This is a genomic window from Kribbella alba (genome assembly GCF_039529635.1).
Classification (GTDB): Bacteria; Actinomycetota; Actinomycetes; order Propionibacteriales; family Kribbellaceae; genus Kribbella; species Kribbella alba.
This window is the reverse complement of record NZ_BAAANE010000004.1, coordinates 302143-358426: the sequence shown is the minus strand read 5'-3', so window position 1 is coordinate 358426 and position 56284 is coordinate 302143. Positions and strand designations below refer to the sequence as shown.

The following is a 56284-nucleotide window of genomic DNA, read 5'->3' as shown; positions in this document are numbered from 1 at the left end:
CGGATGCGTCGGACCAGTCGCCGAGCAGACCGGACAGGGTGCTGGCAGGAAGGTGTTGGCCAGTCATGCAGTCCACTATTGCCCAATTGGCTATCGATTGCCAGGCCAATCGCGCTCAAACTGGTTCATGTGACCGCCACCGCCGAAGCTCCTCGCACGCTCGCTGCCCTGAACCCGATTCAGCAACTGAAGGCGGGACAACTCCCGCGCCGACTGATCCAGCTCTTCGTCGGACTGGCCCTCTACGGCGCCTCGATGGGGCTGATGATCGAGAGCAACCTGGGCCTGGATCCGTGGGACGTGCTGCACTCCGGGATCACCAGGCACCTGTCCCTGAGCTTCGGCACGATCGTGATCGCGATGAGCTTCATCGTGTTGCTGGCCTGGATCCCGCTGCGGCAGTGGCCGGGGTTAGGCACGATCAGCAACGCCATCGTGATCGGCCTGGTCACCGACCTGACGCTGTCCCTCGTGCACACCCCGGATGCCCTCTGGCTGCGGATCGTGTTCATCGCAGCGGGCATCGTGGTGAACGGCCTCGCGGGCGCCCTGTACATCGGCGCCCAGTTCGGCCCCGGCCCGCGCGACGGCCTGATGACGGGATTGGTACGCCGTACCGGGCTGAGCGTGCGGCTGGTCCGGACCACGCTCGAGGTGACCGTGCTCGCCGTCGGCTGGCTCCTCGGCGGCGTGGTCGGCTTCGGCACGGTCGCGTACGCGCTTGCCATCGGCCCGCTTGTGCACGTCCTCCTGCCGCTGTTCACCGTCCGCCTGCAGACCCTGGATCGGTGATACCAGTTGCCCAGGTCGTACGCTGACCCGGTGACCCATGAACACCAGTACGGCTTCGAGACGCTCGCCATCCACGCCGGGAACGAGCCTGACCCGACCACCGGAGCGGTGGTCCCGCCGATCTACGCGACCAGCACCTACAAGCAGGACGGCGTCGGCGGGCTACGCAACGGTTACGAGTACTCCCGGTCGGCGAACCCGACCCGGACCGCGCTGGAGGAGTGTCTGGCCGCGATCGAGGCCGGCACCCGCGGGTTCGCGTTCGCCAGCGGTCTCGCCGCCGAGGACACCCTGATCCGCTCGCTCTGCGTGCCGGGCGACCACGTGGTGTTCCCCGATGACGCCTATGGCGGCACGTTCCGGCTGTTCTCGAAGGTGCTCGGCGCCTGGGGCGTCGAGATGACCCCGGCCGCGGTGACCCACCCGGAGGCGATCCGGGCCGCGATCCGCCCCGGCAAGACCAAGGTGGTCTGGCTGGAGACGCCGACCAACCCGCTGCTGAACGTGGCCGACATCGCCATCGTCGCGCAGATCGCGCACGACGCCGGCGCGCTGCTGGTCGTCGACAACACCTTCGCCTCGGCCTACCTGCAGCAGCCGTTGGAGCTGGGCGCCGACGTGGTCGTGCACTCGACCACGAAGTACATGGGCGGTCACTCGGACGTGGTCGGCGGTGCGCTGATCGTGCGGGACGCGGAGCTGGCCGACAAGATCGCCTTCCACCAGAACGCGATCGGTGCCGTCGCCGGGCCGTTCGACTCGTGGCTCGTCCTGCGCGGCATCAAGACCCTCGGTGTCCGGATGGACCGGCACAGCGACAACGCCGAGAAGGTCGTGGAGTTCCTGCAGCGGCACAAGGGCGTCACCTCGGTGCTCTACCCGGGCATCGACGGCCACCCCGGCCACGAGACCGCGGCCAAGCAGATGAAGCGGTACGGCGGGATCGTATCGTTCCGGGTGACCGGCGGCGAGGAGCACGCGATCGACATCTGCAACAAGGCGGAGGTCTTCACCCTGGGCGAGTCGCTCGGCGGTGTCGAGTCGCTGATCGAGCACCCTGGCAAGATGACGCACGCCTCGGTCGCCGGCACCCCGCTCGAGGTGCCGTCCGACCTGATCCGGCTCAGCGTAGGGATCGAGACGATCGACGACCTGCTGGCGGATCTCGACCGCGCGATGGCCTAGTGGCGTTGTTTGTGGCGGTCGACTTCGGGTCGACCTTCACCAAGGCGATCGCGGTGGACGCCGGCTCGGGCGAGCTGATCGCCCGGGCCGAACACCGCACCACCCTCGATACCGATGTGATGGACGGCTGGCATGCCTGCCGTACTGCGTTGCTGGCGGTGGATCGCGGCGTCGCCAAGGCCGAGGTGCTGGCGTGTTCAAGTGCCGGCGGCGGTCTGCGGATCGGTGTCGTCGGCAACGAAGAGCTGGTCACCGCTGAAGCCGGCAGGCGAGTTGCCCTGTCCAGCGGCGGCCGGGTCGTTGCGGTGGTCAACGGCGGGCTGACGGCAACCTCTTTGAAGGCCTTGCGCGCCGAGCGACCGGATGTCGTGCTGCTGCTGGGTGGAACGGACGGCGGCAACTCGGCGGTGATCGAGAACGCGGCTGCGGTGCTCGCGAAGTACGAGTGGCGACGTCCGGTGGTTGCTGCTGGCAACGTCGAGGCGCAGGCAGCCGTCGGCGAGTTGCTGGCGGGCGCGGACGTGCCGCATGTGTTCGCGGACAACGTGGTCCCGGAGATCGGGGGGTTCGCACCGGACAGCGCGCGGGCCGCGATCCGGGAGATGTTCCTCGCGCACGTGATCGGCGGCAAGAATCTGTCCCGCGACCCCGGCTTCGCCCGGATGGTCCGGGCCGCGACACCCGACGTCGTCCTGCGCGGCGTCGAGGTGCTGGCGTCGCTCCACGGGGATGTGGCCGTGGTGGATATCGGCGGCGCGACCACCGACGTCCACTCGGTGATCGAGCTCGATCCGGAGGATGCGAATCTCGGCCGCGAGGTGGTCGCGACCCACCCGGTGACCCGAACCGTGGAGGGCGACCTCGGCATGCGCTGGAGCGCGGTACCGGTGGTCGCTGCCGGGGTCGAGGCTGGACTCCTGGCCGAGGACGCCGCCTTGCGAGCCGCGGCGACACGCCGCCACGACGACCCGTCGTACCTGCCGGGAGATGCGGTCGAGTCGTCGTACGACGAGACGCTGGCCCGGGTGGCTGCCACGGTTGCGTTGCGGCGGCATGCCGGTCGGCAGCGGGTCGTCTTCGGGCCGGGTGGTCGGGTGATCGAGCGATCCGGCAAGGATCTGCGCGAGGTGGATCTACTGGTCGGGTCCGGGGGAGTGCTGCGGCACAACGGGCCTGAGGTGGCGGCCCGGATCCTGGCCGGCGTCGCGGTCGCTGCTCAGGAGGAGGGCTGGCTAGTTCCTTCCAACGCACGGACCTGCGTCGATTCCGACTACGTCCTGGCCGGCGTCGGCCTGCTGGCCGACCTCGATCCAGCGGCGGCCAAGGGACTGGCCGGACATATTCATGGAACCGCAGCCGACGGGCACTAGTCTCTGGAGCAGTTGAGATCCGGAGGGTGTCATGAGCGAAGTGGTGGAGCGGGACGACGCGGCCGATGTGGGCCGCGAGGAGGAGAGTCCGGTCGCGGACAACGCCGCCGCCGAACGCAGCAGCGACACCGTGGTGCCTGAGGCCGAACCCAGTCTGGGGGCGGGATCGAGTCGTGGTCCAGTGGATCTCGGGGTGACACGGGCGATGCAGATCGCCAGCGCCTGGGCGTGGCGGTTCCTCGTGATCGTGGCCGCCATCGGGGTGATCGGGTTCGCCCTGAGCTACGTCTCCGAGGTCGTCGTTCCGGTGGTGGTCGGCATCCTGCTCTGCGCGTTGCTCGTGCCGGTGATGGACGGCTTGACCAAGCTGGGGCTGCCGCGGGGTCCGGCGACCGGCATCACCGTAGTCGGCACGATCGTGCTCGTCGCCGGGCTGCTGACGTTGGTGGGCGCGCAGATCGCTAGCCAGTTCGCGAGTCTGTCGACGCGGGTCGGCGAAGGCTTCGAGAAGTTGAAGGACCTCGCCCGGATCAATCTGAACATCAGCGACAAGGACATCACCGACACCTTCAACAGTCTGAAGGACACCGTGCTGTCCGGCGGCGCGCTCGGTCAGCGCGCCGCCGCGGTCGGTACCACCGCCACGCATGTCGTGGCAGGGCTGTTCATCGCGCTGTTCTGCCTGTTCTTCTTCCTCTATCAGGGCGAGCAGATCTGGGCCTGGCTGGTCCGCCTGTTCCCGAAGCCGGCTCGTCCGAAGGCGGATTCCTCCGGAAGGAAGGCCTGGGTCACGCTGACGGCCTTCGTCCGGGCCACCATCATCGTGGCCGCGGTGGATGCCGTCGGGATCGCGTTGGGGGCGGCTGTCCTCGGCCTGCCACTGGTGAGCGCGATCGGGATCCTGGTGTTCGTCGGCGCGTTCATACCGGTGGTAGGCGCCCTGGTGAGCGGCATCGTCGCAGTACTGGTCGCGCTTGTCGCCAAGGGGCCGGTGGTGGCAGTGATCATGCTTGCTGTGGTGATCCTGGTGCAGCAGGTGGAGGCGCACGTGCTGCAGCCGTTCCTGCTCGGCCGGGCGGTGAGCGTTCACCCGCTGGCGGTCATCCTGGCGATCTCGACGGGGGTGGTGATCGCGGGAATCGTGGGCGCGCTGGTCGCAGTACCGACGATCGCCGTGCTCAACACCATCGTCAATCACCTGGCAGGCAACGACGTCGACCCGGAGCCGCCGCGCCGTCCGCTGCCACGCCGAAGACCACCCGCCGTCACCGAAGAGGCCTAGCCCCCAAGACAAACAGCCCGCCCCGTAGATCCCGGGGCGGGCTGCTTGTGTTGCTGCGGTCAGTGCATAGCGGCTGCGGAAGCTGCCAGGTCGGCGTTGTCGCCTTCGGGCTTGGGGCCGTCGTCGCGACCTGCCAGGCGCTGTTCCGGGGTGATGACCGCCAGGATGAACGCGATCGCCAGGAACGGAAGCGAGACCAGGAAGACATCGTCCATCGCCTGCACCAGGCCCGACAGAGCCCAGCCCTTCATCGGCTGCGGCAGTGCGTGCAAAGCCTGCACGCTGTTGGCGGCCTTGGCCAGCTGGTCGACCATGCCGTGCATCGACTGCGGAACGATGTCACCCAGGTGTGTCGTCAGCCGGCTGGTCAGGACGGCGCCGTACACAGCGGTACCGATCGCGCCACCCATAGAGCGGAAGAAGGTCATCGTCGAGGTCGCGGTGCCCATGTGCTGCCGGGGCACGCTGTTCTGCGCGGCGGTGACGGTGATCTGCATCGACAGTCCGAGACCGGCACCCATGATGAACATGTAGATCGCCAGCTGCCAGTACGGCGTGGTCAGCCCGATCGTGGACAGCAGCACCATCGCGCCGCCGACCAGGACCGACGAGATGATCGGGTAAATCTTGTACCGGCCGGTCTTGCTCATCAGCTGGCCGCTCGGGATCGAGGCGAAGAAGATGCCGACGATCATCGGCAGCAGTGCCAGACCCGACTTGGTCGGGGACAGGTCCTTGACCGCCTGCAGGTAGAGCGGCAGGAAGATCAGCGCGCCGAACATCGCGAACCCGAGCAAGAAGGCGTACGCCGCGTACCCGGAGAAGATGCGGCCCTTGAACAGGTCCATCGGGATGATCGGCTCGGAGACCCGCAGTTCGACCAGCACGAAGACCACCGCGAGCACGACAGCTGCGACCAGCAGGGCGATCGTCGTCCCGGCACCCCAGCCGTTGGTCGGCCCGCTCCAGGAGACGGCCAGCAGCAGCGTGGTGACCGCGCCAGTGACGATCGCGGCGCCCAGGTAGTCGATCTTGTGGCTGCGCTTCACATGCGGCAGCTTGAGCACGGCGGCGACGACGCCCAGCGCGACCAGGCCGATCGGCACGTTGATCCAGAAGATCCAGCGCCAGCCGGGACCGTCGGTGAGCAGCCCGCCGAGCAGTGGGCCGGCCACGGACGACAGCCCGAAGACGGCACCGAAGTACCCCATGTACTTGCCGCGCTCACGCGGCGGGATCACGTCGCCGATGGTGGCGAACGCGAGGGACATCAGACCACCGGCGCCCAGGCCCTGGATGGCGCGGAAGCCGATCAGTTCCTCGATGTTCTGCGACATGGCGGACAGCACCGAGCCGGCGAGGAAGGTCACGATCGCCGCGATGAACAGCGGACGGCGGCCGTAGAGGTCGGAGATCTTGCCCCACAGCGGGGTGGAGGCGGTCGAGGTCAGCAGGTATGCGGTGACCACCCAGGACAGCTTGTCCAGGCTGTTGAACTCGCTGACGATCCGCGGCAGCGCGGTTCCAACGATGCTCTGGTCGAGAGCGGCCAGGAACATGCCGGCCATCAGGCCGCCGAGGATCACGAGGATCTGCTTATGGGACAGGTAGTTCGGAGCATTCGGCTCAGGCGCGGGGGAGGCGCCGCCGGCGGTGGCGGGCTCGGTGGTGCTCATCGTTTCTCCACGTTCTTCTCGGTGTTCTGGTGCACGTTCACCGCGGCGGCCCAGCCCTTGTCGGCCCAGGCCCGGTCGGCGCGCTCGTCCACGAGGCTGGTGACCCCGTCGGCGAACCGGGTCATCAACTTCTCGAAGGTCTCGATGTCGGACTCGGACCAGCCGTTCATCGCCTGGCCCAGCAGGTCCATCCGGCGCTTGGCGGCGGCTTCCCACTCCGCGGCGCCCTGTTCGGTCATCTCGACCCGGAAGGCGCGACCGTCGTCGGGATCGGCGGAACGGCGGACCATGCCCGCCTGCTCCAGCGCCCGCACGTGTCGACTCGCGGTAGAGGCGTCGATCTCCATCTTGTTCGCCAGATCGGACAGCCTCAGTGCCCCGTTGCACCGCAGCACAAACAGCACCAGGTGGACGCTGTGGTCGATCGTGTCGCCCGGCTGCTTGGTCTTCAGCCGCCGGCCGATGCGGGTGAACGCGTGCAACACCCCCTCGATCGGGGTCTGCGGCACATACGGGTCAGGTACTTGCATGGTGCAAGCATATACATGCTTGCGTGATACACGCAAATGAGTTTCCGCAATGTCATCAGGACGGCAACTCGTTAACCAAGCGTCATCGTCCGGTCACAAAGCGGCAACAGAGGAGAATGGGGGCTCGTGGTGATGGGGATCCCTTTAGCTCAGGAGAACGGCATGCAGCAGGTCGCGGTGGTCACTGGTGGCGGTTCGGGACTTGGGCGGGAGATGGCGCACGCGCTGGCTGCTGCCGGGTTCGGGGTCACCGTTACCGGCCGGACGGAGGACAGGCTCCGCGAGACGGCGGAATCAGCTCCGGCCGAGGTGCGAACCGCAGTACTCGATGTTGCTGACGGATCGGCAGTCGCCGCGTTCTTCGGGACGTTGGACCGGATCGACGTCCTGGTGAACAACGCCGGCACCGGGGCGCCCGCGGCCGCAGTACAGGATGTTTCGGAGCAGGACTGGCGGCGAGTGGTCGACACGAATCTGACCGGGTCGTTCCTGTGTGCGCAGGCCGCGTTCGCGTTGATGCTGCGGCAGGACCCGAAGGGCGGGCGGATCATCAACAACGGGTCGATCTCGGCGCATGTGCCGCGGCCGCAGGGCATCGCGTACACCGCCAGCAAGCACGCGATCACCGGTCTGACGAAGGGGTTGGAGCTCGAGGGGCGGGCGCACGGGATCACAGCCACCCAGATCGACATCGGCAACGCTGCCACCCCGATGACCGAGAGGATGGCGCAGGGCGTGCTGCAGCCGAACGGGTCCATCGCGGCCGAGCCGACCTTCGATCCGAAGATCGTCGCGGACTTCGTGGTCCGGATCGCGCAACTGCCTGTTGACGTCGCGGTCCCGACGCTGACTGTGATGGCTGCCGGCATGCCGTATGTCGGGCGGGGTTGATACTCAAACCAACCAGTCAGTTGCAAACCTGGCAGGGCGGGTGTTCACTGTGGAGGGAAGCAACTATCCAGTTGGTTGTATGACTCGCAGGGAGCAGGTGTGTCCAAAACCTGGCTCATCACGGGGAGTTCGCGTGGCTTCGGGAGGGAGCTCGCGAAGGCGGTGCTCGACGGCGGCGACAGTGTTGTCGCCACAGCTCGGGACCCGAAGCAGCTCAGTGACTTGGTCGAGCGGTATGGCGACCGCGTTCGGACCTTCCCGCTCGACGTGACCGACGCGGAAGCCGCGCGCGCCGCTGTCGGGTTCGCCGTCGCGGAGTTCGGGTCGCTCGACGTGGTCGTCAACAACGCGGGCTACGCCAACAGCGCCCCGATCGAAGAGCTGGCGGACGACGACTTCCGCGCCCAGCTCGAGGCGAACCTCTTCGGCACCGTGAACGTCACCAAGGCCGCCCTGCCCGTACTGCGACAGCAGCGGTCCGGCACCTTCGTTCAGTTCTCGTCGGTGGGCGGCCGCGTCGGCGGGACTCCCGGGATGGGCGCGTATCAGACGGCCAAGTTCGCGGTCGAGGGCTTCTCCGAGGTGCTGGCGAACGAGGTCAGGCCGTTCGGCGTCAGGGTGATCATCGTCGAGCCGGGGGCCTTCCGGACGGACTGGCAAGGCCCTTCGATGACGCTGCACGACGTCGGCGCGGACTACCAGGAGACAGTCGGTGCCCTCCACGAGTTCCGCCGGTCCACCGACGGAAAGCAACAGGGCGATCCGGCTCGCGGCGCCAGGATCATCGTGGAGGCGGTCGAATCCGACGAGCCGCCGCTGCGCCTCGTGCTCGGCGCAGCGGCGGTCGACGCGATCCGCGCAGCTGCTGAGAAGCGCGCGGCGGAGACCGAGAAGTGGGCCGCGATCAGCGCTTCGGCCGACTTCCCAGCCGGCGAGTAACTGCCTGTACTCCGCGCCCGCCCGCGCCTCCTGCGTCGGCTCCCTGAGCGGGGACGCCGCCGTCTGATGGGCTAAGCGACTTGTGCCGCAGCGAGCCGGAAACAAATTTGAGCCTGGTGACGAAAAGTTTCCGGCCTGATCGATCCCGAGCATGCTCGGCCGACTACCCCGGGATCGCCGCCGCCGGTGGCCGCTTCTTCGGCCGGTAGCGCCCAATCGTCCTGCCAGTCGGCGAACAACCCGCCAGCCGGAACGGTTCCGGCCTCGCCGTTCGGTGGGCGTTGGCCAGGCCGTCGCGCGGGTGAGTGGGTTCCAGCCGTGGATCGGCGTCAGCGCGGCGGAGTGCTCACAAAACGACGAGAAAGTGTCGGAGGGGCGGTCTAGGGTCTGGGTTGTGACGGAACAGGTGGAGGCGCTCGTTCATGCCCGCGGGCTGCGGAAGTCCTACGGGGACTTCGAGGCGGTTGCGGGGATCGACCTGGATGTGCGGAAGGGCGAGGCCTTCGGGTTCCTCGGGCCCAACGGCGCGGGCAAGTCGTCGACGATGCGGATGATCGGGGCGGTGTCGCCGACCAGCGGCGGGGAGCTCCGGATCCTCGGTATGGATCCGGCGGTCGATGGTCCGGCGATCCGGGCGCGGCTCGGGGTGTGCCCGCAGGACGACACGCTTGATACAGAGCTGTCCGTGCACGAGAACCTGACCATCTACGGGCGGTACTTCGGCCTGAGCCGGGCCGAGTGCCGGGAGCGAGCCGACGAGTTGCTGCAGTTCGTCGCGCTGACCGAGAAGGCGAAGGTGAAGGTCGACGAGCTGTCCGGCGGGATGAAGCGGCGGTTGACGATCGCGCGGTCCCTGGTGAGCAAGCCGGATCTGCTGCTGCTCGACGAGCCGACCACCGGCCTCGACCCGCAGGCGCGACATCTCCTGTGGGACAAGCTGTTCCGGCTCAAGCAGGCCGGCGTGACGCTGATCATCACCACGCACTACATGGACGAGGCCGAGCAGTTGTGCGACCGGCTCGTCGTGATGGATGGCGGGCTGATCGCGGCCGAGGGGTCTCCGGTCGAGCTGATCCGGGACTACTCGACGCGTGAGGTGGTCGAGTTGCGGTTCGGGCCCGAGGTGATGCTCACGGATCACGACGCGTTGGCCGGCAAGGTCGAGGATCTCGCGCAGCGGATCGAGGTGCTGCCTGACCGGTTGCTGCTCTACACCGACGATGGGGAGAGAGCAGTCGCGGCCGTGCATGAGCGTGGGCTGGAGCCTGCTGCCGTGCTGGTTCGCCGGTCGACGCTGGAGGACGTGTTCCTGCGGCTCACCGGCCGGACGTTGGTCGACTGATGACGGTCGCGATCGAGAACGGCCGAAGGCAGTTCGACTACTGGGCCACGGTGTACAAGCGGACCTGGAAGGGCACTCTGGTCACGAGTTTCCTGCTGCCACTGCTCTATCTGGCCGCCATGGGCATCGGTCTCGGCTCGTTCGTCGACGACAACGGCTCGGGCGCGCTCGGGGGCGTGAGCTACCTGCGGTACATCGCACCCGGCCTGCTCGCCGCCACCGCATTGCAGATCGCGGTCGGCGAGTCGACCTACCCGGTGATGGGCGGGATCAAGTGGCAGAAGTTCTACTTCTCGATGATCGCGACCCCGCTGCGCCCGGCAGATGTGATGTACGGGCAGCTTGCCTTCATCGCCTTCCGCGTTTTCACGACCTGTGCGGTCTTCGTCGCGATCATCGCGGTGTTCGGCGGCCTGGGGTCGCCGCTCGGCTTGCTGGCTCTGCCGGTCGCGCTGCTCGTCGGGATGGCCGCTGCCGCCCCGGTGTGCGCGGTGGCGACCCGGCTGGAGACCGACTCGGGTTTCGCGATCATCTTCCGCTTCGGCGTGCTGCCGGCCTCGCTGTTCTCCGGGGCGTTCTTCCCGGTCTCGCAACTGCCCGACTGGATCGAGTGGCTCGCGTATGTGAGTCCCCTCTGGCATGCGGTCGAGCTGTCACGCGACCTGAGCCTGGGCACGGTCTCCTTGCTCCCCGCGCTGGGCAACCTCGCCTATCTCGCGGCGTGGTTCGCTGTCGGCACCTGGCTCGCGGTCCGCGGACTGACCCGGAGGTTGATCAGCTGATGGCGACACTCACTGCCCGCGTGTTGCCGATGCCGGTCCGGGCCGGGAGCGGGCGCCACCTGGTCGAGCGGAACTTCCTGGTCTACCGGCGGAGCTGGATCGTCTTCGTGTCCGGCTTCTTCGAGCCGGTGTTCTACCTGCTCTCCATCGGGATCGGGGTCGCCCAACTGGTTGGCGACTTCACCCTGTCCGACGGGACGAAGATCGGGTACGCCGCGTTCGTGGCTCCGGCGATGCTCGCGAGCTCGGCGATGAACGGCGCCATCTTCGACTCGACGTACAACATCTTCTTCCGGATGAAGTACGCGAGGTTGTACGACGCGATGCTGGCGACACCGCTGCGCCCTTGGGACGTGGCGACCGGGGAGGTGACGTGGGCGCTGCTCCGGGGCACGGCGTACTCGGCGATGTTCATCGTGGTGATGCTCGTGATGGGGCTGATCGAGTCCTGGTGGGCGCTGCTCGCGCTGCCGGCCGCGGTGCTGATCGGGTATGCGTTCGCCGGCGCGGGGATGGCCCTGACCACCTTCATGCGGAGCTGGCAGGACTTCGAGTTCGTGACCCTCGCGACGATGCCGATGTTCTTGTTCTCGGCGACGTTCTTCCCGGTCGACACCTACCCGGGCGCGATCCGCTGGCTGGTCGAGATCGCCCCGCTCTACCAGGGTGTCGCGCTCGAACGCGCACTCACCACCGGGACTGTGAGCTGGACCTTGCTGATCAACGCCCTCTACCTGGCCGTAATGGGAACCCTTGGCCTGTACGTCGCCTCCCGCCGCCTCGGCAAGTTACTGCTCAAGTGAGCCGTCAACTGCGGAGGCACATCCGGTTACAGGCGGCGCAAATGACCGGCGGAGGGCGTGGTCCGGTCGTAGTGTGAGCGCGTGACCATCAGTGCTGCGGAGATCGCCAGGGCAGCGGACCTTTTGCATGATGTGGTGGCGCCGACGCCGCTGGAGTACTCGCGCTGGCTGAGCGAACTCGTCGGCGGTGACGTGTTCCTCAAGTGCGAGAACCTGCAGCGAACCGGGTCGTTCAAGCTGCGCGGCGCCTATGTCCGGATGGCCCGGCTGTCCAAGAAGGAAAGGGCCCGTGGCGTCGTCGCGGCCAGCGCCGGCAACCACGCGCAAGGGGTCGCCCTGGCCGCGCAACTGCTCGGGATCAAGGCGACCGTGTTCATGCCGCACGGTGCGCCGATCCCGAAGGAGAAGGCGACCCGGGCCTACGGCGCCGACGTCCGGTTCGTCGGTACGACGATCGACGACTGCCTGCAGGCGGCGCGAAAGTTCGAGGCCGGGACCGGGGCGATCCTGATCCATCCGTTCGACCACCCCGACATCGTGGCCGGGCAGGCGACCACCGGGCTGGAGATCGTGGAGCAGTGCCCGCAGGTGCGGACGGTCGTCGTACCGGTCGGTGGTGGCGGGCTGATCGCCGGGATCGCGTTGGCGATGCAGCGCGACGGAATGCCGATCGAGGTGGTCGGCGTGCAGGCGAAGGGCGCCGCGGCGTATCCGGCCTCGCTCGCGGCCGGCGAACCGATCCAGCTGGAGAAGATGGCGACGATGGCCGACGGGATCGCGGTCGGACTGCCCGGCACGGTTCCCTTCGCGGCGATCCAGGAGCACGTCAGCGAGGTCCTCACGGTCGGTGAGGATTCGTTGTCCAAGGCCCTCTTGCTGGTGCTGGAGCGCGCCAAGCTGGTGGTGGAACCGGCCGGGGCCGCGGCGGTGGCCGCCGTACTGGATCAGCCGAAGCGGTTCAGACCCCCTGTCGTGGTGGTCCTGTCCGGCGGCAACATCGACCCGTTGCTGCTGATGCGGGTACTCCGGCACGGCATGGCGGCGGCGGACCGGTACCTGTCCTTGCGGGTGCGCATCCCGGACACCCCGGGCGGGCTCGCGACCCTGCTCGCCCGGCTGGCCGAGGTGGAGGCGAACATCATCGAGGTGCTGCACGAGCGCATCTCGGAGACGTTGAACCTTGACGAGGTCGAGGTGGCGTTGCAGCTCGAGATGCGGGGCGAAGAGCACCGCGAGCGGATATTGGCCAGTCTGACCAGCAGCGGGTACACGTACACGCTGAACTGAGCGAGTCGTCAGAGAATAGGTGCGTCGCAAGTCTTCGTGAGCGGCGAGTGCAGCCGCTCGGCGAGCACGCGGCGCTGGGTGGGCTGCGCCTCGGTCTGACGGAGCAGGCCGTCCTCGGTCAGCCGGACGTTGATCGCGCGCCGGTCGTCGGGACACATGTGCCGCTCGACCAGCCCGGCCGCCTCGAGCCGGCCGATCACGCGGGAGAGCGCGCTCTGACTGAGGTGGACGGAGCCTGCGATCTGCTGGACCTTGGCTGACTGCTCGGGGAGCTCGGCGAGTCGCTCGAGCACCTCGTACTCACTCATGCCCAGCTGGTGACCTGCTTGCAGCTCTCGATCGAGCGCACAGGTCAGGTCCGCGTGGCGGGCGAGTAGCTCACGCCATTCCCGGACAGCTGCACCGGTCTCGACGGTGGTCCCGGTGCTGACCTTCGTATCGGTCACGGCGGTGACGTTATCATGCATCCGCATTCAATGCAAGCGCAATTAATGAGTAGACATTAGATGCACGCGCATGCAATGCTCTCGTCTTGTGACACAGACAACGCAACCGACACCACCCCGCCTGACCTGGGACGCACGCCTGTGGGGCGCCCTCCTGGTCGTCTGCGGCGTGATCTTCCTCGATGGCCTCGACGTGTCCATGGTGGGCATGTCGCTTCCTTCCATCGGCGCCGACCTCGGCGTCTCCCTGTCCTCCCTGCAATGGGTCGTCACCGGCTACGTGCTGGGGTACGGCGGTCTGCTGCTGCTCGGCGGCCGTACCGCTGACCTGCTCGGCCGTCGCCGGGTCTTCCTGGTCGCGCTCGCCGTGTTCGCCGCGGTCTCGATGCTGAGCTCGCTGGCGACCAACCCCGAACTGCTCATCGCCGCGCGGTTCGTCAAGGGAGTCGCCGCCGCGTTCACCGCGCCGGCCGCGCTCTCCATCATCACCACGACCTTCCACGAGGGTCCGGACCGGAACCGGGCGCTCAGCATCTTCACCACCTGCGCCGCGAGCGGCTTCTCGATGGGCCTGATCCTCGGCGGCCTGCTCACCGAGGTCGGCTGGCGCTGGACCTTCCTGATGCCCGGCCCGGTGGCCCTGATCGTGCTGCTGTTCGCGGTCAGGCTGATCCCGAGCAGCCCGCGCGACGACACCGCCGGCGGCTACGACATCCCCGGTGCGATCACAGTGACCGCAGGCATGCTGTCGCTGGTGTACGCCGTGGTCGGCGCGGAGGGGGCCGGTTGGGTCTCCGTCCAGACGATCGGGCTGTTCTTGCTCGCCGCCGCATTGCTGACCACCTTCATCGTCGTCGAGCGCAGGTCGAAGCATCCGCTGGTCCGGCTCGGCATCCTCCGCAACTCCTCGCTGCGGAGGGCCAACCTGGCCGTCCTGACGGTCTTCGGCGCGTACGTCGCGTTCCAGCTGATCGGCACGCTTTACCTGCAGAACCTGCTCGGCTGGTCCTCGTTCGAGACCGCGCTGGGCTTCCTGCCGGCAGGGCTGCTGGTCGCCACCCTGTCGCCGAACGCGGGCAAGCTGGCCGACCGGGTCGGCACCGAGCGGATGATCATCACCGGCATGGCGCTGTTCGTCGTCGGCTACGCTCTGTCGCTGCGGATCGGGCCGGAGTCGGCGTACCTCGCGACAGTGTTCCCGACCATCCTGCTGATCGGCCTCGGCTTCGCGATCGCCTTCCCGGCGCTCAACATCCAGGCCACCTCGGGGGTCCCGGACCACGAGCAGGGACTCGCGTCCGGGCTGTTCAACACGTCGAACCAGGTCGGTGGAGCGATCGTGCTCGCCGTCGTGACCGCGGTGATCAGCAGCCAGTCGAAGGGCGTCACCACCTCGGCCGGGATGCTGTCGGCGTACAAGCCGGCTCTCGGTGTGGTCACCGGGATCGCAGCCCTCGGCCTGGTCATCGGTCTGACCGGGCTGCGGGGACTGAAGGCCCGGCGCGCGGCCGAGGCCGGGGAGGCCGCCGAACTCGAGGCGGTCCAGCGCGAACTGGCCGAGGACGAGCTGACTCCGGCCGCCTGACACCTTCCCACGCGAAAGGGACCGGCTCCGTCGGGGCCGTGAAACACATAGAGAACCCAGTGCGGGTCGCGGGCTACTCCCCGCGGCCCGCCTTGTGGACTGCGCTATGTACTGCGCTGTTCGGGTGTACGGGTTCGGCCGCGGGTGGGGTGTCAGCCCGGTGTGGTGGGGCACCAGTCAGGAGAGAAGGCCGACCCCGCCGATCGGAGACCCCTGTGACACCGTGTTCCGTCTTTCCCGTCCCCTCGCTCTCGGGGTCCGGAGGGACTGCTGACGATGGCAGGTGACGAGACGAAGGGACGGCTCCTGGCCGGGCGGTACCGGCTGCTCGGTTCGCTGGGACGCGGTGGGATGGGCGTAGTCTGGCACGCCCGCGACGAGGTGCTCGGCCGCGAGGTGGCGGTCAAGGAGATCCTGCTCCCGCCCGAGCTACCTGACGACGAACGCGAGATCCTGCGGCAGCGGACCCTGCGCGAGGCGCGTTCGGCGGCCCGGCTCAGCCACCCCGACGTCGTCACCGTGTACGACGTAGTGGAGGAGGACGGGCGGCCATGGCTGGTGATGGAGCTGATCCGGTCCCGGACCCTGGCAGAGGTCGTCCGGGAGAGTGGGCCACTTCCGGCGGCGCGAGTGGCGCAGATCGGGTTGCAGGTGCTGGCGGCGCTGGAGACGGCTCACGATGCCGGCGTACTGCATCGCGACGTCAAGCCGAGCAACGTCCTCCTGGCCGACGACGGCAGGGTCGTTCTGACCGACTTCGGAATCGCCACGCTGGAGGGTGATCCGTCCTTGACCCGCTCCGGCACGCTGCTGGGATCGCCCGCCTACATCGCGCCTGAACGGATCCAGACCCGCGGCGCCGGACCGGAGTCCGACCTGTGGTCGCTGGGAGCCACCCTCTATACCGCCGTGGAGGGACGGGCGCCCCACGACCGGGGCACTGCCCTACCCACGATGACCGCCGCTGTCACCGAAGCTCCCGATCCTGCACCGCTGGCGGGTCCGCTATGGCCGGTCCTTGAGGGCCTTCTTCGCAAGGACCCGGCCGCCCGCATGGACGGCCCGACAGCCCGACGCCTACTCCAGGAGGCAGCCTCCGCACCCACGCAACAAGCAGACTCCATCGCAAGAACCCTGCCGAGTACTCCGGTCCCTGCTGCGTCGGCCCCGCGGGGGACCGTGGAGCAAGCGCGGGACAGCGGTCAGCAGACACGCATACTGCCTATTCCTGCAGTAGTTCCGGACGCCCAGGCCGAGGCGCCCGTCTCGCCGCCCGAAGAGCAGGCTTGGCAAGATCCCGCGGGCGCAGGCAGTGGTGGCACGGGTGCTGCGGTTGCCGGCAGCGGGTTCGGAGGGGATGGCGGAGCTCCGGCCTCGACTGGTACGTCGGGCCGCGGGAGGTCGTCGGGGAAGGTGCTGGCGGCTGTGGTGGCGTGTGTGCTGGTGGCCGGCGCGGTAGTCGGCTGGGCTTTCTTCAGGCCTGACGGCGGCAACAACGCGGGCCGGTCGCCGGGGACTTCGGCGACGCGTCCGACCGCGGCATCGAGCCCGACGGCGCCCCGCAGTACGTCGACGGCCTCCAATCCGACGAGCCCGCCGCGAACCAGCTTGGCGGTGTCCTCACCGCCGCCCAGTCGGCAGTCGTCTCCCACAGCCGGGCCGTCGGACGCGGTGCCGGCCGGCTTCAGGCGGCACACCGACCAGACCGGTTTCTCCCTGGCTGTTCCGAGCGACTGGACCGTCGATCGGCAGGGGCAACGCGTGTACTTCCGCGAACCGGGCGGCTCCCGCTTCCTGCTCATCGACCAAACCGATCAGCCCAAGCCCGACCCGGTCGCAGACTGGCGCCAGCAGGAACAGGCTCGCCGCGACAGCTACGCCGATTACCAGCGGATCCGGATCGAGGCGGTGAACTACTTCCAGAAAGCGGCCGACTGGGAGTTCACCTATGCCCGCGGTGGTGGACGTCAGCATGTCGTGAACCGCGGTGTGGTCACCAGCGACCACCAGGCGTACGGGATCTATTGGTCCACTCCGGACAGTCAGTGGGATGCCAGTCGGCAGATATTCCAGACCTTCACCAGCAGTTTCCGCCCGGCCCCCTGAGCTCCGGCTTTCCTGCGGTGGGCACGCTCGCGGACGGCGGTTGGCGCTGGGTTTGATGGCGCGGCGGTCGGGGTCAGGGCGGGGGTGGGAGAAATCCGGGGCGATCCCCGATTGGTTTCGGCCCATCCGGGTGGTGGAGTGGGGGACATGAGCGATCAGAGCAACCAGAGCGACTACGACCGTCGGGTCAAGGACATCCTCGACCGGGTCGCCAAGGGCCACCTTTCCAGCGACGAAGCCGCGACCCTGATCGCTGCCGCCTCCACTACCCCCGAGCCTTCCGCCCCGACCGGCCCTGCACAGCCGGGCGGCCCCTCGCAGCCCGCCGCGCCTTCGCAGCCGACCGCCGACGAGCGTCCCTCGACGTCGGTCTGGGCCGACGTCGTCGATTCGCCCGACCTCACCGGAACGGCCAGGCCGGCTGATCCAGCCGGTCCCGCTCAGCCGGCCGGCCCGGGTGCCCCGGAGTCGGCGGACACTTCCGTTGATGCCGGTGCCGTGGCGCAGGACAGTGTCGTCGACGATGCCCCGCTCCAGGGAGTTTTGGAGGACGAGCCGACCGAGGTCGAGACCGAGGCGGAGCACAGCAACGTGCCGGTGCCCGCGGGGGTCCAGCGGGTGACGATCCGCGCGATCGGTCGCCGGGTCCGGCTGATCGGCGAACCTGCCATCAACGGCGTCGCGGTCGACGGCCCGCACGTGATCAAGCGCGACGGCGACACCCTCGCGATCAACAGCGAGGGCGACATGGGCGTCTCGATCGACGGCTTCAGCATGCTGCGCAACCCGACCGACCTGAAGTCGCACGTGAACGGGCTCGCCAAGGAGTTGTCCATCCGGGTCAACCCGATGCTCCAGGTGGAGATCGAGGTGACCGGCGGCAGCGTCAACGCCGAACGCCTGCCCGGCCTCACCCGGGTCCGCGTCACCGCCGGTACCGCGAAGGTCACCGACGTGGACGGCCCGATCGACCTCCTCGTCCAGGCGGGATCGGCCACGCTCGACGCCCAGCTCACGAAGGGCCGGTCGCGGGTCCGGGTCGAGTCCGGCGCCGTCACCGTGAACCTGCGCCGCGGCTCCGACGTCCGCGTCCACACCGAGGCTCAGCTCGGCCGCGTCAACTGGACCGGCGCGGTCACCGGCCAGTCCAAGGACGTGGAGATCGGCCGTGGCCGCGCCGCCCTGGACGTAGAGGTCCTCGTTGGCACCGCCCAGATCGTCTCCGACTGACAATGCTGAGGTAGGGGCGCCCAGAGGGCCCCTACTCCCTCAGCCAGTCGGGGTAACCCCTTCTGCCGGGGTCGTGGGACACCGGGATTCGAACCCGGTGCTACTGGCAACCAACCGCCCCAGCGCCCCCTGCTGTCTCCCAGCTGGATGTGCGGCGGGTCGCCACCCAGGCCGGTGCCGTTGTGGATCCATCCGGCGGGCTCCTCGACTGAGAATTTACGGCTACGCGAAAAGGTGTCGAATTCTGTCGGTGGGGTCGGTCAGGATGATGGCCTGCATCACAGTCCAGTCCGCAGTGCGCTGGGAGGGAGCGGCATGGCCGCAATCGAGGCGACCGGCCTCGTCAAGACATTCAGGTCACGCAAGAACACGGTCAAGGCACTCGACGGCATTGATCTGGAGGTACCAGAAGGCACCGTGTTGGGTCTGCTCGGACCGAATGGCGCGGGCAAGACGACCACTGTCCGGGTGCTCACCACTCTGATGGCACCCGACGAGGGCAGTGCGCGGGTGCTCGGCCACGACGTGGTGAAGGAAGCTGACACCGTGCGCAGCCTGGTCGGCCTGTCCGGGCAGTATGCGGCAGTCGACGAGCTACTCACCGGCCGGGAGAACCTGTGGATGTTCGGCCGGCTCTATCGGCTGACCAGTCAGCAGGCGAAACAGCGGGCGAACGAGCTGCTCGAGATCTTCGACCTGACCGACGCCGCCGACCGGATCCTGAAGACGTACTCCGGCGGCATGCGCCGGCGGCTCGACCTGGCGGGCTCGCTGATCGCCCATCCGAAGGTGCTCTTCCTTGACGAGCCGACCACCGGGCTGGACCCGCGGAGCCGGCTCGACCTGTGGCAGATCATCCGCGACCGGGTCAGCGAGGGAGTCACCATCCTGCTGACCACGCAGTATCTGGAGGAGGCCGACGAGCTGGCCGACAGCATCGCCGTTGTGGACCATGGTTCGGTGATCGCCCGCGGGACGGCCGACGAGCTGAAGGCGAAGGTGGGCGGCGAGCGGATCGAGGTCGTCGTGCACGAAGCGGACGAGACCTATCGCGCACTCGAATTGCTCACCGCCGCGTTGCAGATCACCGATCCGGAGTCGACCTCGCTGGACAAGCACAGCAAGCGGATCACCATGCCCGCGCCCGGTGGTTCGAGCGCACTGGTCGAGGTGATCCGCACCCTCGACGGAGCCGGGATCCGGATCGCCGACATCGGCCTGCGTCGACCGACCCTGGACGACGTGTTCCTCAGCCTGACCGGACACGGGGCTGAAGAAGCGGCTTCCGCTGCGGCGGACCAGAAGGCGGAAGACCAGGAAGCAGCAGACCAGAAGAAGGTGCAGTCATGAGTACTACGGGTGCGCCGGCGAAGGTGAGTCCGCTCGGCCGGGCCGTGACGGACGCCGGGATCCTTGCCTGGCGGACGCTGAAGCGGATTCCCCGAACGCCGGACATGCTGATCTACGCGACCATCCAGCCGATCATGTTCGTGCTGCTGTTCGCCTACGTGTTCGGCAACGCGATCCCGATCCCCGGTTTCCCGGGCGCGCGGGCCTATCGCGAGTTCCTGATGTCCGGCATCTTCGCGCAGACGATGGCGTTCGCGGTCGCGTCGGCCAGTGTCGGCCTGGCCGACGACATGTCGAAGGGCCTGATCGACCGGTTCCGGTCGTTGCCGATGGCAAGGTCCGGGGTGATCGCCGGCCGGGTGATCGGCGATGTGGTGTTCAACGGCTTCGTGATGCTGGTCATGGTGATCTGCGGCCTCATCGTCGGCTGGCGATGGCACAACGGGATCGGTCAGGCCCTCGCGGCGTTCGCGATCCTGCTGTTGTTCGCGTTCGCGATGCTTTGGGTGGGCGCGCTGATCGGCCTGTCCGTGGGTAGTCCGGAGGTCGCGGCGTCGGCCGGGCTGATCTGGCTGTTCCCGTTGACATTCCTGTCGAACGCGTTCGTGCCGACACCGAACCTGCCGGGGGCGCTGCAACCGATCGCCGAGTGGAACCCGATCTCGTCGATCGTCGCCGCGTGCCGGCACTTGTTCGGCAACCCGTCGCCGTTCGCCAGCCCCAACAGCTTCCCGGCCGAACACCCGGTCTGGCTGAGCCTCATCTGGTGCGCGGTCATCATCGGCGTCTTCGCACCCCTTGCCGTCCGCAAGTATCGGCGGGCCACCGGTCACTGAGGAGCTGAGGGTCAAGGCTCCTGGGAGAGGTCCAAGAGGTCCAGCAGCTTCATGGCGTCTCCCGGCGCCTTGACCTTCATGTCGTTGTCGAAGTACACGAACACGTCCTGGCCGTCGTCGGACCAGCCGCGGATCCGGTCCGCCCAGCGGTGCAACGCTTCATCGGTGTAGCCGCTCGCGTAGAGCTCCTCGTCGCCGTGCAGCCGGACGTACACGAAGTCGGCGGTGACCTGGTCGAACACGGGCCAGGTGCCGGCGGTATCCGCGATCACGCACGCGACGCCGTGGTCGCTCAGCAACCGGGTGAAGGCGGGATTGGCGAAACCCGGGTGCCGCACCTCGAGGGCATGGCGCAGCGGGCGGTCGGCGTCTGTCTCGGTGAGAGCGCGCCCCTCGAGCCGCTCGTCGTGCTTGGCGGCGAGGGCTGCGGCCTGTTTGGTGGTGCGCGGGAGTGCGGCCAGGAACTGGTCGAGCACCTCGGGGTCAAAGGGCAGGTTCGCGGGTGTCTGCCACAGGATCGGGCCGAGCTTGGGTCCGAGCGCGAGCAGGCCGGAGGCGAAGAAGTTGGCCAGCACGGTGTCCGCGTCGCGGAGCCGCTTCATGTGGGTGATGAACCGGCCGCCCTTGACGGAGAACACGAAGTCGTCCGGGACCATGTCGTGCCACCGCTGGTAGCTCTCCGGCCGCTGCAGCGAGTAGAAGGACCCGTTGATCTCGACCGAGTTCACCCGCCGCGAGATGTACTCCAACTCCCGCCGATGCGGCAACCCTTTCGGATAGAACACCCCCCGCCACGGCGGATACAACCACCCCGACGTCCCGATCCGAATACTCACGCCCCCATAGTGCCCAAACCCCAACCGCCTACCGCAATCCCAACCGCCCCATGCCACCCCCCGTCCGTGCGCCCCCGCCGGCCGCTGGGGCAGCGACGGCGGTGCCGTTGATGGCGGCGGCCGCGGTCCGCTGGGTAGCGACCGTCGCCCGCTAACGGCTTCTTCGACGAATAGCGCCTTGCGAGCCGCTAGCGGACGAAAACCGCGTCAGCCGACCCCCACGGCAGACCCCCGCGCCGCCCGCTGGAGCAGCGACCGCGGTTCCGCTGGCGGCGACGGCCGCGGTCCGCTGGGTAGCGACCGCGGTCCCGCTGACAGCCTCTTCGACGAGTAGCGGCTTGCAAGCCGCTAGCGGACGAAAACCGCGTCAGCCGACCCCACGGCAGACCCCCGCCGGCCGCCTGCCCGCGCCGCCCGGCCGCCCGCCCACGTGCCGGCCCGCTCGCCGGCCCGGCGCGGGGGTCAGGGGCCAGGCCGGGCAAGTGACGCGTGGAGTGGGCGCGGAGTACGGGTCGGCAAGACGGCGGAGGGCGGGTGGGACAGGTCAGCGCGGAACTTATCCGCGCGCTGGAGCCAGCCGCTGGAGGAGAGCGCGCGGACGGTCGGACGGACGAGCAGGCAGGGGAGGGGAGTACGGGCGCAAGTGGAGGTGGAAAAGCGGGGCAGGCAGGAAAGGCGAACGCCCCGGTGAAGGTTCACCGGGGCGTTCGGATGTTGAGGGGTCAGCCGGTGAAGGGGACGGCGGCGACGATCTCGACTGTCACGTCCTTGCCGTTCGGGGCTTCGTAGGTGGCCTTCTCGCCCTTCTTCTTGCCGAGGATGGCCGCACCGAGCGGCGACTGCGGCGAGTAGACGTCGATGTCGACCGACGCGTCCAGCGCGAGGAGTTCGCGGGAGCCGAGCAGGAACGTCTCGACGTCGTCGTCACCGGCGAACTTGATCGATACCTTCATGCCTGGTTCGACCGCACCACCGGACTTCGGCGTCTCGCCGACCTGGGCGCGGCGCAGCATGTCCTCCAGCTGCCGGATCCGGGCCTCCATCTTGCCCTGCTCGTCCTTGGCTGCGTGGTAGCCGCCGTTCTCCTTGAGGTCGCCTTCGTCCCTGGCTTCGCTGATCCGCTGGGTGATCTCGGCACGGGCGGGTCCCTTGAGGTGCTCGAGCTCGGACTTCAGCTGGTCGTAACCATCCTGTGTCAGCCAGACAACGCTGTCCTCGATCTTCTGCGTCACGGGCTGCTCCTTGTGTCGATGGGATGGGTAGAAAAGCCTCTGGCCGCCGTCGTCGACGGCGACCAATCCACTGAGCGTAGCAAGATCGGGCTCAGAACCCCACAGTTCTGTGCCCCCTCAACGGTCCGGCAAACGTTTGCTTCGGCCTCTCGGCAATCGTTTGCTCCCGCAAGACCAGCCGCAAGACCAGCCGGGACCACCCACAAGACCAATCAGCAGACCATCGGCAGGCCATTGCTGAGGTTCAGCGGACCCCTCCAACGGGTCCGATGACCGGACTAAGCGGGTGCATTTTTAAGCAGGGCTCAGCGGGGGTGGGGGTCGTCGGCGGTGGTACAGCCGACCAGGATGACGGCGCTAGCGTCGCGTTGGGTGGTGAGGGTCGCGTCCACGGTCTGCCGGCGCGGGGAGTCGGGGGCGACGGTGACGGTCAGTTCGCCGACGATCGAGAAGTCCGCCGACTTCGCCTGCAGGCGGCAGGAGGCCTCGACGCTCTTGGTGCGGTCCACCTGGATGGTCGCGGTAGCCGAGGTCGGCGAGGTGATCTTGAAACCGAGCAATCGCGACGAGACGGGCGGCGAGGACTGCACGAACGCGACCCAGAGCAACCACACCAGCGCGATCAGTACGACGCTGCCGATGGCGCCGAGCACCAGCGGCTTGCGGCCGCGCCTGGTGCGCCCGTAGCGGGCATCCAGATCGGTGGCAGAGTCGGCGGCGGCTGGGTCGGTCAACTGTTCTCCTCGGGCTTGGGGGACCATTGTGTCCTGTGACCGAAGATCTCCGTCTGCTGCATGTCCATGCTCACCCCGATGATGAGTCCAGCAAGGGCGCCGCATCCACCGCCCGGTACGTCGCCGAGGGCGTCGATGTGATGGTTGCCACCTGCACCGGTGGCGAGCGCGGCTCGATCCTGAACCCGAAGATGGATCGCCCCGAGGTGCTGGCCAACATCACCGAGATCCGTCGCCAGGAGATGGACGCGGCCCGCGAGATCCTCGGGATCCGGCAGGAATGGCTCGGTTGGGTCGACTCCGGCTTTCCCGAGGGCGATCCGCTGCCGCCACTGCCGGAGGGGTGCTTCGCCGCGCTGAAGGTGGAGGACGCCGCCGCCCCGCTGGTGAAGCTGATCCGCGAGTTCCGCCCGCAGGTCGTCACGACGTACGACGAGAACGGGGGCTACCCGCACCCGGACCACGTGATGTGCCACCAGATCACAGTGGCGGCATTCGAGGCCGCGGGCGATCCGGACGCGTACCCGGACCTGGGTACGCCGTGGCAGCCGCTGAAGCTGTATTACCACCACACTTTCCACCGCGAGCGGATGAAGGCGCTGCACGACGCGATGGTCGCCCGCGGCCTGGAGTCGCCGTACGCCGAACGCCTCAAGGACTGGAAGCCGGACCCGGAGAACGAGCGCCGGATCACCACCAGGGTGGAGTGTGCGGAGTACTTCGGGGTCCGTGACCGGGCGTTGCTCGCGCACGCGACCCAGATCGACCCGGACGGCGCGTGGTTCGCAGTACCGCTGGAGGTGCATCAGCAGGCGTGGCCGACCGAGGACTACGAGCTCGCCCGCAGCCTGGTGGAATCCGAAGCGCCCGAGGACGACCTGTTCGCGGGGCTGCGCTGACGGCGGGGCCGGACGGTGAGAGACTGGCCGGGTGATCGCGATGACCCCACTTCTGACGACCGGGCTCCCGATGGCCGAGATCGACCCGAACTCGGTGCGGCCCGGCTGGGTCGCGCTGCTGATCGTGCTCGGGCTCGGTGCAGCCACGGTGCTGTTGTGGCGCAACATGGGCAAGCAGTTGAAGAAGATCGACTTCGATCAGGCCGATGGTGCGCAAGATCCAGCACCGTCCGCAGACCGGCCGAGCACGGCCAGCTCAGCGGACCCGGCTGGCGCTGCCGGACCGACGGAGACCACTGACGCCGCGGAGACCGGCGCTGTGGCGAAGGCCGAGGCCGAGGCCGCCAAGACGGCTCGCAACAGCGAGTAAGGCCCTGAACCAGGTCGATGCCGGTGGCAACTGCTTGCCCTGCCGCGGTTGGCTTTGCTAGCCGAAAGTCACGCGCAGACAACCGTTTGCGACACCGTGGTCACGAGATGGTGTCGTGCAGAGACGTTGTTAGATAGCTCACCTATAGTGAGCGCGTGTCGAACCAAGGTGCCGAGTGCGGGAACGCTCTGTGACCGCGACCCGCGCCGCCCGGCATCGCGTGCCCGGACGTCTGGTCGCGGGTGGCGCGAGCGCCGTGCTGGTCGCCTCAGTCGCAATGGTGGTGGGCCTGTTCGCGGCCGGGAGTGAGCCGCAGGACAACAACCTCGGGATCGGCGGGCCCAGCCTCTTCGTCTCCTGGCTGCTGCCCTTCTTCCGGTTGATGTCCACGATGGCGACCGTCGGGTGTGCCGGCGCGCTGCTCGCCGCGGTCGTCCTGCTGCGCACCGACGGCGGTCCGCTCGGCGTGCAGGGCCGTCGCGCCGTCCGCGACGCGAGCAACTCCGCGATCGTCTGGGCCGTCGCCGCCTTCGGAGGCGCGATCATCACGGCGGCGGTGTTGCTCGACACCCCGGTAGACCTGCTCAGGCTGAAGCTGGACGACGCGCTCGGTGTGCCCGAGGTGAAGGCCCTGCTGATCACCGGCATCCTGGTCGTCGCGCTCGCGATCGGAATCCGCCGGGTGCAGACCTCCTCGGCGGCCGGCCTTGGTGTCCTGGTCGCTATCGCCGCACTCGTCCCGCCTGCTCTGACCACCTACCCGCGCAACGAGTCGTACGTCGTACTCGCGGGCGCCGCACTCGTCATCCACGTGATCGCGGCGACCACCTGGGTCGGCGGACTGGCCGGCCTGGTCCGCTACGGCCGAGCCAGCCGCCACGGTCTGCCGATGGTGCTGGAGCGCTTCAACCAGGTCGCGTTCTCCTCTTCCATCGCGGTTCTGGTCAGCGGTCTCATCAGCGCGGCCGGGCGGCTCGCGGCCAAGGGTGGCGGCTTCGGCTCGGCGTTGGACGTCCTCACATCCGATGCGTACGGCGGGCTGCTGCTGGCCAAGACGGTCGCTTTCGTCGTGCTGATCATCGCCGGCTGGTATCACCGCAGGCACGTGACCAACAGACTCGATCCCAACAGCAACGCCTTCTGGCAACTCGTCGGCGGTGAGCTCGTGGTGATGGCGATCGCGATCGGCCTGTCCGTGGCCCTCGCACAGACCGCCTGACGCCGGACCGCATACGGTGGGGCCATGGCCCCGGTCAACGAGCTCGGTTCATCCACGTCGCCCTATCTCCGGCAGCACGCGGGAAATCCGGTGGCCTGGCGGCAGTGGTCGGAGCAGGCCTTCGCGGAGGCGCGGGAGCGCGATGTCCCGGTGTTCCTCTCGATCGGGTACTCGGCCTGCCACTGGTGTCACGTGATGGCGCACGAGTCGTTCGAGGACGAGGAAACCGCCGCTTTCCTCAACGAGCACTTCGTCAGCATCAAGGTCGATCGCGAGGAACGTCCCGACGTGGACGCGATCTACATGGAAGCGACCGTGGCGATGACAGGCCATGGTGGCTGGCCGATGTCGGTCTTCCTGACGCCGACTGCCGAGCCGTTCTTCTGCGGCACCTACTTCCCGTCCCAACCACGAGTCGGTATGGCGACGTTCCGTCAGGTCCTGGAATCCCTGGTCGAGGCCTGGCAGACCAAACGCGAGCAGATCGACGGGATCGGCCGCTCGGTGGTCGACCAGTTCGGCGCGCGCGACCACGCAGTACAGGGCGCGATCGACGAGGTGACGCTCGACCGGGCGGTCGCGTTGCTGAAGGTGGACTTCGATCCGGTGGACGCAGGGTTCGGGCAGGCGCCGAAGTTCCCGCCGTCGATGGTGCTCGACTTCCTGTTGCGCCATCACCGGCGGACTGGCTCGGCCGAGGCGTTGGAGATGGTCCGGCAGACCTGCGAGCGGATGGCTCGGGGCGGGATGTACGACCAGCTCGCCGGGGGATTCGCGCGGTACAGCGTGGACGGGCAGTGGGTCGTGCCGCACTTCGAGAAGATGCTGTACGACAACGCGCTCCTCCTGGACGTCTATACCGAGTGGTGGGCGATCACGGGGGAGCCGCTGGCGAAGCGGATCGCGACCGAGACGGCCGACTTCCTGCTGGCCGAGCTCCGCACTCCCGAAGGTGGATTCGCCTCTGCGCTGGACGCCGACACCGAAGGCGAGGAAGGCCGGTACTACGTCTGGGCGCCTGACGAGCTCCGCGCAGTCCTGGGTGACGAGGACGCCGGCTGGGTGATCGACCTGTGCGACGTCACCGGCACCTTCGAGCACGGATCGTCCGTCCTCCAGCTTCGCCGGGACCCGGACGATCCCGACCGCTGGAACCGCCTGAAGTCAGTACTGCGGGACGCCAGGAGTTCGCGGACCTACCCAGGCCGCGACGACAAGGTGGTCGCCGCCTGGAACGGTCTGGCGATCACCGCGCTCGCCCGCGCGGGCGTCGTACTGGCGCAGCCCGAGTATGTCGAGGCGGCGGTGACCGCGGCCGGATTGGTCCGGGACGTCCACCTTGACGGGTCGGGTCGACTCCACCGGACCTCGCGCGACGGCAAGGTCGGCACCGCGCACGGCGTGCTCGAGGACTACGCCGCCTTCGCCCAGGCCTGCCTGACCCTGCTCGGCGTCACCGGTGAACCGGCCTGGCTGCAGACGGCGGAATCCCTGCTCGATCGGGTGATCGAGCAATTCGTTGCTGATGGCATCTTCTACGACACGGCCGCGGATGCCGAGGCGCTCGTCTGGCGTCCGCAGGATCCGACCGACAATGCCAGCCCGTCCGGCGTATCCCTCGCAGCCGAAGCGCTCAGCACTCTTGCCTCGCTGACCGGATCAGTCCGGTATGAAGCCGCCGCCGAGCAAGCGCTGAAGGCCTCCGCGGCATTGGCCGGCCGTGCTCCAAGGTTCGCCGGCCGGGCTCTCGCGGTGGCGGAGACGGTCGCCTCGGGACCGTTGGAGATCGCGATCGTCGGGGACTCCGAGGAGTTGCTGCGGATCGCGCTGACCGACTCGGTCTGGGGTACCGCCGTGGTTCGCGGCGCACCCGGCCTCGACGTACCGCTGATGGCCGGACGGGAGCTGCTCGACGGGCGGCCGGCGGCGTACGTGTGTCAGAAGTTCACCTGCCGACTGCCGATCGCGTTGCCGGAAGACCTTCGGCGTGAGTTGAGCCCGGCCCGCTGACAACGCGCGCCAGTGCGGGTTTTCCCTGTCGTTTCGCCAGAATCCCTTGACTCGGGGCCCCGCGAGGGACAGAGTCCTCCCTCAGTCGGATGTAACAGAAATCGCATGGCTTGACACACAGTGTCACAAGTGAGCAATGGCACTGCTGGGTCAAAATCCGGCGTCCCCATTTGATACCGGTCGCTGCGCCCAAACAGCGACCACACCGTGAGGAGATGTTGTCTTGAAACGACTGACATCAGCAGGGGCGGTGGCCATCGTCGCAACAGCGGGACTGGCCGGAGCCTTCACCGGATCGCCCGCAGGAGCCGCCGCCCGTACGGCTCCGCTTCCGGCTTCCGGCTTCAACCAGCCGGCCGCCGTCCAGGCCGAGACCGCGCTGACCGCGCAGACGGCCGCGGCGCTCGGACTGGCCAATGGTGAGGTGCTCAAGGTCCGCGACGTCGTGAAGGACGCCGACGGCACCGAGTTCGTCCGCTACGACCGGACCTACAACGGCCTGAAGGTCGTCGGCGGCGACCTGATCGTGAAGCGCAAGGGCGACACGATCAACAAGGTCACTTACAACCGCGGCGCCAGCAAGGTCGCGATCGCCTCCACCAAGCCGACTCTGTCCGAATCGGCGGCGTTGGCCAAGGGTGCGAAGTCCGCGGACTTCAAGGCCACAGGCAACAAGGGGACGCTGGTCATCTACGTGACCCCCAGCAAGCCGGTGCTCGCCTACGAGGTCGTCACCACGGGCGTCAAGCCCGACCAGACCCCGTCGGTGCTCCACTCGTTCATCGACGCCAAGAGTGGCGCGCTGCTCGACCAGGACGACGAGGTCAAGACCGGTACCGGTAACTCGATGTACTCCGGGACGGTCTCGATCGGCACCTCGGGCAGCTTCTCGATGAGCGACCCGACCCGCGGTGGCAACAACACCACCGACCTGAACGGCGCGACCTCCGGCAACGGCACGCTCTTCACGGATCCCGACGACACCTGGGGCACCGGTGCGGCCTCGAACCGGCAGACCGCCGCCGTCGACGCACACTACGGCGCTCAGCTGACGTGGGACTACTACAAGAACGTCCACGGCCGGAACGGCATCTTCAACAACGGCCAGGGCGCTCGCTCGCGGACGCACTACGGCAACGCCTACGTGAACGCGTTCTGGGATGGCACCCAGATGACGTACGGCGACGGGTCCGGCAACACTCACCCGCTGACCTCCCTCGACGTGGCCGGCCACGAGATGAGCCACGGTGTCACCGAGGCGACCGCCAACCTGAACTACTCCGGCGACGCGGGCGGCCTGAACGAGGCCACCTCGGACATCTTCGGCACGATGGTCGAGTTCTACGCGAACAACTCCACCGACCCGGGTGACTACCTGATCGGCGAGAAGATCAACATCAACGGCAACGGCACGCCGCTGCGCTACATGGACAAGCCGTCCAAGGACGGTGCCAGCAAGGACTGCTGGACCACCACCACCGGTGGGCTCGACCCGCACTACTCCTCCGGCCCGCTGAACCACTGGTTCTACCTGGCGTCCGAGGGCACCGGCAGCAAGGTCATCGGCGGCGTCACGCACAGCAGCACCGCGTGCGACGGCTCCACCATCGCCGGTGTCGGTCACGATGTGGCCGCCAAGGTCTGGTACCGCACGCTGAGCACCAAGCTCAGCTCGGGTAGCACCTACAAGGACGCCCGTGAAGGCGCGATCAACTCCGCCATCGAGCTGTACGGCGCAGGCTCCGCGCAGTGCAAGGGCATCGAGGCGGCGTTCACCGGGATCTCGGTCCCGGCCGGCGCAGCCTCCTGCACCGGTGGCACCCAGCCGCCGCCCACCGGCAGCAACCTGCTGCAGAACCCGGGCTTCGAGTCCGGCGCGGTGAACTGGACCGGCACCTCCGGCCCCATCACCAACAACACCGGCCGCCCGGCCCGCACGGGTAGCTGGAAGCTGTGGCTGCAGGGCAACGGTTCCACCTCGACCGAGAACGTCGGCCAGTCGGTCGCCATCCCGGCGTCGGCGACCAGCGCCTCGCTGTCGTTCTGGATCCGGATCGACACCGCCGAGACCACCACCTCGACCGTGTACGACACGGTGAAGGTGCAGATCGTGGACGGTGCGACGACCACCACGCTGGCGACGTACTCCAACCTCGACAACAACACGTCGTACGTGCAGAAGACGTTCAACGTGACCGCCTACAAGGGCAAGACCGTCACGGTGAAGTTCCTGGGCAACGAGGACTCCTCGCTGCAGACCAGCTTCGTCGTCGACGACACCTCGCTGACCGCGGGCTGAATCACCAGCTCCACCTGAACGTCCCGCTGTGATCCGTCCGGGGCGCACGGCCTCCGCCCAGGCTGTGCGCCCCGGATTCCTTTGTGGCAAAGGAGAACCGCCCCAAGCCCAGAAATCCGCGCTTGTACTGCGTGATCGACGATGTCGCGCTGACGACAAGCTAGTCGCTGTGCGCTAGACCGGCTTGCAGAGTTTGCCGGGTGGCACTGTGGCTTCGGTGAGCAACTGGTTCACCGGAGCCACCAACGGCTTCACCTTAGGATCTTCCAGCCGCGCGAGTCCGCCGCCGGCCGCGACCGCGATGATCATGTCGTCGGGGTAGCGGATCGTCGGTTTGACCGAGCCGACCTCGGACCAGTCGACCTGCTTGACCGCATCGGTGAGGCTGGTCAGCAGACCTGCATCCAGCTTGCACTTGACCGGATCCTTGCCCAGCTTGCTGACGTTGGCGATCCCGTCCTGGCCGACCACGACGCGGTCGTTGAATCCCGCGAACCCACCTGTGCGGGTCACGGTCAGCGGAAGCGGCGCCGCGCTCGGGGTCGGCGTACCGGAGATCGGTGCCGACGGGGTGCCGCCGGAGTTCGATTCGTCGCCACAGCCGGTCAGGACCAGGCCGACGGCCGCTGCCACTGCTGCGTACCGGATGTTCTTCACACCCTCATGCATACCCACCTACGGGTTGACGGCAGAGTTCGTGCATGGGCTGGTACACGAATGTCATCCGGTCGTTAGGGCGCCAACCCTGGTTCGCCATTCTCGGTCGCAATGCGATGCCGATCGATCGCTGGCTGCAACGGAGGACGGCTAGCCGATCGGGCTGACCAGGTCCACAAGAGCGCGGGTCAGTCGGACCCGCTGCTCGAATATGGCGATGGTGGCGGCGTCCCCGGTGTGGTTGAACAGCTCCAACGGCAACGCGGTGAACGTCGCCCGGCACATCAGCGATCCCAGGTAGCCGAACAGCACCTGATCCTCGGACACGATCATCCCGTCGGCGGCCAATCCCTCCATGAACGCCGACACGATCGCTCGGTGGATCAACGGCAGTGCCTCCGGTGCCAGCTCACCGGCGTGCGCCAATCCGACGAGGAGCTGCCCGAGGTCGAACCCGACCGCCTGCGGGCAGTCGAAGCCCCAGTCGATCACCACGAACTCGTCCTCGTTGTCCTCTGACACAAGGAGATTCTGCGGACTCGCGTCCCCGTGCTGATAGGTCTGCGGCAACGCGTCCAACCCATCCAGTACTGCGGGCAGGCGCTCCGCCAACGCGAGCAGATCGTCCTTCAGCCGATGCTCGCCGGTATTGCAGACGGCGGAAGCCAGCAGCGGATGCCGCCAGGTGTCCGCGTCTGCCAGAACGGGCAGTGCACCCATCATCACCCGGCCGGTCGTGTAGTACCTCAGGGCGACGCCAGGTGTCTCGACGTCGCGTCGCGGCAGCAGCGGCTTGACCAGGTGCAGTTGCCGTCGCGCCGACAATCTGCCCAGCAGGTACGCCGCGCGCCCGAACCGCTCCAGCGGCCAGGGCCCCGGCACCTGGATGACGTTCTCCATCCAGAGGGCGGCGCGTTCGTCGTCGTCGTTGATGTCGAGCCGGTAGAGCGCGGGCAGTCGCAGGCCGTCCGGCAGCAGCGAGGCCAAGGTGCTCTGGTGCACCGCGATCTCGAGCCGCCAGGGGAGGTTCTGGACGAAGTTCTCGCGCATCTGCTCGGGCACCAGGTGGAGCTGGGACCAGTGCCGCGCCGATTGCAGCTTCTTCACGAAGCAGGACCAGTTCGTGGTGGTGCCGTCGGCAAGCCTCGCGGTGCCGAACACCCGGAGCAGCGCCTCGGTGCTCGGCGTACCGATCAGGTAACCGACCGGCTCCACCCGGACGTCTCCTGGTTCCGCATCCGGCTGCCCGGTGATGGTCCGGACCAGGCGGGCGAACTCCTGGTCGTCGAGGGCGTTCCGCCCCAGTGGTGTGAGCCCTTCTGGCCTGGTGATCATCGGTTCCCCCGTGTGGTGGCGTCTGCCTCCGATGCTGCCGTGCCACCTTCAGCCAGCCTTCAGAAGCCGACCCGCCGAAGAAGTAAAGCAGCCTTACCATCGAGATAGTAAAGTTGCCTTATGACTTCCGTCAACGCCCTTTCGGGCGACACCTCAGGCCTCGGGGATCTCCACATCGCCGGGCTGCTCGGCCTGGTGATGAAGCGACTACGGCTGGACATCCTGGCGGGTTCGGAAACGAGGTTCCCGGGGCTCAGGGTGTCGCACTACCGGCTGCTGGAGCTGATCCCGGCCGCAGGGGCGCGGATCACCGACCTGGCCGAGATCGCGGGCATGACGAAACAGGGCCTCGGCCAGCACATGGACTACCTGCAGGAGCGCGGCTACACCGAGTCGGAGCGGTTGCCCGAGGACCGCCGCGTCCGCCTGGTCCGGCGTACGGGCAAGGGGGACGAAGCGGTCGAGTTCAGCCACGTGGCGATCGGGCGGGTAGAGGAGGAGTGGCGCGATCAGCTCGGCCTGGACAAGTACGAGCTTGTCCGCGAAGCGCTGATGCAGCTCTGCAGACCGCTCGACGACGAACTGACCTGGCTGCGGAAGAGTCAGGCGGCGCGGTAGGTGGCGATGCTGACCGCGATGTAGTGGCAGATGAACGCGGCCACCGTGCAGGCGTGGAAGATCTCGTGGAAGCCGAACCACAGCGGTGACGGGTTCGGCCGCTTCGTCGCGTAGATCACCGCGCCGATCGAGTACAGGCCGCCGCCGATCGCCAGCAGCGTGACCACGGCCGCGCCGCCCAGGTGGTAGAAGTCGCCCATCCAGAAGATCGCCACCCAGCCCAGGGCAAGGTAGATCGGCGTATACAACCAGCGGGGTGCATGCACCCAGAAGATCCGGAACAGGATGCCCAGCAGGGCGCCGCCCCAGACCATGCTGAGCAGTAGGACCCGGTCGTTGCCGCGCAGCAGCACCATCCCCAGTGGGGTGTAGGTGCCGGCGATCAGCAGGAAGATGTTGCTGTGGTCGAGCCGGCGCAGGATCGCCTCACCGGTCGGGCCCCAGTAGAAGCGGTGGTACAGCGCCGAGATGCCGAACAGCAGCATCGAGCCGAGGGTGTAGACGGCGGCGGCCCAGCGCGCGGCCGCGGTCGGTGCCAGGCAGATCAGCACGATGCCTGCCGCGGTGGCGAACGGGAACGTGCCCGCGTGCAACCAGCCCCGCAGCTTGGGTTTCAGAGGTGCCAAAGCGCCCGTGAGGCGGTGACCGAGTTCGTGGGGCGGGGTGTTGGTGGTGGCGGCCTTGGCCATCATCGCCGTCCTCTCGAGCGCGGTTCTGGGTGGAACTCCGGTGCCTACGTCCCTCCGCAACCGTAACCTACGCGACCGTAGGTTCAAGGGTCCGGAAGGATGAAATCTAGGCCCATCGGCGCCTCGACGCACCCGCACCGGAGTGTTCGACGAACGGACTCTCACGAAAGTTCGATGTCGGTTCTGCCGGTCCGCGGCGCATCCGTTGTCCGCTAGCCTCGTAGGCGAAGACTTCGAGGAGAGCATCTGCCCATGCGGACACCTGGCAAACAACGGCTGCGCAGTGCGGTGTACGGACTGTACGAGCGACGGCTGGCACGATCCCTCTCGCCGGACCGGATGCCGCGCCACATCGGCGTCATCATCGACGGGAACCGGCGCTGGGCCCGGGCCGCGGGCGACCCGGTGTCGCGCGGCCACGAGGCCGGGGCGAACAAGATCTCCGAGTTCCTGGACTGGTGCGACGAGGTCGGCGTCAAGGTCGTCACCGTCTGGATGCTGTCCACCGACAACCTGACCCGACCGGCCGACGAGCTGGAGCCGCTGCTGCGGATCATCGAGCAGACAGTCGAGGAGCTGACCTCGATCGGCCGCTGGCGGATCCACCCGGTGGGCGCCCTGGACCTGCTGCCGGGCGCGACCGCGGAGGTGCTGAAGGGCGCCGAGGCGGCCACCCAGAACGTGGATGGAATGCTGGTCAATGTCGCGGTCGGCTACGGCGGCCGTCGCGAGCTGGCCGACGCGGTCCGGTCGCTGCTGCTCGAGGAAGCCGCCAAGGGCATCTCGATCGAGGAAGTGGCCGAGCGGGTTGACGTCGAGCACATCGCCGAACACCTCTACACCAAGGGCCAGCCGGACCCGGACCTGGTCATCCGGACGTCCGGGGAGCAGCGGCTGGGGGGCTTCCTGCTCTGGCAGAGCGCGCTGAGCGAGTTCTACTTCTGCGAGGCTCTCTGGCCCGACTTCCGGCACGTGGACTTCCTTCGTGCGATCCGGAACTACGCCCAGAGAGAGCGTCGCTTCGGGACCTGAGCACCGGATTCTCCGGTACTGCGGTGCCGCTGCCACAGCGGCGACAGCGGCGACACGTAGGCGTGGGTGGCTGCGCCCGTTGATGCCCAGCGGCCAGCCGAAGTACCAGGCGACCCGGGTGAATTCGTACGGGATGCTCGCACGACGGCCGCTGCGACTGCTCAGCGGCCCCAGCGCAGGGCTGATTCCGGCGCTGTCCAGCCTCTGGCAGGCTTGTCGCCGCGCCCGCAGGTGACACAGGCCCGGCGGTCCCGCCGGTGGTACGCGAGCGCCGTAGTGGCCCACAGACGCCGCACGTTCTTGAGCATGGGATCGGCGTGTCGCGGCGGCCCGGCGTACCGGCTCACTCTGCTGAGCGAACGGCGTCCCTCAGGGGAGGGAACGTGTAACAAGCCGTTAACCCCGTGGCCGGGCGTGTCGGGCTGCGGCGTTCGCAGGACCGACCTACTCTCCTAAGTGACGGTCGGAGGGGAAGCCGGCTGTCCGGGAGGCCCGATCAGATGAGACTTGACTGCTCGCCGGTAGCCCCATGAGGGGCAGATCGGAGTGCCCGAGACCCTCGGTCTCATTCTCGCTGGTTTCCGGTGACGCACGTGCGGCGTGCCGGAGGGGGTCTGCACCAGACCTCCGGGTCAGTTCCCGGTCCATCACCTAACACTGGTGGGCCGGGCGTGGTGCACGTCGCGGCCCGAGAGGACGTGCGACATGGCTGCCACCCACGCCAAGGCGTCAAACACCTCATCCACGCCGGACCAGCGCACTTTTGTGCTGGACACCTCCGTGCTCCTGTCCGACCCGCACGCAATGCTGCGGTTCGACGAGCACGAGGTCGTCATCCCGGTGGTCGTCGTCACTGAACTGGAGGCAAAACGGCATCATCCTGAGCTCGGCTACTTCGCTAGGACCGCCTTGCGGTTGATGGACGAGCTCCGGATCCAGCACGGACGATTGGACGCACCCCTGCCAGTGGGGGAGAAGGGTGGCACGATCCGGGTCGAGTTGAACCACACCGACCCGCAGACTCTGCCGGCCGGTTTCCGGCTCGGCGACAACGACAGCCGCATCCTCGCGGTGGCGTGCAACTTCAAGGCCGAGGGCCGCGACGTCACGCTGGTGTCGAAGGACCTGCCCATGCGGGTCAAGGCGTCCGCCTGCGGGCTGATGGCCGAGGAGTACCGCGCGGAGCTGGCGCTGGAGTCCGGCTGGACCGGGATGAGCGAGCTCGAGGTCGAAACGGCCGATGTGGACGCGCTCTACGAGGACGGCGTGCTGGAACTGCCGCAGGCGGGAGAGTTCCCCACTCACACCGGTCTGGTACTGCTCTCGGAGCGCGGCAGCGCGCTCGGCCGGGTGATGCCCGACAAGCGGATCCGGCTGGTCCGGGGCGATCGCGAGGCCTTCGGGATCCGCGGCCGATCCGCCGAGCAGCGGGTCGCGCTCGACCTGTTGCTGGACCCGGACGTCGGGATCATCTCGCTCGGTGGCAGGGCGGGCACCGGCAAGTCCGCGCTGGCGCTGTGCGCCGGGCTGGAGGCGGTGATGGAGCGCCGCCAGCACAAGAAGGTGGTGGTCTTCCGGCCGTTGTTCGCGGTCGGCGGCCAGGAACTGGGGTACCTCCCCGGTTCGGAGTCGGAGAAGATGCAGCCGTGGGCCCAGGCGGTCTTCGACACGCTGGGCGCGCTCACCAGCAGTGACGTGATCGACGAGGTGATGGACCGCGGCATGCTCGAGGTGCTGCCGCTGACCCACATCCGCGGCCGGTCGCTGCACGACGCGTTCGTGATCGTGGACGAGGCCCAGTCGCTCGAGCGCAACGTGCTGCTGACCGTGCTGTCCCGGGTCGGCGCCAACTCGCGGGTGGTGCTCACCCACGACGTGGCACAGCGCGACAACCTCCGCGTAGGCAGGCACGACGGCGTCGTGGCAGTAGTGGAGAAGCTGAAAGGTCACCCACTGTTCGCACACGTGACGCTGACCCGCTCGGAGCGCTCGCCGATCGCCGCTCTCGTCACCGAGATGCTGGAGAACCTGGAACTGTGATGCCGGCGATTCTGTAAAACAAAAGTAAGACTTGCGCGGTACCCGGTGCGGCCACACGCCATGTGGCCGCACCATCATCGTGACCTGCTTGTGATCACGGTCTGTTTAGGCCAGAGTATGTTCTCGTTGCAGCCGACGGGGGTCGGGTATTCGGAAGGACAGATGAAAGCGAAGCGCTCCGTCGCGGTCCTCGCAGTCAGTGGGATCGCCGTCGTCTCGGTTGTCGCCGGCCTCGATCTCTTCAGCTCCCCCGGGAGCAACGCCGCGTCCGATCCGGTGTCCGGCCGGGCCGAGATGGCTGTGCTGAACAGCGAGAAGGCGAAGGCGGCCCAATCGCCGTCCCCCAAGCCGCAGACTCCCGAGGAGCAGGCCCAGGAAGTCATCCGCATGCGCAACCAGATCGAGGCGGTCGAGTCCGCCCGCAAGGCCATGCAGGACCAGGCCGAGCTGCGGCAGAAGGCGAAGAACGCCGCGCTGGCCCGCTACAAGGCGCTGCAGAAGACCGAGAAGAACTCCCGCGACGAGCGCGCCAGCCGCGACGCCGAGCGCAAGAAGCTCTCAGGCACGCCGAAGGAGGTCGCCCTCAACCTCCTCGCCGACCACGGCTGGAAGGAAAGCCAGTTCACCTGCCTGGACAGCCTGTGGACCAAGGAGTCCCGCTGGAAGGTGAACGCGGACAACCCGACCTCGTCCGCTTACGGCATCCCGCAGGCCCTCCCCGGCAACCGCATGGCGGCATACGGCTCCGACTGGCGCACCAACCCGGTCGTCCAGATCAAGTGGGGCCTCGACTACATCGAGAACGCCTACGGCTCCCCCTGCAACGCCTGGGCCCACTCCAAGCTGAAGAACTGGTACTAACCGCCCCACCCGCCCCCTCCCTGCCATCGCTTGCGTCCGAAGGGGCGTGGGGTCTGCCCCGCGGGCGCTCGGACGTTACGCGGGGGTTGCGGGGGTCGCGGGGTTGCGGGGGTTGCGTCCGAGGGGGTGTGGGGTCTGCCCTGCGGGGGTTCGGACGTTGCGCGGGGGTCGTGGGGTTGCGGGGGTTGCGTCCGAAGGGGCGTGGGGTCTGCCCCGCGCGCAGTCGGACGTTAACGACGGGGTTGTGGGGTTGCGGGGTTGCGTCCGAGGGGCCGTGGGGTCTGCCCCGCGGGTGTTCGGACGTTGCGCTGGGGTTGCGGGGGTTGCGGGGTTGCGTCCGAGGGGGTGTGGGGTCTGCCCTGCGGGTGTTCGGACGTTGCGCTGGGGTTGCGGGGGTTGCGGGGTTGCGTCCGAGGGGGTGTGGGGTCTGCCCTGCGGGTGTTCGGACGTTGCGCTGGGGTTGCGGGGTTGCGGGGTTGCGTCCGAAGGGGCGTGGGGTCTGCCCCGCGCGCAGCCGGACGTTAACGACGGGGTTGTGGGGTTGCGGCGTTGCGTCCGAGGGGCCGTGGGGTCTGCCCCGCGGGGGTTCGGACGTTACGCGGGGGTCGTGGGGTTGCGGGGGTTGCGTCCGAGGGGGTGGGGGGTCTGCCCTGCGGGTGTTCGGACGTTATCGACGGGACTGCCCGCGGCGGAGCTAAGGCGGAGTTAGCCGGGCCAGCCCTGTGAGCGGAGGAGGCGGGCGACCTGCTCCATGAATCGATCGGGCTCCGTGTGAAGGCCGAGGACGGGGATCCGGAGCACGTGCGAGCTGGAGATCGTCAACTCGTTCTGCCGTATCGCATCCGCAAGAGCACGCTCGGCCTCCTGATGGTGAACGCCCTCGATCTCCACAACCACGTCATACATCGTCCACTCCACGTCGAGGAAGACGATCCCGTCCGGAGTCACGCGTCGCGTCTGCCGGTCTGGTTCTGGCAGCCCGTACTCCTGACAGAGGCGGAGGAAGTCGATCTCGCCTGTGGACTGAGCTCCGCCGGCGATCTCGTTGATCACCTGCTGCAGGAAGCGGCGCCGCCGATGCCTTCGGATCGAGCTCAGTGCCTCAGTCAACTCGGTTGGCGTGGTCAGCCCCTGTTGCACCGACATCGCGAGAATGAGCGATGCCTGCTTGTTGCTAACCGCCCAGAGGGCTGCGCGAATCGCGGCGACGGGAGGTCGCACCCGTGGGAGCTCGGATCCCGTCAGGTCGTCAGGCTGGCGTCGCCTGGTCTCGTGAACAACCACTCCGCGGGGACGGCGGGGCCTGGCGGACTTCGGAGTCGAAACATGGATCGGCGCATCGAAACCTGTCAGGCCCGCCGCCCGAAGAGCGGTCGCGCCGTCCAGCGCTGCCCCGGACCCGACCTCGAACACGGCGGACCACCAGGCGCCGTACTCGGACAGATCTCCGGTAATGAGCGCCAGCGACTGCCGACCCCTGACTGCCCAGCGGCCGGCCCGGACCTGCGACTCCACCTGCCATCGCTTCCAGCCCGCTGCGTACAGCTGGGCGCGTGAGAGGACGCCACCCTGCTGATCGGCCAGTCGAGCCGCTTGCCGACGGCGCTTCTCCCGGATAGCCGCCCTGCGGCAGGTCTCACATCGCCCGCACCAGTTCTCGCGCCGGCATCTACCAACTGCTTCGTCTGTCACATCGGAGAAGTTGCACGCAAACGCGTGTGGATCCTCCGACAGATCTTTCGCCTGTGGATAGCCGCCCGGTTGCGTCCGAACAACCGTGGGGCAGGACCCTCACTTCTTCGGACGCAATGATCGGGGAGGATGGCGGGTGTGAGTGACGTGGCGCGGGCGGTCAATGGGCGGGGTGAGCTCGTACTGCGGCGGCGTGAAGGTGACGGGGCGCTGGAGCTGCGGGTCAACGGGGTGTTCGTGATGGACGATCGGGAGACGTCCAGCGAGGCGTTGCTGGCTTCGGTCGCGCTCGCAGCCGTACTGCGGCCGGAGCGGGTCCTGGTTGGAGGGCTAGGGCTCGGGTACACAGTGCGGGCGTTGCTGACGGATCAGCGAGTGGGTGAGGTGCTCGTGGCCGAGATCGAGCCCGAGCTGGTGCAGTGGATGCGCGACGGGGTGCTGCCCTCAGTGCTCGACGACCAGCGGGTGTCGGTCGAGGTCGGCGATGTGCGGGATGTGGTGGCGGGGCAACCAGCCGGTTCGCTGGACGGGATCCTGCTCGACGTGGACAACGGGCCGGACTTCCTTGTGTACAACGAGAACGCCGTCATCTACGAGTCGTCGTTCCTTGCTGTGTGCAAGGACAGGCTCCGCCCCGGCGGCGTGCTCACAGTGTGGTCGTCCTCGTCGTCCGAGCCGCTGCAGGCCGCAGTACAGCAGGTTTTCGGTCACTGTGAGGTCCAGCCTGTCCCGGTCAACCTCCAAGGACGCGACGAGACCTACTACGTGTATCAGGGCAATTCGTAGTCCAGCGTGAGTCGCGGACCCTGGTCGTCGTGCTCATAGACGACCGTGCCCGTCAGGCCGGCGAGATCCCCGACGGCGGCGACGATCTTGCCCGGCGACGACGTCTGGTCCGCAGTCGCGCCGTGCACCATCACGAACGACCCGTCCCGGCCGGAGAGCGTGCCGGTGAAGCGCTCGACCGCCGTGTACGCCGCTGGGCCGGCGCCGGTGCCCACCATCTGGAGCTCGGCCGAGCTGGTCCCGACCAGTTCACCGCCCGCGAAGTTCTTCCCGACAGTCGCGCGACCCAGCTCCAGCCCGTCGGCGTCGTCGTACGTCGACTGGTCCCACTTGGTGATCTCGAAAGACTGGGTGAACCTCATCGCGTCCTCCTTGTGTCGTTGTCCACAGAGGTTCTATCAGTCCCGGCCGACGGTGCGGATCGTCGTACTCTGCAGGTATGGGTGACAACATGGATTTCAGGATCGAGCACGACACGATGGGCGAGGTCAAGGTGCCCCGCGACGCGTTGTGGCGGGCGCAGACCCAGCGTGCGGTGGAGAACTTCCCGATCTCCGGCCAGCCGCTGGCGCCGGCGCTCGTGCACGCGCTCGCGCAGATCAAGGCGTCGGCAGCGGTGGTGAACGCGGAGCTGGGCGTGCTGGACGCCGAGCACGCCGCCGCCATCGTCGCGGCCGCGGACCGGGTCGCGGCCGGCGAGTTCGATGACGAGTTCCCCATCGACGTGTTCCAGACCGGCTCCGGCACCTCGACGAACATGAACGCGAACGAGGTGCTCGCGACCCTGGCGACCCGCGAGTCGGGGGCCGAGATCCACCCGAACGATCACGTGAACGCGAGCCAGTCGAGCAACGACACCTTCCCATCCGCGATCCACGTCGCGGCCACGGCGGGCGTGGTGCAGGACCTTGTACCGTCGCTGGAGCACCTGGCGGAATCCCTGGCCCGTAAGGGATCTGAGTTCGCCAACGTGGTGAAGTCCGGCCGCACGCACCTGATGGACGCGACGCCGGTGACACTGGGGCAGGAGTTCAACGGCTATGCCACTCAGGTACGCCGCGGTGCCGACCGGGTGCGCGCCACGCTGCCCCGGGTGGCGGAGCTTCCGCTCGGTGGGACGGCGGTCGGCACGGGGATCAACACGCCGCCCGGGTTCGCCGCGAAGGTGATCGTCGAGCTGAACCGCCGGACCGGACTCGAGCTGACCGAGGCCGCGGATCACTTCGAGGCGCAGGGCGCTCGCGACGGCCTGGTGGAGCTTTCCGGCCAGCTGAAGACGATCGCGGTCAGTCTGACGAAGATCTGCAACGACCTGCGCTGGATGGGCTCCGGGCCGCGCGCCGGGCTCGGCGAGATCGCTCTGCCGGATCTGCAGCCGGGCTCCAGCATCATGCCGGGCAAGGTGAACCCGGTGATCTGCGAGGCGACGCTGATGGTCGCCGCCCAGGTGATCGGCAACGACACCACCATCACGGTGGCCGGTGCCGGAGGCAACTTCGAGCTGAACGTGATGCTGCCGGTGATCGCGCGCAACCTGCTCGAGTCGATCCAGCTCCTCAGCAACGCCTCCAGGCTGCTCGCGGACCGCTGCGTGGACGGGATCACCGCGAACGTCGAGCACGCCCGTGAGCTGGCGGAGTCGTCGCCGTCGATCGTCACGCCGCTGAACCGCTACATCGGCTACGAGAACGCCGCTGCCGTGGCGAAGAGCGCGCTGAAGCAGGGCAAGACGATCCGCGAGGTCGTGATCGAGAACGGCCACATCGAGAAGGGGGATCTGACCGAGGAGCAGCTCGACGCGGCCCTCGACGTGCTCTCCATGACCCGCCCGGCGCAGCCGTGACGGCGGCCGAGGCAGGGCCCGAGATCGGCTACTTCTGGGAGCCGGGGACCACGATCGAGTGGGTGTACGAAGGGACCGGGCGGTACAGCGACAAGCCGAACGTCCGGCCGATGACGGTCGTCCAGGACGACGAGGACGGGCTTGTCGCCTGGCTTGCTCCCGGGACACCGTTGATCAAGCCGGTGCTCACCGACGGTCGCGAGGTCCGGCACGCCGGTCCGACCGGGATGTTCGTCGAGGAGCGGGTGCTCAAGCTCGACATCTGGCGCGGCACCGGGATCCTCAAGGTCTCACCCGCGGGCAAGCCGTGGTCCGTCTGGCACTTCTGGGGCGAGGACGGCACGTTTCACGGCTGGTACGTGAACCTCGAGGCCGAGCACCGGCGGGACACCGAGGCCCGACGGACGAGCACGGTCGACTACGTGCTCGATCTCTGGATCAACCCGGACCGAACCATCGAGTGGAAGGACGAGGACGAGCTGGAAGGCGCCGTCGCCGCGGGTCGATTCACCCCGGCCGATGCCGAACGGATCACCGCGGACGCCCACACCGCAGTACGAGAGATCGAAGCGTGGAGGTCGCCCTTCGCCGACGGCTGGCAGACGTGGACGCCGGACCCTCACTGGCGTCTCCCCGAAGCTCCGACCGGTCACACCGTCGACCACATCGCCGAAGAACTCCTCAGCTGACACCTCCTAGGCTAGGCGGATGACGATCGCGGACGAGGGCTGCCGGGCCCTCCTGATCAACGGAGGCGGCGGCGCCGGCAAGTCCACGATCGCCGCCACCATCGGCCGACTCCTGACCAAGGACAACCGTCCGACGGGTGTGGTGGATCTGGATGCATTGTCGCAGTTCGGTCCGGCGCCGGCGGACGAGCCGGGCTTCCACGACCGGCTGAGATTGCGGAATCTGGCAGCGGTGTGGACGACTTATCGTGCCGCAGGGGCTCGCTTCATGGTCGTCAGCGGAATCATGGAGACCGCCGCGCTGCGCAGCGCCTACGCCGACTGCCTGGCCGGCTGCGACGTGCGGATGGTCAGGCTGGAGACGCCGCGTGAGCTGGTGGAGGAGCGCACGCGTGGAACCGTCCGCGGGCCAAACTGGGATCTGCAGGAGGCGCTGGCGCAGTCGGCCCGGCTGCCGCGGCTGGAGGACTTCAGCGTGGCCAACGACCGCCCGCTGGACGAGGTCGCGACCGAGGTCCTGGTCGTCGCGGGGTGGATCTCGGCTGCGCGGACCGAGGGATAGGGCGCCCGGGAGCTGCTCAGGTGAGCGGCGACACAACGGGTGGGTCACGAGGTGGATCTTTCCGCCGGTTGCGGACTTACCTTGAGAATATGTACACCATCGAACTGGAAGACGAGGAGCTGCGACTCCTGCGATCCGCACTCGAGTCGTACTTACAAGCCTTCGGGCACAACGAGGCTGACCTGCTCAGGGCGGCCAAGCACTTGCTCATCAAACTGCCCGACCCAGCCACGGCCGTTCAGGCCGGCTGAGAGGAGCAGGGCCCGGCTGGATCACCTGCCGGGCGAGTGGTGAGTGGGGGACGGGAGAGAAGGGATCAGCCGGCTGAGGGAGCGGATCGGCTGAGGATCAGACCGGCTGACGGGTCAGCCGGGCTGGGGGATGAGATCGGCTGAGGGTTCAGCCGGATCTGGGGATGGGGCCGGCTGGCGAACCAGCCGGCCGAGGGTGTTGCCGATCAGCTGCGCTGGCGAACCAGCCGGCCGAGGCTGTTGCCGATCAGCTGCGCGGGCGGACAGTCAACGGGACCGGCTTCGCGGTGTCGGTGAAGAAGTCGTTGCCCTTGTCGTCGACCACCACGAAGGCGGGGAAGTCCTCGACCTCGATCTTCCAGACGGCTTCCATCCCGAGCTCGGCGTACTCGATCACGTCGACCGACTTGATGCAGTCCTGCGCGAGCCGGGCCGCGGGGCCGCCGATCGAACCGAGGTAGAACCCGCCGTGCTCCTTGCACGCGCTCGTCACCTTGGCCGAACGGTTGCCCTTGGCAAGCATGACGAAGGAACCACCCGCGGCCTGGAACTGGTCGACGTACGCGTCCATCCGGCCGGCCGTGGTCGGGCCGAAGGAGCCGGAGGCGTAGCCCTCGGGCGTCTTGGCCGGGCCCGCGTAGTACACGGCGTGGTCCTTCAAGTACTGCGGCATCGGCTCGCCGGCATCGAGGCGTTCCTTGATCTTGGCGTGGGCGATGTCGCGGGCGACGACGAGCGGGCCGTTCAGCGAGAGCCGCGTCTTCACCGGCAGCTTCGACAGCTCCGCGCGGATCTCGTTCATCGGGCGGTTCAGGTCGATGCGTACGACGTTCGTGTCTTCGGCGAGGTGTTCGTCGGTCGTGTCGGGCAGGAATCGCGCCGGATCGCGCTCGAGCTGTTCGAGGAAGACGCCCTCGGGGGTGATCTTCGCGAGCGCCTGCCGGTCGGCCGAGCACGACACCGCGATCGCGACCGGGCAGGACGCGCCGTGCCGCGGCAGCCGGATCACCCGCACGTCATGGCAGAAGTACTTGCCGCCGAACTGCGCGCCGATCCCGAACTGCTGGGTCAACTCGAACACCTGCTGCTCCAGCTCGACATCGCGGAACCCGTGCCCCAACGGCGATCCCGTCGTCGGCAGCGAGTCGAGGTAGTGCGCCGACGCGTACTTCGCGGTCTTCAGCGTGTGTTCCGCGGAGGTCCCGCCGACCACGATCGCCAGGTGGTACGGCGGGCAGGCGGCGGTCCCGAGCGAGCGGATCTTCTCGTCCAGGAACTTCATCATCCCGGCCGGGTTGAGCACCGCCTTGGTCTCCTGGAACAAGAACGACTTGTTCGCCGAGCCGCCACCCTTGGCCATGAAGAGGAACTTGTACGCAGGGTCGCCCTTGGCCGGAGTCGAGTAGAGCTCGATCTGGGCGGGCAGGTTCGACCCGGTGTTCTTCTCGTCCCACATGGTCAGCGGGGCCATCTGGGAGTAGCGCAGGTTCAACTTGGTGTACGCGTCGTACACGCCGCGGCTGATCCACTCCTCGTCCACGGCGCCCGTGAGGACTCCCTCGGACTTCTTGCCCATCACGATCGCCGTACCGGTGTCCTGGCACATCGGCAGCACGCCGCCGGCCGAGATGTTCGCGTTCTTCAGCAGGTCGAGCGCGACGAACCGGTCGTTGCCGGACGCCTCGGGGTCGTCGATGATCCGGCGCAGCTGGGCCAGGTGTGCCGACCGCAGGTAGTGCGAGATGTCGTGCATCGCCTCGGCCGTGAGCTGCTGCAGCACTGAGGGCTCCACCTGCAGGAAGGTGCGCCCGCCGGCCGTGAAGGTGCTCACTCCCTCGGTGGTGAGGAGCCGGTACTCCGTGTCGTCGGCCCCGAGCGGAAGCAGGTCGGAGTAGTTGAAGTCGGCGGACACCGGCGTACCTCCAGGCAAGTGGTCTGAGCAGGACCAGCCTAAAGGCGACCTCGAGGCATCCCCGGTCAGGGTTGGGTTCGGGGGTGAATCGGGGGAATGACTTATCCGCGGTGATCGCGGGACGCGCGTACTGTTTTCTCGTGGCCCAGGACGAGGTTCCCCAGCAGAACAGCCCGCAGGATTCGCCATCCGCGCCCGCGCGGCCGACCGGTGACGAGCTGGCGTTGCGCCGACGTGTCTCCGACCTGGAGCGCGAGGATGTCGCGGAGGTGCTCCGGGAGGCAGCGGGCGAGGGCCGGCTGAGCTACACCGAGCTCGAGGAACGCCTGGAGTCCGTCTACGGGGCGAAGACCTACGGCGAGCTCGTCGAGATCACCTCCGACCTGCCGAACGGCCTGGCCATGCCGGCTCCCGCCGCGGATGTCGCTGGTTTCTCCGGCCCGGCCGGAGTGGCGCCGGTGATCAACGCGTTCATGTCCGAGACGAAGCGGACCGGCGGCTGGCTCGCGCCGCAGCGCCAGGAGGTCAACGCGGTCCTCGGCGACGTGACGCTCGACTACACCGAGGCCCAGTTGCCGTACGACGAGATCTACGTCGACGTGAAGTCGATCCTCGCGGACGTGAAGATCCGCGTACCCCAGAACGCGATCGTCCACCTGGACAGCAACCCCATCCTCGGCTCCGTCTCCGAACAGGAGTCCACCTTCGGCGGCCCCGGCGAGCCCCCGACCGCCCCACCCAAGGTCTTCCACATCCGAGGCACCGCCATCCTCGGCGAGATCAAGATCAAACGAGGTCCCCGCCTCTCCAAACGCCTCCGCCTCACCTGACTCATCACTGGCAGTGACCGAGGCTGTGTTGGCCGGCTGGATGGGCGGTCAGCCGCGGTGTCGCTCAGACCAGTTGGTGGTTACCTCTAGCAGCCATGGGTCAGCTCTGTACTTCGGACTTGTGCTGCTCGACGAGTTCCTTGAGCCAGTGGGCGAAGGTGGCGAGGTCCTTCACGTTGTCCTGGGTGACGTTGAGGTGGTTGGCCCAGACGTTCTTCGGGATGACCGGCAGCATTTGCGCGCCCCTGATGCCGGAGAGAGAACCGATCTTGGCGATCTCGCTCCAGCCGAGGCCGGGCCTGCGTTTGCCGATGCGGATGCCAAGTCGGTCGACCGTGAGCGCCGGTCGCTGGGTGATCAGCTGCCACACGCTGACTGCTATGAGCGCGAGGAACGCAGTGCAAGTGATGAGGCCGAGGATGTCCCACACGACCCCATGCTCCTCGTCGAGGAGGCGGCGGACGACTGATACCAGGTTGTTGATGGCGAAGGCAGCCACCAGCCCAAGCCGGAACAGAACCCTGCGCCGCCGCAGCGGGAACACCGCGCGCCCAGTGCGCAGCAACTGATCCGTCCAGATGGCAGCAGACGACTCCCCCATCACCGCCATTCAGACCCCCAACGCCTCTGATTCAGCCCCGCAGCGACATCACTCTAGGCGCATGAGGGCGCGCTCGTGCTCCTGGTCGTCGGCATGTTGTGGATCCGGGGAATCAGCCCTGGCGAGGCGGCCGAAGGAAAGCGGCCTACCGCCGACCCAGCCGACGCTGACTCCTCGCCTACGCTGACACCTCGTCGGCGCGGCTGATCGGCTACTCGCCGATGGCGTGTCGCTGCCGACGTTGCAGATCAGCCAGCCACTTCCCCAGGACATCGACCCTATCGGCGTATTCGTTCGGGAAGACGATCTGGCGACGCCTGCGACTTTCGAACGGGACGACGGTCACGACTTCGATTTGCAACCACCGCGGCCCTAGCCGCCAGTTGGATCCCGATGGGCTGTTGATCGAGCGGATCTCCTGCCAGGTAAGGCGTTTGCGGCCGAGCGTCACCGCTTCATGGTCGACCACCAGGACCGGTCGGCCGGTGCACGCGGTCCACACGGTGTAGGCGGTGATGTACAAGACGAGAGGCAGTGCAACGACGCTGACGATCTCCCACCAACCCCATGGACGGTCGCCGCGAGCCGCGGAAACAACTGAGCCAGCTGGGCTGTCGAGCGCGATGGCGCAGAGACCTAGCCGCACAGCCAATCGGCGACGGCGGATCGGGAATCTCACCTGACCGGTCCGGGTCAGTTCGAGATTCCAGGCGGCGGAGTCGTCGGTGGTCAATTGTCGGTGGAGTGGTGCTGGCGGTGGAGAGTGCGGAGCCACTGGGTGAGCTCGGCCAGTTCGAGGACGTTGTCCTGGCGGATCTCGAAGCGTGACGCCGAGCGCTCCACCGGATGGACCTGGACGCTGAGGAACCCCGGAAGGCCGCTCGGCTCGCCGATCCGGTCGATCTGGTTCCAGGCGAGTGGGCCCTTGTCCCGGTTGCGGTAGATGGTGATCCCGTCCCGGCCGACCTTGATCACGGGCCGCCGGGTGATCAGCTGCCACACCGTGTACGCGGCGACGGCCAGGAACCCCGCCAGCGCCGTCACCCGCAGTACGCCGATCGCTCCCGACATGGCGTCGCGCTGGACGTGATCGACGATCGTCCAGAGGGAGTTGCCCACCAGCACCAGGAAAAGGACCAGGCGGATCAGCAGCCGGCTGCGGCGCTGCGGGAAGACCACGGCGCCCTTGGACGCGAACTCGGCTGCCCAGGTGTCGGCCGGCATCGTCACGCGCCCCAGGTCGCGCGGAGTTCGGCCGCGGTCGGTGGGTCGGCGCCGTGGCGGGTACAGGTGATGGCGGCCGCCTTGACCGCGTAGTCGACGATCTCTCGCAGGTTCTGCTCGGTCAGACCTTCCAGCCGTACTGCGCCCAGTAATCCGCGGGTGTGGAGTCCCGCGATCAGGGCCGACATGAACGAATCACCGGCACCTACCGTGTCGACCACCTTGATCGCGGGCGCGGGTACGTCCACCCGAGCCGCCCGGCTCACTCCGATGGCGCCCTCGCCGCCGCGAGTGATCACCACACACTTCGTCCGGTCGACGCTCAGCAGTTCGGCCGCGATCTCGTCGGGTGACAACCCAGGCCGCAGGAACTCGCAATCCTCGTCACTCAGCTTCACCAGGTCCGACAACGCGGCCAATTCCCGTACTGCGGCCCAGGTGGACACCGGGTCCGGGGTGATCGTCGGGCGCGCGTTCGGGTCGAGCGTCACCGTCACCGGCTCCGACACCAGCGACCCCAGGAACCGGCGGATCGCCTCGGCGCCTGGTTCGAGTACGGTCGCGATCGACCCGGTGTGAACGGCCGGGCAACCCCGCGTCAGGGACAGCGCCGGTGGTTCCCAGGTGATGTCGAACTGGTACGACGCAACTCCCGCGGCGTCGAGGCTCGCGGTCGCAGTACTGGTCCGGAAGCCGGGGTCCACCGATCCCGGCGCCAGCTGGACCCCATTTCCGAACAGGTGCGCGCCGAGCTGGTCGCCGTACGGGTCGGTGCCGAAACGGGTGACCAGTTCGGTCGGCAGGCCGAGCCGGGCCAGGCCGACGGCGACGTTGGCGGGGGAGCCGCCGGGGGTCGCCTTCGTTCCGTTCCTGCCGTTCCGGCCGGACCCTGGGCTCGAACCTGGGCCGTTCCCGACGATATCCACGAGTGCCTCGCCGATGACGAGAACGGGTGCGGTCATCGGGCGTGCTCGAAGTCGATCGCGGAGTACGCGCGCAGCTTGGACAGCTGGTGCTCGCTCTCGATACTGCGGATGGTGCCGCTGCGCGAGCGCATCACCAGCGAGTGGGTCCGCGCGATCGAGCTGCGGTAGCGGACGCCACGGAGAAGCTCGCCATCGGTGATCCCGGTGGCGACGAAGAAGCAGTCGTCACCGCTGACCAGGTCGTCGGTGCTGAGGACGCGGTCGAGGTCGTGGCCGGCGTCGATCGCCTTCTGCCGCTCCTCGTCGTCGCGCGGCCAGAGCTTGCCCTGGATCAGGCCGCCCATGCACTTCATCGCGCAGGCGGCGATGATGCCCTCGGGCGTCCCGCCGATGCCGACGAGCATGTCCAGCCCGGTGTCGGGGCGGGCGGCCTCGACCGCGCCGGCCACGTCGCCGTCGCTGATGAACTTGATCCGCGCGCCGGTGGCCCGGATCTGCGCGGCGAGGTCTTCGTGGCGCGGCCGGTCCAGCAGGACGACGGTGACGTCGTCCACCGGCGAGCCCTTCGCCCGCGCGACCCGGCGGATGTTCTCCGCCACCGGCAGCCGGATGTCGACCACGTCCGCGGCCTCAGGGCCGACCACGAGCTTCTCCATGTAGAAGACCGCGGACGGGTCGTACATCGAGCCGCGTGCCGAGACCGCCATCACGGCGATGCCGTTCGCCATCCCCTTGGCCACCAGGGTGGTCCCGTCCACGGGGTCGACGGCGACGTCGCACTCAGGGCCTTCGCCGGAGCCGACCTGCTCGCCGTTGTAGAGCATCGGGGCGTTGTCCTTCTCGCCCTCGCCGATCACCACCACCCCGTTCATCCCGACCGTGCCGATCAGGGTGCGCATCGCGTTCACCGCCGCGCCGTCGGCGCCGTTCTTGTCGCCGCGACCGACCCAGCGGCCCGCCGCCATCGCGGCCGCCTCGGTGACCCGGACGAGCTCGAGTGCCAGGTTGCGGTCGGGCGCGTCCTTGTCGACGTCGAGATGGGCGGGTGGTGTGGTGGGGTCGCTCATGCCACGGATCGTAGCCAACGGCCGGTGTGCGGCCGAGATCGGAGCCGGGGGACACTGGGGTCATGAGTTCGACAGGTCAGGAGCCGATCCACGCCGAGGCCGAGGCTGGAACCCGCGACGAGGCGGCAGCCCGCGAGCAGGCGCGGGTCCGGGCGGAGGCGGCGGCCTACCGGGCGAAGAACAACGCCGACCGGGCCAAGGCCCGCACACTGACGAACATGTTCTGGGCCATGCTGGCCTGTCTGATCGTGGTCGCGTTCCTCGCGATCGTCACCTGGCGGCCGAAATCCGAGCGGGTTCGCGCGGTCGAATACACCGCTCAACTCCAGGACGCGAAGAAACTCGCCCCCTGGGTCCGCGGCCCGGGACCGATGCCGTCGGGGTGGTCGGCAACCAGTGTGGAATTCCGCGCGCCCGAGCAAAGCCCGATCACCTGGCACCTCGGTATTGTCACCGACAAGAAGAAATACGTCGGCGTGGAACAGTCGAACGTGACCGGCCCGACCTACCAGAGCGACAAGCTCGGCAAGACCGAGGATGACGGTACTTCGAGCGTGGCGGGCGTCGTCTGGCAGCGGAAGACCTTGCTGGACAGGGACAACGAGCACGCTCTTGTCCTGGTCGGATCCGGTGTCACCACGATCGTCACCGGTAATGCCGGATATCCCGCCCTCGAAACGCTGGCCGCCTCTTTGCGCTGATCCCGCCCAGTTATGCAAGGTTGACATGGCGCCCCCGGCGTTGTTCGATCAATGGATCGGCATCGACGAGGGAGCCCGGCGTGATTAGTCCCCTTGGCTCAAACCAGGTCTGGGGCTGATGCCGCGTGTTCATCACCGGTTTGGTGCTAGCCGCTGAGGGGTCGCCGCGACTCGGTGTGCCGAAGCAATTGCTGTCCTATCAGGGCGAGACGCTGCTGGCTGCCTCTTTGGACACCGCGCGCGACTGTGGGTTCGACCAGTTGATCGTGACGCTCGGGACTGCCTCGGAGCAGGTCCGTGATCGGGTCGACCTGGACGGCGCGCGGGTGGTCGAGTCCCCGCACGCCGACACCGGGAGCTCGTCGATCGTGCCGGCGCTGGACGTGGTCGACCGGCGTACGGACGGCATCGTGGTCATGCAGGGCGACCAGCCGGGTGTGACGTCGGCCGCAGTCTGGTCGCTGGTCGCGGAGGCCGCCACGCCGATCGCGGTCAGCCGGTACGACAACGGTCGCGGCCACCCGTTCTGGTTCGGCCGGGAGGTGTTCGGCGAACTGCGGCAGTTGCGGAGCGACCACGACATCTGGCATCTGGTCGGTGCCGGCCGCCACCCGGTCACGGATGTCGATGCCATCGGCAACGTTCCGCTGCGGGTCGAGGACTGGGAGGACTACCAGGCTCTCGTCACGCAGTACCAGCCGGACACTCCACCGCTGGTCCCACCTGCCGCGATCCCGACCACCCGCAGCCGCTTCCGCCGCCGACTCCGCCCCGAGGGTACGAATTCCTGACCCACCCGAACACCAGCACGCCGGCGGTCGACCACTACGAGCCAGGCCGTCAGGCTGCCAGCGAACCGCGCAGGTGCCGCAAGCGGACCGCCAACACTCACTAACGGTCGGCCAGATCCTGCATCGACGCTCAACCGTCCCCTGAATCAGCCTTGCGGACCGCCTTGGTGAGTGCTGGCGGTCCGCAGGTCCAGCCGCAGCCGGAGCTCGGGGAGATTGTTGAGGCTGGAGTGGGTACGGTCGGCGGTCTCGGTGAAGCCGTAGCGGCGGTAGAAGGCGCGGGCGCGGACGTTGGCCTCGAGCACCCACAACCACACCTCGGTGCAGCCCGCGCCGGCGAGGCGCGCACCTGGGCCGGCGGGGTGTGGTCGGTGTTCAGTCGGGCTTCTTGTCTGCGTGGGCGGCCTGGGCTTCGGCCAGGCGTTTGCGGGCGCCGTCGAGCCATTGCTGGCAGGTCGCGGCCAGTTCTTCGCCGCGTTCCCACAGGGCGAGGGACTCCTCGAGGGTCGTGCCGCCGGCCTCTAGTTTGCGGACCACCTCGACGAGCTCCTCGCGGGCTTGCTCGTACGAAATCTCCGGTCGGTCGGCGGTCACTGGCTCTCCTTCGGTCTCGAGGTCACTTCAACGTCGAATCGGCCGTCGCTGACCCGCGCGTGCAGCAGATCACCCGGCGACACCTGGCCTACTTCCCGTACTGCGGTGCCGTCGGCCAGTTGGAGCACGGAGTACCCGCGCTCCAGGGTCGCCTTGGGGGACAACGCCCGCACACTCGCCAACCGGTGAGCCAGGTCGTCGCCCGCGCGATCCAGGCGGTGGGTCAGGGTCCGCCGACTGCGGTCGACCAGCGCGGCGACCTCGTCCGAACGGCGCTGCAGGTCTGTCGTGGGAGCCGCCAGCGACGGCCGGCTCCGGATCGCGGCCAGCGCGTGCAGTTCGCGATCCAGCCAGCCGGCGATCGCGCGCAGCCCGCGCTCGCGGAGGAGGCGAACCCCGTCCAGCTCCTCACGAACGTCCGGCACGATCCGCTTGGCGGCATCCGTCGGGGTGGACGCGCGGAGATCGGCGACCAGATCCAGCAGGGGCGAATCAGGCTCATGGCCGATCGCGCTGACCACCGGAGTACGGGCTTGGGAAACGGCTCGGAGCAGGCCTTCGTCCGAGAACGGCAGCAGGTCTTCCAGCGAGCCGCCGCCACGCGCGATCACGATGACTTCGACGGATTCGTCGGCGTCGAGCCGCCGGAGCGCGGTCATCACCTCGCCGGCCGCGGACGGTCCCTGGACCGACGCGTACTCGACTCGGAACGCGACCGCGGGCCAGCGGCGCTTGGCGTTCTCGAGGACGTCGCGCTCGGCCGCCGAGTCGCGCCCGCAGACCAGCCCGATCGTGTGCGGCAGGAAGGGCAACGGCTTCTTCCGGTACGCCGCGAAGAGTCCCTCGGCCGCGAGTAGTTGCTTCAGGCGCTCGATCCGTGCGAGCAGTTCGCCGATGCCGACGTGCCGGATCTCGCTCACCGCCAGGGCGAGCGTGCCGCGCCGGGCGAAGAAGTTCGGCTTGGCGTTCACCACGACGCGCGAGCCGTCCGTGACAGGTGGTTCGACCGACTCGAAGACGCGACGGTTGCAGGTGAACCGCAACGAGATGTCCGCGTCGGTGTCCCGCAACGTACCGAACACGGTCGTCGTACCGCGCCCGATCGACACGTCCGTCAGCTGTCCCTCGACCCACACCGCGCCCAGTTGATTGATCCAGCTCGCAATGCCGTTCGCAATCGTGCGAACGGCCGCAGGTGCATCTGGTGAGGTCTCCAAAGCCACGCAGCGACTCTACGGGCACCCGCCGACAATCCCCGCCACCCCATACCGTCGTCCCGTGCGTGACCGCCCGCTGCTCCTGCTGGACGTCGATGGTCCGTCAACCCGCACCGGGCCATCACGCCGCCTCCGGGCTACCAACGCCACGACATCCAGGTCGATGCGAGACGCGGGCTGACTCCGACGGACTTCGGGGCGATCCGCGGCTGGGCCGGGCATCGTCGCCGCTGAACGCCCGGTGGGCGGAAAACCCTTTGCGTCAAAGGCGGGAGCGGCTCATTCTTGAGCTACTGAACACCTCCTGAGGGGGAGTCGTCCGGACAGGGGCGGGCGGCTCCCCGATTCGCAGATTCATTGCTGGAGGCATCACCAGGGTGGCGCAGGTGGTGGCGCGCGCCCCTCGTCGGCTGAGGCCGCCGGTTCGACCCCGTCCCCTGGTACTACGGCCGACGGCGTGGGGTTCGACCGGCCTCAGGTACTAGTACCAACGGCCGATTGTCGGGCCGACCACGAGACTTGGACAGTGAGCCGCACAGGCACTCACCGATCGGGTGCCGCTATCCAACGGAGCAGCTCATGAACGTCCGCCGTGTGTCCGCCGCCCTCCTCTCCGTAGCTCTCGCCGGCACGATCGCGCTGGCCGGTGCCGCGCCCGCCTCGGCCAAAGGTGGTTCCCGGGCCGAGGCTCGGGGCAAGTGCTCGGCCGGCGCGGTCTGGAAGCTGAAGGCCAAGCCCGACAACGGCCGGATGGAGGTCGAACTGGAGGTCGACAGCAACCGCAACGGCCAGACCTGGGCGGTCCGCATCACCGACAACGGCGTCGCCGTCTTCAGTGGCAAGCGGGTCACCCACGCGCCCAGCGGGTCGTTCTCGATCGAGTTCCGGACCGCCAACCGGTCCGGTCGGGACGCCTTCGTCGGGACGGCGCGGGATGTCAGGACCGGCCAGCTCTGTACGGCGCGCGTCACCTACTGACCACTCGGAGTGCCGAAGCTCCGGCACAGACGGTCGTACGGGCGGCCTGAACCCCGCCCGTACGATGGGGGCCATGACTGCCCAGCCTGACCCCACTGGCACGACCACCACGCTGAAGACCAAGCGGGTGCTCCTCGCGGCGCCGCGTGGGTACTGCGCGGGCGTGGATCGGGCCGTGGTGGCGGTCGAGAAGGCGCTCGACTTGTACGGACCCCCGGTCTACGTACGCAAGGAGATCGTGCACAACAAGCACGTCGTCCAGACCTTGCAGGCGCGCGGAGCGATCTTCGTCGACGAGACCGACCAGGTGCCCGAGGGGGAGACTGTGATCTTCTCCGCACACGGCGTGGCCCCTGTGGTGCACCAGGAGGCGGCCGCGCGGCAGTTGAAGACGATCGACGCCACCTGCCCGCTCGTCACCAAGGTGCACCACGAAGCGAAGCGATTCGCTGCCACTGACTTCGACATCCTGCTGATCGGTCACGAGGGCCACGAGGAGGTCATCGGGACCAGCGGCGAGGCGCCGGAGCACATCCACCTGGTCGACGGCCCCGGCGACGTCCCGAACGTGGTCGTCCGGGACCCGGAGAAGGTCGTCTGGCTGTCCCAGACCACGCTCTCGGTGGACGAGACGATGGAGACCGTACGCCGGTTGCGTGAGCGCTTTCCCAAGCTGCAGGACCCGCCGAGCGACGACATCTGCTACGCGACCCAGAACCGCCAGGCTGCGGTGAAGAAGCTGGCTCCGGACGCGGACCTGATGATCGTGGTCGGCTCGCGGAACTCCTCGAACTCGGTCCGGCTGGTCGAGGTGGCCGTCGAGCACGGCGCCAAGGCGGGCTACCTGGTCGACTACGCGGCCGAGATCGACGAGGCCTGGCTGGAAGGGGTCGACTCGGTCGGCGTCACCAGCGGGGCCAGCGTGCCGGAGTTGCTGGTACGGGACGTCCTGAGCTGGCTGGCCGAGCGCGGCTACGGCGAGGTTCAGGAAGTCACCACCGCGGAGGAGAGCCTGGTCTTCTCCCTTCCCCGCGAGCTCCGCACCGATCTCAAGGCCGCCGGCCTGGCCACCACCGGCACCTCCGACCACGCCTGACCCAGCCGATCAAGGCTTCGGGGAGGGCGACGCGGGGTCGAAGACCGTGATGTTCCAGGCCCGAGCGAACTGCACCGGGCCGGACGGCGTGCAGTAGGTGACGCGGTAGGCGAACTGGTACTCGCCGGCCTTGGCGAACTTGTGGGGCGCCATCTGCCGGACTCCCTTGCCGCTGACCTTCTTCATGCTGCTGGTCTTGGCTGGGCAGAAGATCCCGCCGTACCGGTCCTCCACGACGTGAGTGCCGTCTCCCCACCAGTACTCGGAGTACAGCAGGTGGTCATGGAAGTTGCTGCTCTCGAACAGGCCACCCTTCTCGAACTCGGGCAGGAGTACGTCGCCGCTCGCGACGACGTTGATCCTTCCCGTCAGGCCGTCGGTCGAGGTCGCGAAGCTGAAGTCCAGCTTGTAGGGACCCGGTGGTGCGGCCGGGGCGGAAGGGGTTGGCGACGAGGGCTTCGTGGTAGGTGAGGACCGGTCGGTGGGCGGCAGAGTGTTCGTGTTCTCGGCCGGAGGCAGCGTGTTGATGGAACCGGCGACCGACCCCGGGGACCCGGGCGAGGTCGGCGTGATGGTCGGAGGGCCTGTGACGATCGGGGTCGGGCTGGGGGTATTGGTCACGGGTGGCGCCGAGTTCAGGTTCGTGAGGTTGCCGGCGGCAACGGCCACGGCCAGCACGGCCGCGGTTGCCAGGATGGCGGCTCCGCCTGCGCGACGACGGCGTACCGTCCGGACGCGCGCGAAGACGGCATCGCTGGGTAGGCCGGTCGGCGGTGGGGGGTCGGACACCAACTGCTGGAGCTTGTCCTTCAGCTCGTCGGTCATGTGTCAGCCCTCCTTTCGGGCGGTGGTCGGCTGTGAATCGATGTCGGTCAGCAGCTGGTGTTCGCGGAGCCGGGCGAGGCCACGCGAGATGTGGCTCTTGACGGTGCTGGCGGAGCACCCCATGATCTGGGCGATGTCGGCGTCGGCGAGGTCTTCGAAGTAGCGAAGGACCAGCGCTGCCCGGGTCCGGCGGGGGAGTTCAGCCAGGGCCCGGAGCAACTCGTCGCGGTCGTCGACGGCCCCGTACTGCGAGGGTGCCGAGGGCTCGGGCAGAACCTCGGTCGGGGTCTCGCCCTTCCACTTGCGCCGCCACCACTGGATGTTGGTGTTCACCATCACCGTGCGGGTGTAGCTCTCCATCGCGCCGGCACTGCGCAGTGACCTGCGCTTGAACCACACCTTCGCCAGCGAGGTCTGGACCAGGTCCTCCGCCAGG

Annotated in this window: 57 protein-coding genes and 1 tRNA gene (2 of these 58 running past the window's edge); 35 read left to right on the top strand and 23 right to left on the bottom strand. The window is 68.1% G+C overall.

Going from position 1 to position 56284, the window contains the following annotated elements:
- A protein-coding gene (yczR, locus tag ABD210_RS08485; protein ID WP_344110415.1) for a MocR-like transcription factor YczR crosses the window boundary here: on the bottom strand, positions 1–67 show its 5' end (the start). It extends 1373 nt beyond the left edge of the window; 67 of the gene's 1440 nt are visible here — the first part of the coding sequence; it begins with the start codon at positions 65–67; its stop codon lies off the left edge, out of view.
- A gap of 62 nt (positions 68–129) precedes the next feature.
- Between yczR and yczE the strand changes: the two genes are divergently transcribed.
- The 4 genes from yczE to ABD210_RS08465 are packed head-to-tail and all read left to right on the top strand — an operon-like array spanning position 130 to position 4629.
- Entirely contained in the window at positions 130–792 is a 663-nt protein-coding gene (gene yczE / locus ABD210_RS08480; RefSeq protein WP_344110414.1) for a membrane protein YczE, read from the top strand.
- A gap of 30 nt (positions 793–822) precedes the next feature.
- Entirely contained in the window at positions 823–1977 is a 1155-nt protein-coding gene (locus tag ABD210_RS08475; RefSeq protein WP_344110413.1) for a cystathionine gamma-synthase, read from the top strand.
- Positions 1977–3347 (top strand): glutamate mutase L, encoded by a 1371-nt coding sequence (locus ABD210_RS08470; protein ID WP_344110412.1) that lies wholly within the window; start codon positions 1977–1979, stop codon positions 3345–3347. The genes ABD210_RS08475 and ABD210_RS08470 overlap by 1 nt, the downstream gene beginning before the upstream one ends.
- A 31-nt stretch (positions 3348–3378) precedes the next feature.
- A complete protein-coding gene (locus ABD210_RS08465) occupies positions 3379–4629 on the top strand; it encodes an AI-2E family transporter (protein ID WP_344110411.1) in 1251 nt (416 codons plus the stop codon).
- 59 nt (positions 4630–4688) lie between these two features.
- Here the strand turns inward: ABD210_RS08465 and ABD210_RS08460 are convergent, their stop codons facing one another.
- Positions 4689–6305, bottom strand: coding sequence for an MDR family MFS transporter (locus tag ABD210_RS08460; RefSeq protein ID WP_344110410.1), 1617 nt, complete (start codon positions 6303–6305; stop codon positions 4689–4691).
- Positions 6302–6835: a MarR family winged helix-turn-helix transcriptional regulator gene (locus ABD210_RS08455; RefSeq protein ID WP_344110409.1), complete on the bottom strand. Its 534-nt coding sequence runs from the start codon at positions 6833–6835 to the stop codon at positions 6302–6304. Before ABD210_RS08455 ends, ABD210_RS08460 begins: the two co-directional genes overlap by 4 nt.
- Before the next feature lie 162 nt (positions 6836–6997).
- Here ABD210_RS08455 and ABD210_RS08450 point away from each other — a divergent pair, with 162 nt between their 5' ends.
- The 6 genes from ABD210_RS08450 to ilvA all read left to right on the top strand — a co-directional run bounded on the left by ABD210_RS08450 (position 6998) and on the right by ilvA (position 12879).
- Complete coding sequence (locus ABD210_RS08450) at positions 6998–7726, top strand: SDR family oxidoreductase (RefSeq protein WP_344110408.1); 729 nt, start codon at positions 6998–7000, stop codon at positions 7724–7726.
- Positions 7727–7825: 99 nt separating this feature from the next.
- Positions 7826–8665 carry an oxidoreductase gene (locus tag ABD210_RS08445; RefSeq protein WP_344110407.1) on the top strand — a complete coding sequence of 280 codons (840 nt, stop codon included), beginning with the start codon at positions 7826–7828 and terminating at the stop codon, positions 8663–8665.
- A 394-nt stretch (positions 8666–9059) separates the two neighbouring features.
- Entirely contained in the window at positions 9060–10007 is a 948-nt protein-coding gene (locus ABD210_RS08440) for an ABC transporter ATP-binding protein (protein WP_344110406.1), read from the top strand.
- Positions 10007–10789, top strand: a complete 783-nt coding sequence (locus ABD210_RS08435; RefSeq protein WP_344110405.1) for an ABC transporter permease — start codon at positions 10007–10009, stop codon at positions 10787–10789. The genes ABD210_RS08440 and ABD210_RS08435 overlap by 1 nt, the downstream gene beginning before the upstream one ends.
- Entirely contained in the window at positions 10789–11592 is an 804-nt protein-coding gene (locus tag ABD210_RS08430; RefSeq protein ID WP_344110404.1) for an ABC transporter permease, read from the top strand. The genes ABD210_RS08435 and ABD210_RS08430 overlap by 1 nt, the downstream gene beginning before the upstream one ends.
- A gap of 81 nt (positions 11593–11673) precedes the next feature.
- A complete protein-coding gene (gene ilvA / locus ABD210_RS08425; RefSeq protein WP_344110403.1) occupies positions 11674–12879 on the top strand; it encodes a threonine ammonia-lyase in 1206 nt (401 codons plus the stop codon).
- Between the two features lie 8 nt (positions 12880–12887).
- Here ilvA and ABD210_RS08420 read toward each other — a convergent pair whose 3' ends face one another.
- A complete protein-coding gene (locus ABD210_RS08420) occupies positions 12888–13325 on the bottom strand; it encodes a MarR family winged helix-turn-helix transcriptional regulator (protein WP_344110402.1) in 438 nt (145 codons plus the stop codon).
- A gap of 88 nt (positions 13326–13413) precedes the next feature.
- Here ABD210_RS08420 and ABD210_RS08415 point away from each other — a divergent pair, with 88 nt between their 5' ends.
- The 5 genes from ABD210_RS08415 to ABD210_RS08395 all read left to right on the top strand — a co-directional run bounded on the left by ABD210_RS08415 (position 13414) and on the right by ABD210_RS08395 (position 20432).
- Complete coding sequence (locus ABD210_RS08415) at positions 13414–14910, top strand: MFS transporter (protein WP_344110401.1); 1497 nt, start codon at positions 13414–13416, stop codon at positions 14908–14910.
- 276 nt (positions 14911–15186) lie between these two features.
- Entirely contained in the window at positions 15187–17016 is a 1830-nt protein-coding gene (locus ABD210_RS08410; protein WP_344110400.1) for a serine/threonine-protein kinase, read from the top strand.
- 147 nt (positions 17017–17163) lie between these two features.
- Complete coding sequence (locus ABD210_RS08405; RefSeq protein ID WP_344110399.1) at positions 17164–18246, top strand: hypothetical protein; 1083 nt, start codon at positions 17164–17166, stop codon at positions 18244–18246.
- Between the two features lie 315 nt (positions 18247–18561).
- The gene (locus tag ABD210_RS08400; RefSeq protein WP_344110398.1) at positions 18562–19596 is read left to right on the top strand and encodes an ATP-binding cassette domain-containing protein; all 1035 of its coding nucleotides are present in this window, start codon (positions 18562–18564) and stop codon (positions 19594–19596) included.
- Positions 19593–20432, top strand: a complete 840-nt coding sequence (locus ABD210_RS08395) for an ABC transporter permease (RefSeq protein ID WP_344110397.1) — start codon at positions 19593–19595, stop codon at positions 20430–20432. Before ABD210_RS08400 ends, ABD210_RS08395 begins: the two co-directional genes overlap by 4 nt.
- Before the next feature lie 11 nt (positions 20433–20443).
- On the opposite strand, the gene ABD210_RS08390 is transcribed toward ABD210_RS08395, so the two are convergent.
- From ABD210_RS08390 to ABD210_RS08380, 3 genes are all read right to left on the bottom strand, one after another.
- A complete protein-coding gene (locus ABD210_RS08390) occupies positions 20444–21268 on the bottom strand; it encodes a DUF72 domain-containing protein (protein WP_344110396.1) in 825 nt (274 codons plus the stop codon).
- A gap of 722 nt (positions 21269–21990) precedes the next feature.
- Entirely contained in the window at positions 21991–22500 is a 510-nt protein-coding gene (greA, locus tag ABD210_RS08385) for a transcription elongation factor GreA (protein WP_344110395.1), read from the bottom strand.
- A gap of 305 nt (positions 22501–22805) precedes the next feature.
- Positions 22806–23234 carry a DUF4307 domain-containing protein gene (locus ABD210_RS08380; protein WP_344110394.1) on the bottom strand — a complete coding sequence of 143 codons (429 nt, stop codon included), beginning with the start codon at positions 23232–23234 and terminating at the stop codon, positions 22806–22808.
- Between the two features lie 35 nt (positions 23235–23269).
- Here ABD210_RS08380 and mca point away from each other — a divergent pair, with 35 nt between their 5' ends.
- The 5 genes from mca (at position 23270) to ABD210_RS08355 (ending at position 30031) form a co-directional block, all read left to right on the top strand.
- A complete protein-coding gene (mca, locus tag ABD210_RS08375; RefSeq protein WP_344110393.1) occupies positions 23270–24133 on the top strand; it encodes a mycothiol conjugate amidase Mca in 864 nt (287 codons plus the stop codon).
- A gap of 40 nt (positions 24134–24173) precedes the next feature.
- Positions 24174–24503, top strand: coding sequence for a hypothetical protein (locus tag ABD210_RS08370; protein WP_344110392.1), 330 nt, complete (start codon positions 24174–24176; stop codon positions 24501–24503).
- A gap of 190 nt (positions 24504–24693) precedes the next feature.
- Entirely contained in the window at positions 24694–25722 is a 1029-nt protein-coding gene (locus ABD210_RS08365; protein WP_344110391.1) for a copper resistance D family protein, read from the top strand.
- Positions 25723–25746: 24 nt separating this feature from the next.
- Positions 25747–27732, top strand: a complete 1986-nt coding sequence (locus ABD210_RS08360) for a thioredoxin domain-containing protein (protein ID WP_344110390.1) — start codon at positions 25747–25749, stop codon at positions 27730–27732.
- Between the two features lie 223 nt (positions 27733–27955).
- The gene (locus ABD210_RS08355; RefSeq protein ID WP_344110389.1) at positions 27956–30031 is read left to right on the top strand and encodes a M4 family metallopeptidase; all 2076 of its coding nucleotides are present in this window, start codon (positions 27956–27958) and stop codon (positions 30029–30031) included.
- Positions 30032–30205: 174 nt separating this feature from the next.
- Here ABD210_RS08355 and ABD210_RS08350 read toward each other — a convergent pair whose 3' ends face one another.
- Both ABD210_RS08350 and ABD210_RS08345 read right to left on the bottom strand, forming a co-directional pair.
- The gene (locus tag ABD210_RS08350; protein ID WP_344110388.1) at positions 30206–30688 is read right to left on the bottom strand and encodes a hypothetical protein; all 483 of its coding nucleotides are present in this window, start codon (positions 30686–30688) and stop codon (positions 30206–30208) included.
- A 150-nt stretch (positions 30689–30838) separates the two neighbouring features.
- On the bottom strand, positions 30839–32023 hold the full coding sequence (locus tag ABD210_RS08345) for a phosphotransferase (protein ID WP_344110387.1): 1185 nt from the start codon (positions 32021–32023) through the stop codon (positions 30839–30841).
- Between the two features lie 120 nt (positions 32024–32143).
- Here ABD210_RS08345 and ABD210_RS08340 point away from each other — a divergent pair, with 120 nt between their 5' ends.
- Entirely contained in the window at positions 32144–32641 is a 498-nt protein-coding gene (locus tag ABD210_RS08340) for a MarR family winged helix-turn-helix transcriptional regulator (RefSeq protein WP_344110386.1), read from the top strand.
- On the opposite strand, the gene trhA is transcribed toward ABD210_RS08340, so the two are convergent.
- The gene (gene trhA, locus ABD210_RS08335; RefSeq protein ID WP_344110385.1) at positions 32626–33330 is read right to left on the bottom strand and encodes a PAQR family membrane homeostasis protein TrhA; all 705 of its coding nucleotides are present in this window, start codon (positions 33328–33330) and stop codon (positions 32626–32628) included. The two genes, ABD210_RS08340 and trhA, sit on opposite strands and share 16 nt — an antisense overlap.
- A 252-nt stretch (positions 33331–33582) precedes the next feature.
- On the opposite strand from trhA, the gene ABD210_RS08330 reads away from it, so the two are divergent.
- From ABD210_RS08330 to ABD210_RS08320, 3 genes are all read left to right on the top strand, one after another.
- Positions 33583–34362, top strand: a complete 780-nt coding sequence (locus ABD210_RS08330; RefSeq protein ID WP_344110384.1) for an isoprenyl transferase — start codon at positions 33583–33585, stop codon at positions 34360–34362.
- Positions 34363–35067: 705 nt separating this feature from the next.
- Complete coding sequence (phoH2, locus tag ABD210_RS08325; RefSeq protein ID WP_344110383.1) at positions 35068–36402, top strand: RNA 5'-3' helicase PhoH2; 1335 nt, start codon at positions 35068–35070, stop codon at positions 36400–36402.
- 162 nt (positions 36403–36564) lie between these two features.
- Positions 36565–37263: an aggregation-promoting factor C-terminal-like domain-containing protein gene (locus ABD210_RS08320; protein ID WP_344110382.1), complete on the top strand. Its 699-nt coding sequence runs from the start codon at positions 36565–36567 to the stop codon at positions 37261–37263.
- 705 nt (positions 37264–37968) lie between these two features.
- On the opposite strand, the gene ABD210_RS08315 is transcribed toward ABD210_RS08320, so the two are convergent.
- Entirely contained in the window at positions 37969–38409 is a 441-nt protein-coding gene (locus ABD210_RS08315; protein ID WP_344110381.1) for a hypothetical protein, read from the bottom strand.
- 675 nt (positions 38410–39084) lie between these two features.
- Between ABD210_RS08315 and ABD210_RS08310 the strand changes: the two genes are divergently transcribed.
- Positions 39085–39741 (top strand): spermidine synthase, encoded by a 657-nt coding sequence (locus tag ABD210_RS08310; protein WP_344110380.1) that lies wholly within the window; start codon positions 39085–39087, stop codon positions 39739–39741.
- Here ABD210_RS08310 and ABD210_RS08305 read toward each other — a convergent pair.
- Positions 39726–40103, bottom strand: coding sequence for a DUF3224 domain-containing protein (locus tag ABD210_RS08305; RefSeq protein ID WP_344110379.1), 378 nt, complete (start codon positions 40101–40103; stop codon positions 39726–39728). The genes ABD210_RS08310 and ABD210_RS08305 overlap by 16 nt on opposite strands.
- A 77-nt stretch (positions 40104–40180) precedes the next feature.
- On the opposite strand from ABD210_RS08305, the gene ABD210_RS08300 reads away from it, so the two are divergent.
- The 4 genes from ABD210_RS08300 (at position 40181) to ABD210_RS08285 (ending at position 43086) form a co-directional block, all read left to right on the top strand.
- Positions 40181–41584, top strand: a complete 1404-nt coding sequence (locus tag ABD210_RS08300; RefSeq protein ID WP_344110378.1) for a class II fumarate hydratase — start codon at positions 40181–40183, stop codon at positions 41582–41584.
- On the top strand, positions 41581–42273 hold the full coding sequence (locus ABD210_RS08295) for a DUF402 domain-containing protein (RefSeq protein ID WP_344110377.1): 693 nt from the start codon (positions 41581–41583) through the stop codon (positions 42271–42273). The genes ABD210_RS08300 and ABD210_RS08295 overlap by 4 nt, the downstream gene beginning before the upstream one ends.
- Positions 42274–42292: 19 nt before the next feature.
- Positions 42293–42835, top strand: a complete 543-nt coding sequence (locus tag ABD210_RS08290; protein WP_344110376.1) for a nucleotide-binding protein — start codon at positions 42293–42295, stop codon at positions 42833–42835.
- Positions 42836–42924: 89 nt separating this feature from the next.
- On the top strand, positions 42925–43086 hold the full coding sequence (locus ABD210_RS08285; protein ID WP_344110375.1) for a hypothetical protein: 162 nt from the start codon (positions 42925–42927) through the stop codon (positions 43084–43086).
- A 247-nt stretch (positions 43087–43333) separates the two neighbouring features.
- On the opposite strand, the gene ABD210_RS08280 is transcribed toward ABD210_RS08285, so the two are convergent.
- Positions 43334–44998 (bottom strand): fumarate hydratase, encoded by a 1665-nt coding sequence (locus tag ABD210_RS08280; RefSeq protein WP_344110374.1) that lies wholly within the window; start codon positions 44996–44998, stop codon positions 43334–43336.
- A gap of 140 nt (positions 44999–45138) precedes the next feature.
- On the opposite strand from ABD210_RS08280, the gene ABD210_RS08275 reads away from it, so the two are divergent.
- On the top strand, positions 45139–45828 hold the full coding sequence (locus ABD210_RS08275; protein ID WP_344110373.1) for a DUF1707 SHOCT-like domain-containing protein: 690 nt from the start codon (positions 45139–45141) through the stop codon (positions 45826–45828).
- A 100-nt stretch (positions 45829–45928) separates the two neighbouring features.
- On the opposite strand, the gene ABD210_RS08270 is transcribed toward ABD210_RS08275, so the two are convergent.
- From ABD210_RS08270 to glpX, 5 genes are all read right to left on the bottom strand, one after another.
- On the bottom strand, positions 45929–46429 hold the full coding sequence (locus ABD210_RS08270) for a hypothetical protein (protein ID WP_344110372.1): 501 nt from the start codon (positions 46427–46429) through the stop codon (positions 45929–45931).
- Positions 46430–46640: 211 nt separating this feature from the next.
- Positions 46641–46952: a hypothetical protein gene (locus tag ABD210_RS08265; RefSeq protein WP_344110371.1), complete on the bottom strand. Its 312-nt coding sequence runs from the start codon at positions 46950–46952 to the stop codon at positions 46641–46643.
- A gap of 206 nt (positions 46953–47158) precedes the next feature.
- On the bottom strand, positions 47159–47653 hold the full coding sequence (locus tag ABD210_RS08260; protein WP_344110370.1) for a hypothetical protein: 495 nt from the start codon (positions 47651–47653) through the stop codon (positions 47159–47161).
- Between the two features lie 2 nt (positions 47654–47655).
- Positions 47656–48615: a carbohydrate kinase family protein gene (locus tag ABD210_RS08255; protein WP_344110369.1), complete on the bottom strand. Its 960-nt coding sequence runs from the start codon at positions 48613–48615 to the stop codon at positions 47656–47658.
- Positions 48612–49646: a class II fructose-bisphosphatase gene (gene glpX, locus ABD210_RS08250; RefSeq protein ID WP_344110368.1), complete on the bottom strand. Its 1035-nt coding sequence runs from the start codon at positions 49644–49646 to the stop codon at positions 48612–48614. Before glpX ends, ABD210_RS08255 begins: the two co-directional genes overlap by 4 nt.
- A gap of 62 nt (positions 49647–49708) precedes the next feature.
- Between glpX and ABD210_RS08245 the strand changes: the two genes are divergently transcribed.
- Both ABD210_RS08245 and ABD210_RS08240 read left to right on the top strand, forming a co-directional pair.
- Complete coding sequence (locus tag ABD210_RS08245) at positions 49709–50347, top strand: DUF4245 domain-containing protein (protein WP_344110367.1); 639 nt, start codon at positions 49709–49711, stop codon at positions 50345–50347.
- A gap of 125 nt (positions 50348–50472) precedes the next feature.
- Complete coding sequence (locus tag ABD210_RS08240) at positions 50473–51138, top strand: nucleotidyltransferase family protein (protein ID WP_344110366.1); 666 nt, start codon at positions 50473–50475, stop codon at positions 51136–51138.
- A gap of 146 nt (positions 51139–51284) precedes the next feature.
- Here ABD210_RS08240 and ABD210_RS08235 read toward each other — a convergent pair whose 3' ends face one another.
- The 3 genes from ABD210_RS08235 to xseA all read right to left on the bottom strand — a co-directional run bounded on the left by ABD210_RS08235 (position 51285) and on the right by xseA (position 52955).
- Positions 51285–51443 (bottom strand): N-acetyltransferase, encoded by a 159-nt coding sequence (locus ABD210_RS08235; RefSeq protein ID WP_344110365.1) that lies wholly within the window; start codon positions 51441–51443, stop codon positions 51285–51287.
- Between the two features lie 70 nt (positions 51444–51513).
- The gene (locus tag ABD210_RS08230) at positions 51514–51732 is read right to left on the bottom strand and encodes an exodeoxyribonuclease VII small subunit (RefSeq protein WP_344110364.1); all 219 of its coding nucleotides are present in this window, start codon (positions 51730–51732) and stop codon (positions 51514–51516) included.
- The gene (gene xseA / locus ABD210_RS08225) at positions 51729–52955 is read right to left on the bottom strand and encodes an exodeoxyribonuclease VII large subunit (RefSeq protein WP_344110363.1); all 1227 of its coding nucleotides are present in this window, start codon (positions 52953–52955) and stop codon (positions 51729–51731) included. Before xseA ends, ABD210_RS08230 begins: the two co-directional genes overlap by 4 nt.
- A 365-nt stretch (positions 52956–53320) precedes the next feature.
- On the opposite strand from xseA, the gene ABD210_RS08220 reads away from it, so the two are divergent.
- From ABD210_RS08220 to ABD210_RS08210, 3 genes are all read left to right on the top strand, one after another.
- Positions 53321–53392 (top strand) — tRNA-Arg (locus ABD210_RS08220).
- A gap of 136 nt (positions 53393–53528) precedes the next feature.
- Positions 53529–53927: a hypothetical protein gene (locus ABD210_RS08215; protein ID WP_344110362.1), complete on the top strand. Its 399-nt coding sequence runs from the start codon at positions 53529–53531 to the stop codon at positions 53925–53927.
- A 73-nt stretch (positions 53928–54000) separates the two neighbouring features.
- On the top strand, positions 54001–55023 hold the full coding sequence (locus tag ABD210_RS08210) for a 4-hydroxy-3-methylbut-2-enyl diphosphate reductase (protein WP_344110361.1): 1023 nt from the start codon (positions 54001–54003) through the stop codon (positions 55021–55023).
- A 9-nt stretch (positions 55024–55032) separates the two neighbouring features.
- Here the strand turns inward: ABD210_RS08210 and ABD210_RS08205 are convergent, their stop codons facing one another.
- Together ABD210_RS08205 and ABD210_RS08200 are read right to left on the bottom strand one after the other, a co-directional pair.
- Positions 55033–55848, bottom strand: a complete 816-nt coding sequence (locus tag ABD210_RS08205) for a hypothetical protein (RefSeq protein ID WP_344110360.1) — start codon at positions 55846–55848, stop codon at positions 55033–55035.
- 3 nt (positions 55849–55851) lie between these two features.
- Positions 55852–56284: the 3' portion of a SigE family RNA polymerase sigma factor gene (locus ABD210_RS08200; RefSeq protein WP_344110359.1), read on the bottom strand. 95 nt of this gene lie beyond the right edge of the window; the window shows 433 of its 528 coding nt (coding positions 96–528); its start codon lies beyond the right edge, outside the window; it ends in the stop codon at positions 55852–55854.

Coding starts and splice junctions, on each gene's coding strand:
- glpX (WP_344110368.1), bottom strand. CDS start 49,646: ATGAGCGACCCCACCACACCACCCGCCCATCTCGACGTCGACAAGGAC.
- ABD210_RS08290 (WP_344110376.1), top strand. CDS start 42,293: ATGACGATCGCGGACGAGGGCTGCCGGGCCCTCCTGATCAACGGAGGC.
- ABD210_RS08340 (WP_344110386.1), top strand. CDS start 32,144: ATGACTTCCGTCAACGCCCTTTCGGGCGACACCTCAGGCCTCGGGGAT.
- phoH2 (WP_344110383.1), top strand. CDS start 35,068: ATGGCTGCCACCCACGCCAAGGCGTCAAACACCTCATCCACGCCGGAC.
- ABD210_RS08405 (WP_344110399.1), top strand. CDS start 17,164: ATGAGCGATCAGAGCAACCAGAGCGACTACGACCGTCGGGTCAAGGAC.
- ABD210_RS08285 (WP_344110375.1), top strand. CDS start 42,925: ATGTACACCATCGAACTGGAAGACGAGGAGCTGCGACTCCTGCGATCC.
- ABD210_RS08310 (WP_344110380.1), top strand. CDS start 39,085: ATGGCGGGTGTGAGTGACGTGGCGCGGGCGGTCAATGGGCGGGGTGAG.
- ABD210_RS08450 (WP_344110408.1), top strand. CDS start 6,998: ATGCAGCAGGTCGCGGTGGTCACTGGTGGCGGTTCGGGACTTGGGCGG.
- ABD210_RS08210 (WP_344110361.1), top strand. CDS start 54,001: ATGACTGCCCAGCCTGACCCCACTGGCACGACCACCACGCTGAAGACC.
- ABD210_RS08205 (WP_344110360.1), bottom strand. CDS start 55,848: ATGACCGACGAGCTGAAGGACAAGCTCCAGCAGTTGGTGTCCGACCCC.
- ABD210_RS08255 (WP_344110369.1), bottom strand. CDS start 48,615: ATGACCGCACCCGTTCTCGTCATCGGCGAGGCACTCGTGGATATCGTC.
- ABD210_RS08300 (WP_344110378.1), top strand. CDS start 40,181: ATGGGTGACAACATGGATTTCAGGATCGAGCACGACACGATGGGCGAG.
- ABD210_RS08435 (WP_344110405.1), top strand. CDS start 10,007: ATGACGGTCGCGATCGAGAACGGCCGAAGGCAGTTCGACTACTGGGCC.
- ABD210_RS08320 (WP_344110382.1), top strand. CDS start 36,565: ATGAAAGCGAAGCGCTCCGTCGCGGTCCTCGCAGTCAGTGGGATCGCC.
- ABD210_RS08245 (WP_344110367.1), top strand. CDS start 49,709: ATGAGTTCGACAGGTCAGGAGCCGATCCACGCCGAGGCCGAGGCTGGA.
- ABD210_RS08345 (WP_344110387.1), bottom strand. CDS start 32,023: ATGATCACCAGGCCAGAAGGGCTCACACCACTGGGGCGGAACGCCCTC.
- ABD210_RS08315 (WP_344110381.1), bottom strand. CDS start 38,409: ATGTCGGTGCAACAGGGGCTGACCACGCCAACCGAGTTGACTGAGGCA.
- trhA (WP_344110385.1), bottom strand. CDS start 33,330: ATGGCCAAGGCCGCCACCACCAACACCCCGCCCCACGAACTCGGTCAC.
- ABD210_RS08400 (WP_344110398.1), top strand. CDS start 18,562: ATGGCCGCAATCGAGGCGACCGGCCTCGTCAAGACATTCAGGTCACGC.
- ABD210_RS08465 (WP_344110411.1), top strand. CDS start 3,379: ATGAGCGAAGTGGTGGAGCGGGACGACGCGGCCGATGTGGGCCGCGAG.
- ABD210_RS08455 (WP_344110409.1), bottom strand. CDS start 6,835: ATGCAAGTACCTGACCCGTATGTGCCGCAGACCCCGATCGAGGGGGTG.
- ABD210_RS08305 (WP_344110379.1), bottom strand. CDS start 40,103: ATGAGGTTCACCCAGTCTTTCGAGATCACCAAGTGGGACCAGTCGACG.
- ABD210_RS08215 (WP_344110362.1), top strand. CDS start 53,529: ATGAACGTCCGCCGTGTGTCCGCCGCCCTCCTCTCCGTAGCTCTCGCC.
- ABD210_RS08370 (WP_344110392.1), top strand. CDS start 24,174: ATGACCCCACTTCTGACGACCGGGCTCCCGATGGCCGAGATCGACCCG.
- ABD210_RS08395 (WP_344110397.1), top strand. CDS start 19,593: ATGAGTACTACGGGTGCGCCGGCGAAGGTGAGTCCGCTCGGCCGGGCC.
- ABD210_RS08460 (WP_344110410.1), bottom strand. CDS start 6,305: ATGAGCACCACCGAGCCCGCCACCGCCGGCGGCGCCTCCCCCGCGCCT.
- ABD210_RS08330 (WP_344110384.1), top strand. CDS start 33,583: ATGCGGACACCTGGCAAACAACGGCTGCGCAGTGCGGTGTACGGACTG.
- ABD210_RS08430 (WP_344110404.1), top strand. CDS start 10,789: ATGGCGACACTCACTGCCCGCGTGTTGCCGATGCCGGTCCGGGCCGGG.
- ABD210_RS08360 (WP_344110390.1), top strand. CDS start 25,747: ATGGCCCCGGTCAACGAGCTCGGTTCATCCACGTCGCCCTATCTCCGG.
- ABD210_RS08270 (WP_344110372.1), bottom strand. CDS start 46,429: ATGGGGGAGTCGTCTGCTGCCATCTGGACGGATCAGTTGCTGCGCACT.
- ABD210_RS08410 (WP_344110400.1), top strand. CDS start 15,187: ATGGCAGGTGACGAGACGAAGGGACGGCTCCTGGCCGGGCGGTACCGG.
- ABD210_RS08260 (WP_344110370.1), bottom strand. CDS start 47,653: ATGCCGGCCGACACCTGGGCAGCCGAGTTCGCGTCCAAGGGCGCCGTG.